The organism is Amycolatopsis bullii (genome assembly GCF_014654205.1).
Taxonomy (GTDB): domain Bacteria; phylum Actinomycetota; class Actinomycetes; order Mycobacteriales; family Pseudonocardiaceae; genus Amycolatopsis; species Amycolatopsis plumensis.
On sequence record NZ_BNAW01000010.1, the window covers coordinates 110,799 to 167,475 of the forward strand.

The window sequence follows — 56,677 nt, forward strand, 5'->3', positions numbered from 1 at the left end:
CGTCCTCGCCGCCTGCAGCGGCCCCACCGCCGACAACTCGAAGAGCAACAGCCCCAGCTCCGCGACCGCCGCGGCCCCGAACGCGGGTGGCCCGCTCAAGGTCGCCGTGGTCACCCACGGCAGCGCCGGCGACGCCTTCTGGAACGTCGTCAAGAACGGCGCCGAGCAGGCGGGCAAGGACCTGAACGTCGGCGTCGACTACTTCTCCGACGGCGACCCGGGCAACCAGGCCCGGCTGATCGACAACGCGGTCGCGCAGAAGGTCGGCGGCCTGGTCGTGTCGATGGCGAACCCCCAGGCCCTGCAGACGTCGATCCAGAACGCGGTGAAGGCCGGCATCCCGGTCATCACCATCAACTCCGGCGAGGACTTCAGCGCCCAGTTCGGCGCGATCGCGCACGTCGGGCAGAGCGAAGGCCTGGCGGGCCAGGGCGCCGGCCAGCGGCTCAAGGCGGCAGGCAAGACCAAGCTGCTGTGCGTCATCCACGAAGCCGGCAACATCGGCCAGAACCAGCGCTGCGACGGCGCGAAGCAGGCCTTCGGCGACGTCACGACGCTGCAGGTCGACATCTCCAACCCGACCGACGCACAAGCGCGGATCCGCGGCGCGCTGCAGTCCGACCCGTCGATCGACGCCGTGCTGGCGCTGAACTCGCAGGTCGCGGCGCGTGCCGTCGCCGCCGCGAAGGAAGCCGGCTCGAAGGCCCAGGTGGCCACGTTCGACCTGAACGCCGACGTCGTCGCGGCCATCAAGGACGGCAGCATCCTCTTCGCCGTCGACCAGCAGCAGTACGAGCAGGGCTACCTGCCGATCGTGTTCCTTAAGCTGTACAAGGAAAACGGCAACACCATCGGCGGCGGCAAGCCCGTCCAGACCGGCCCGGGCTTCGTCGACAAGACCAACATCGACACCATCGCCCCGTACGCGCAGCGCGGCACGCGATGACCGCAGCGATCCAAGCGCAGCCCGACGAGCGCGTCGCCAAGAAAGGGCTGACCGACCGCCTGGTCGTCCGCCCCGAAATCGGCGCGCTCCTCGGTGCCGTGCTCGTCTTCGTCTTCTTCTCGGTCGTCACCGGCCAGTTCCTCAGCCCGCTGGGCGTGGCGACCTGGCTCGACGACTCCTCGACGCTGGGCATCATGGCCGTCGTGGTCGCGCTGCTCATGGTCGGCGGCGAGTTCGACCTCTCGGCGGGCGTGATGACGGCGTCGACGTCGCTGGTCACCGCGATCCTGGCGACGCAGGCGGGCTGGAACGTCTGGCTGGCGCTGCTGGCATCGCTGGCCTTCGCGCTCGGCGTCGGCGCGTTCAACGGCTGGCTGGTGATGAAGACCGGGCTGCCCAGCTTCATCGTCACGCTGGGCTCGTTCCTGGCGTTGCAGGGGCTCAACCTCGGCGTGACGCGGCTGGTCACCAACACCGTCCAGGTTTCGGGCATGCGCTCGACCAGCGGCTACGAGTCGGCCGGCGGGCTGTTCGCCTCGACGTTCGCCATCGGCGGCACGGAGTTCCAGTCCTCGATCGTCTGGTGGATCGTCGTCACCGCGATCGCCGCGTGGCTGCTGGTGCGGACCCGGTTCGGCAACTGGATCTTCGCGGTCGGCGGGTCGCAGGTGTCGGCCCGCTCGGTCGGTGTGCCGGTCGTGCGCACGAAGATCCTGCTGTTCATGGGCACCGCACTCGGCGCGTGGCTGGTCGGCTCGATCAACATCCTGCGCTTCGCCAGCGTCCAGGCCAACCAGGGCATCGGGCTGGAGTTCCAGTACATCATCGCCGCGGTGATCGGCGGCTGCCTGCTCACCGGCGGGTTCGGCTCGGCGGTGGGCGCGGCGATCGGCGCGCTGATCTTCGGCATGGCGCGGCAGGGCATCGTGTTCGCGCAGTGGAACAGCGACTGGTTCATGCTGTTCCTCGGCGTCATGCTGCTGGCCGCGGTCCTGGTCAACAACGCGTTCCGGCGCCGCGCGGAGAGGGTACGCCGATGAGCCTGCTCGAAGTTCGCGACATCGGGAAGACGTACGGCAGCGTGATCGCGCTGCGCGATGTGTCCACAGTGGTCAATGCCGGTGAGGTCACCTGCGTCCTCGGCGACAACGGCGCCGGCAAGTCCACGCTGATCAAGATCCTGGCCGGGGTGCACCAGCACGACCGCGGCGAGTTCCTCGTCGAGGGCGAGCCGGTGCGGTTCTCCTCGCCGCGCGAGGCCCTCGACCGCGGCATCGCGACCGTGTACCAGGACCTCGCCGTGGTGCCGCTGATGAGCGTCTGGCGCAACTTCTTCCTCGGCTCGGAGCCGACGACCGGGTTCGGCCCGTTCCGCATGCTCGACCGGAAGAAGGGCCGCGAGACGACGAAGAAGGCGTTGTCCGACATGGGCATCGACCTGCGGGACGTCGAGCAGCCGGTCGGCACGCTCTCGGGTGGCGAGCGCCAGTGCGTCGCGATCGCGCGGGCGGTGTACTTCGGCGCGAAGGTACTGATCCTCGACGAGCCGACGGCGGCCCTCGGTGTCAAGCAGGCCGGGGTCGTGCTGAAGTACGTCGCCCAGGCGCGGGACCGCGGCCTCGGCGTCGTCCTGATCACGCACAACCCGCACCACGCCTACCCTGTCGCCGACCGGTTCCTGCTGCTCAAGCGGGGTGCCGCGCTCGGGCACTACGAGAAGTCCGAGATCGACATCGGCGAGCTGACCCGGCAGATGGCGGGCGGTGCCGAACTGGAAGCCCTCGAACACGAGCTGCGGCAGGTGGAAAAGGCGTGAGTCTCGAAGCGCTGACGATCGGCCGGGTGGGCGTCGACCTCTACCCCGAGCAGAGCGGCGTCCCGCTGGCCGGGGTCAGCACGTTCGCCAAGTCGCTCGGCGGGACCGCGACCAACGTCGCGGTCGCCGCCGCGCGGCTCGGCCGGCGCACGGCGGTGCTCACCAAGGTTGGCCCGGACGGCTTCGGCGACTACGTCCGGCAGGCCCTCGACGGCTTCGGCGTCTCACCGGAGTTCGTGGGCACCTCGCCGGACCTGCAGACGCCGGTCGTGTTCTGCGAGCTCAACCCGCCCGCCGATCCGCCGCTGCTGTTCTACCGCTCCCCGATCGCCCCCGACCTCACACTGACCGACGAAGACGTGCCCTGGGACGTCGTGGAGTCGGTGCCGCTGCTGTGGGTCACCGGCACCGGCGTCTCCGTGGAACCCGCGCGGGCGACCCAGCGGAAGATCCTCGAGGCCCGCGGCCGGCGGGAGCACACCGTCCTGGACCTGGACTACCGGCCGATGTTCTGGCCGTCGGTCGAGCAGGCGCACGCCGAGATCGGCGGGCTGCTCGACCACGTCACGGTCGCGGTCGGCAACCGCACCGAGGTGGAGGTCGCCGTCGGCACCGCGGACCCGGACGCGGCCGCGGACCGCCTGCTCGAACGCGGTCTCCGGCTCGCGGTGATCAAGAAGGGCGCCGAAGGGGTGCTGGTGGCGACCCCGGAGAGCCGGTCGACCGTGCCGCCGCAGCGCGTCGAGGTCGTCTGCGGGCTCGGCGCGGGCGACGGTTTCGGTGGCGCGCTGATCCACGGCCTGCTGTCGGGCTGGGACCCGGTGCGGATCGCGGAGTACGCGAACGCCGCGGGCGCGCTCGTCGCGTCCCGGCTGGCCTGCGCCGACGCCATGCCGACCGCCGGGGAGATCGAGGAACTGCTGTGATCCTCACGGACGAGCGGTGGCAGGAGCTCCTGCACGTCCGCGCCACGAACCCGGTCCCGACCCGGCAGGCCTGCGCCGACGCGGTCACCGAGCTGGCCGCGTACGGTCTGGTCACCCTGATCGAGCTGCCGGAGGCCCTGGACGCCACGACACTGCCGGTGCTGCTCGGCGGCCTGCCACCGGACTGGACGCTGTCGCACGGGGTCGTCCGCGGCCTGGTCATGAACCCTGCGGGAAATGTCGAAGCCGCCGCGAAAGCTCTGGAGGCCGCGAAGTGAGCAAGCTGCACCGTCCACTCGGGACACTGTCCGACGACGCCGACCCGGTCCGGCTGACCCCGGACACCGCCGGGTGGCGGTACTCCGGGCTGCGGGTGCTCGCCCTGGCCCCCGGCGAGACGCGGATGCTGCACACCGGCGAGTTCGAAGCCTTCGTGCTGCCCCTGGCCGGATCCGCGACCGTCCGGGTCGACGGCCAGGTCTTCGAACTCCGCGGCCGCGACTCGGTCTTCACGCGCGTGACGGACTTCGCGTACGTCCCCCGGGAGGCCGAAGTCGAGTTGTCGACAAAAGAGGGCTTGGAGGTCGCGTTGCCGATGGCGCGCTGCACCCGGCGTCTCGACCCGAAGTACGGCCCCGCCGAAGACGTGCCGGTGGAGGTGCGCGGCGCGGGGCAGGCGACGCGGCAGGTGACCAACTTCGGCGTGCCCGGGGTGTGGGACCACGCCGACAAGCTCAACGCGTGCGAGCTGATCACGCCGGGCGGCAACTGGTCCTCGTACCCGCCGCACAAGCACGACGAAGCGACCGAGTGCGAGGTCGTCAACGAGGAGATCTACTACTTCCGCATCGCCGGCCGCGACGGCGTGACACCGTCCCGAGAAGGCTTCGGCCTGCACCGGACGTACACCGCCGACGGCGAGTTGGACGAGGACGTCGCCGTGCGCGACCACGACGTCTTCCTCATCCCGCGCGGCTACCACGGGCCGTGCGTGGCCGCACCGGGTTACCCGATGTACTACCTGAACGTCCTGGCCGGACCGGCCGACGAGCGGTCCATGGCGTTCTGCGACGACCCCGCGCACGGCTGGGTCCGCGACACGTGGGCAACGCAGGACCTTGACCCGCGATGCCCCGTCACGAGTCACGAAGGACGTGTGCAGTGAAGCTGACGATGGCTCAGGCGCTGGTCGGCTGGATCCTCGCCCAGCGCTCGGAAACCCTCGACGGGCGCGAAGTCCCGCTGTTCCCCGGCGTGTTCGCGATCTTCGGGCACGGCAACGTCCTCGGCCTCGGCACCGCGCTGGAGGAACACCGCGGCGACATCCCGGTCTGGCGCGGGCACACCGAGCAGGGCATGGCGCTGGCCGCGGTCGGGTACGCGAAGGCCACCCACCGGCGGCAGGTCGGCGTCGTGACGTCGTCGATCGGGCCGGGCGCCTTGAACATGGTGACCGCGGCCGGCGTCGCCCACGCGAACCGGCTGCCGGTGCTGCTGCTGCCGGGCGACACGTTCACCAACCGGGCGCCGGACCCGGTGCTGCAGCAGATCGAACCGTTCGGCGATGCGACGGCGACGGTCAACGACGCCTTCCGCGCGGTCTCGCGCTACTTCGACCGGATCACCCGGCCCGAGCAGCTGATTTCGACGTTGCCGCAGGTCGCGCGGGTGCTCACGGACCCGGCCGAGGCCGGGCCGGTGACCCTCGCCCTGCCGCAGGACGTCCAGGCGGAGACGTACGACTTCCCGGACGCGCTGTTCGAACCGGTCACGCACCGCCCGCTGCGCCCCCGCCCGGACCGGCGTTCGGTCACCGAGGCGGCCGGGGTGTTGCGGGCGGCGAAGCGGCCGCTGCTGGTGCTCGGCGGCGGCGTCCGGTACTCCGGCGCCGGGCAGCGCGCGCTCGAGTTCGCCGAGCGGCACGGAATCCCGCTCGTGGAGACCACGGCGGGCCGGACGCTGGTGCCGCACGAGCACCCGCTGCACGCCGGGCCGCTGGGCATCACCGGCTCGACGTCGGCGAACGTCGTCGCGGCGGCCGCGGACGTCGTGTTCGCGGTGGGGACGCGGCTGCAGGACTTCACAACGGCGTCCTGGACCGTCTTCGCCCCCGACGTCCGGCTGGTGTCGCTCAACGCCGCCCGGTTCGACGCGGTGAAGCACGGGGCGCTCTCGGTGGTCGGGGACGCCGACGCGGGTTTGACGGACCTCGCCGCCCAACTGGAGAGCTGGCGGGTGGACCCTTCGTGGACGTCGCGAGCCGCGGCCGAACGCGCTTCCTGGGACGCGCACATCGACTCCCTGCGCTCCCCTTCGGGTGAGCTGCCGTCGTACGCGCAGGTGGTCGGCGTCGTGAACACGCTGTCGGACGAGCACGACTACGTCATGACGGCCTCCGGCGGGCTGCCGGGCGAGCTGATCGGCGGCTGGCGCGGGTCCGGCTCGGTCTCGATGGACGTCGAGTACGGATTCTCCTGCATGGGCTACGAGCTGTCCGGCGCATGGGGCGCGGCGATCGCCCACCCGGGCCTGGTGACGACCCTGCTGGGTGACGGCTCGTACCTGATGCTGAACTCGGAGCTGTTCTCGGCCGCGTTCGCGGGCCATCCGTTCGTCGCGGTGGTGTGTGACAACGACGGGTACGCGGTGATCGCCCGCCTCCAGCAGGGTCAGGGCGGCAAGCCGTTCAACAACTTCTACGCCGACTGCACGACTTCGCACGCTTCGCCGCCGCGAGTCGACTTCGCCCGCCACGCGGAATCCCTGGGCTGCGTGGTGTTCACGGCGTCCACGGTGGACTCGCTGCGGTCGGCCTACGCGTCGGCTCGTGAGGCGGCGGTCGCGGAGCAGCGCCCGGCCGTCGTCGTGGTGAAGACGCAGCCGTCGACCTGGACCGAAGCCGGGGCCTGGTGGGAGGTCGGCGTGCCCGAGCACCTGGCCGGGCGGGACGAGTACGAGCGTGGAAAGGGCGGCCAGGTGCGTTACCTCGGGTCCTGAGTGACGGCCGGCGACGCCGCTCCGGCGTGGAGCTGCCTCGGTGCGCCGGAGCCGTCGGCCGGGGCCGCCCAGACGGCGTTGTCCAGCCCGTAGAGGATCGTGCGATCGTCCTGCCAGAGGGCTTGGTCGTCGACGCTGCGGGTCTCGGCGAGCTCCGTCTCCGTCATGCTCGCGAGGTCCAGGACGGACAGCCGCCAGACGCCGTCGCCGACCTTCTTCTTGAAGGCGATCCGCTTGCCGTCCGGGGACAGCGACGGGCATTCGACGTTCTCGCGGAGGGTTTTGCCCCGGTACCGCCGGTAGTCGGCTTCGACGAGGTACGTCTTGCCCTTGCTGCCGAGGGTGGCGTAGAAGCGGTTGCCGTCGGGGGCGAAGGTGATACCCCAGTAGTTGACGTCGGCCGCGAAGTAGCGGTTGCCGTCCTTGAAGACCGGCAGCTCTTCGATCGTCTTGACCAGGCGCCCGGTCTCGACGTCGTAGAGCCCGGCGCGGGTCGAGAAACCGGTCTGGGCGTAGGAGTCACCCGTGACGAACAGCGTCCAGTAGACGCGTTTGCCGTCCGGCGAAACGCGCGCGCGGCTCGGCGTGCCGGGCAGGGCTTCGGTGTGGCGGACGGCGAGGTGGTCGTCGAGGACGAGGACGTCGGTGATGGCCGGGAGCGTGCCGGGCCGGACGGCCAGGCACACCGCCGTCTGCTTCGCCACCGCGAAGCGATCGCACTTCAGGCCACTGAGCTGCGGTTTCTTATCAGGCAGGCCGAGGGGGACGGCGCCGACGCGGCCGGTCGCCGTGTCGCGGAACAGCAACTGGCCGGGCGCCAGGGTCACCGCGGCGGCGGGTTCGGCCGCCGCGGTGTCCTGCCGCGCGCTGAGTGTGTACGTGACGGCGGCAGCGACGAGAAGGGCCGTGCCGGTGAGGGCGAGGACGAGTTTCTTCACGGGCGCACCGGTTTCGCGAAGGCGGCGGCGAGGGCGACGGCGGCCAGGCAGACCGCGGCGACTCCCACCGCGGGCCGCAGGTCCCACAGCGTCCACGCCAGTCCGAAGAGGACGGAGGAGAGCATCCGGGCCACGGCCTGGCCCGTCTGCACCACGGCCAGCCCGGTGGCGCGCAGGCCGGCCGGGATGAGCGGACCGGCCGCGGCCATGAGGACGCCGTCGGTGGCCGCGTAGAACACACCGTGCAGGCCGAGCGCGACGACGGCGAGCCACAGCCCCGCCCGCGGGCCGCAGAGCAGCACCAGGGCCAGGCACAGGGCCGCGTGCCCGCCGAGGAACACCGGCCAGCGGCCGACGCGGTCGGCGAGCTTGCCGAGCGGCACGGCCAGCAGCAGGTAGACCCCGGCCGTGCCGAGCGGCAGCAGCGGGAAGTACGTCGCCGCGATCTCCCAGCGGCGCTGCAGGATCAGGTAGACGAACGAGTCGCCGACCGTGACCAGGCCCAGCATGGCCGCCCAGAGCGCCACGCGCCGGAAGTCCTGCTGCTTCAGCAGGCCTAACGCGGCTCGGGCGGACACCGCCGCGCGGTCGACGCTGCCGGGCCGGTCGCGGACGAACAGGGCCAGCAGCAGCACGGCGATGGCCGCGATGCAGAAGCTGGTGAAGAACACGCTGGTGTAGCTGCCGAGGCTCAGCGCGAGCACCGCCATCGCCACCAGCGGGCCGAGGAACGCGCCGACGGTGTCCATCGCCCGGTGCACCCCGAACGACCGGCCGAGGGTCGCCGGCTCGCTGGACAGCGAGATGAGCGCGTCACGCGGGCCGGTGCGCAGCCCCTTGCCGGTGCGGTCGGCGGCGAGGACCAGGCCGATGGCCGCGACCGACGAACCGGCCGCGACCAGGCCGAGCTTGCACACCGCGGACAAGCCGTACCCGAACCCGGCGACCGCCTTGAGCCGCCGCCACCGGTCGGCGAGGTGCCCGCCGAGCACCCGCACGACCGCGGTGGCGCCGGCGTAGAGCCCGTCGAGCAGCCCGAACTGCAGCGGGTTCAGGCCCAGGCCGAGCACCAGGTAGAGCGGGAGGACGGCGGTGACCATCTCCGACGAGACGTCGGTGACCAGGCTGACCATCCCGAGCGCCACCACGTTGGCGGACACCCGCTTCAGCGCCGGTTTGCGGTCGGTCCCGGACGCCAGGTCCGAGGTACGGCTTGCCGCGATGTACATGCCCGGGCCTCCTAGTGGCAGGTGTAGGTCGGGCTGTTGTCGAGGACCTTGCCGTCGACGCCGATGAGCTGCGTCTGGAACGTGGTGTCCGTCATCGAGAGCTTCAGGACGCCGAAGGTCTTCAGCAGCTTGGCGGTCGTCGCGTGCGCGGACCTCAGGTTGTAGAGGTTGGCGCCACCGCTGCCACCGACGATCTCGACCGGGCCTCCTGTGTCGGCCTTGCCGTCGGCGTTCTGCGGGACGAACCGCTCGTAGTCGTGGTCGTGGCCGTTGAGGACGAGATCGACCTTGTTGGCCACCAGCAGGTTCCACAGCTCGATGCTGTCGATGTTGTCGCCGTGGTCGCCCGAGCTCCACCGCGGGTGGTGGTAGTACGCCGCGACACAGCCCTTCTTGTTGTTGGCGAGGTCCTGCTTCAGCCAGGTGATCTGGGGCGGCTCGGCGAAGTCGTCGTGGGTGACGAAGTCGTTGGAGTCGAGGGCGATGAAGTGCCAGTTGCCCATTTCCCAGCTGTAGTACCGCTGGCCCTGCGGCTTGGCGATGGCGCCGAAGTACTGGTCGTAGCCGGTGAACCCGGAGTAGGACTCGTGGTTGCCCGGGATCGGGTGGGTGATGCTCTTGAACTTGCCCCACGTCTTGTCGTAGTAGTTCTTGAAGTCCGACAGCGTGGGTTCGTCGTACTGGTTGTCACCCATGGTGATCACGGCCGCGGGGTTCATGTTCTCGACGAGCTTCGCGGTCTTCGGGTGCACGCAGCTGGAGCTGCTCGCCGTGCACTGTTCGGCGATGTCACCGGCCGCGGCGAGGACGAACCCCGCGCTCCCGGCGGCGGTCTTGACGGTGATCGGCGCGCTCGCGGCGGAAACGTTCCCCGCGGCGTCGCGGGCGCGGACCGTGTAGGTGTAACTGGTGTCCGGGGCGAGCCCGGTGTCGGTGTAGGACGTCGTCACGCTGGTGGCGACCGCGGTGCCGTTGCGGAGGACGTCGTACCCGGTGACGCCGACGTTGTCGGTGGCGGCGCCCCAGGTCAGCGGGACGCTCGTGGCGGTCGCCGTGCCCGCGGTGAGGCCGGCCGGGGTGCTCGGGGCCTGGGTGTCGCCGGAGGAGTCCGTGGTGCCGAAGACCTGCATCTCCCAGAAGGAGTACCCGTAGCTCGTGCCGCGGGTGAGGCCGACGAAGCGCACGAAGCGGCCGCGGGCGGTGAGGCCGCCGAGGTCGTCGATCTTGCCGTCGCCGGTGTCGATGGTGGCGGCGGTGGTGAACGTCGTGCCGTCGTCGGAGACCTCGATGCGGTACTTCTTCGCGTACGCGGCCTCCCAGTTGAGGACGACGCGGTGGATGGTCGCCGGCTGGCCGAGGTCGATCCGCAGCCACTGCGGGTCGGAGCCTTCGGCGCTGGCCCAGCGGGTGGTGGTGCTCCCGTCGACGGCCTTGGCGCCGGTGTACGACGAGCTTTCGACCGTCGAAGTGGCGACCGGCTTTCCCTGGGACAGCAGGACATCGGCGGCCTGGGTGGTGGCGGCCGCGGCGATCGCGGAGGGCAGCAGAACCACGGCGGCGATCACCGGGGTGAGTCGGGCTAAAGGACGTAGTCGGGTCGACGGCACGTCGCGCTCCTTACGGGCCTGGCGGTGGCTGGTGGGCTGCGGCGTCGGGGGAAATCAGTTAGGAAAGTTTCCTAACTAAGCGGACTGTAACGAGACCCTGTTCCGGCTGACAAGACTTGTCTTGCCCTTGAATCGGTCAAGAGGGTGAGTTTTTCACGATTCCCGCAGCTCAGCGCCTGTGCCGGTGAGCGGCATACTGCTCCGCGGCGCGGGACCGGAGGCGGTCAGCCGGCCTGCGGCGGCGCCTGGAGGCCCTGGAAGACGGCCGCGATCAGCCGCCGCCCCTGGGCCGCGCCGTCGTCGTTGTTCGCGACCCGCCACAGGAAGCTCATGAGCATGATGATGTCGGCGGGGTCGTGCCCGGGCGCGATGGTGCCCTCGGCCACACAGGCGTCGACGAGCTTCTTGACCGCTGCGGAGGCCGGCCCCCAGGAGGCGTCGATCAGCTCCTGGGCCGCGGCGCTGTGCAGCGCGTCGCCGAGGCCGTGCTTGATGCGGATGTAGGCGGCGAGGGTCTCGAACCACTCGACGAAGGCGGCCTTCGCGGAGGAGTGGCGGGCCAGCACGTCGTCGGCCGTGGCGGTCAGGCGTTCGATGTCGTGCTGGTAGGCGGCGAGGATGAGGTCTTCGCGGGTCGGGAAGTGACGGTAGAGGGTTCCCGCGCCGACCCCGGCGCGCTTGGCGACTTCGCTCAGCGGCACCAGCGGGTTCTGGGCGAACAGCTCGTGGGCGGCTTCGATGATCGCGGTCCGGTTGCGCGCGGCGGCCTTGCGCTGGGTGCCGTACGTCCCGTCGGTCATGCCCCGATCATGCCTCATCGTCGACTTGCGGAGAATCGATGCGGCCCGTTCCGGCACCGATGGGGCTTACGCGGATCTCCTGCACTCAGGCTTTTCATTGTGGCGCAATGGATTCCGATGATCACCCGATTCAGCGATGGCGTTCGCACACATGTTCGGTAGCTTGGGTTTATGGCTCCTTCGACCCACGCCTTCGCTCTTCGGCGAAGACCCTCAGCCCAGCAGTTTCCGGATCTCCGCCACCGCGGCCCGGCCGGCCCGGTTGGCGCCGACCGTGCTCGCCGAGGGCCCGTACCCGACGAGGTGCAGGCGTGGTTCGAGCACCACCCGCGTGCCGTCCATTTTGATACCGCCACCAGGCTCCCGGATGTGCAGCGGCGCGAGGTGATCGAGCGCCGCGCGGAAGCCGGTGGCCCACAGGATCACGTCGGCGTCGAACCGTTCGCCGTCCGCCCAGGCGACGCCTGCGGGCGTGATCCGCTCGAACATCGGCCGCCGGTCGAGGATCCCGGCGGCCCGGGCGGCGCGCACTTCCGGCGTCACAGCCAAATCCGTCACGCTGACCACGCTTTCGGGCGGCAGTCCGGCCCGGACGCGCTCGGCCACCTTGGCGACGGCACTGCGTCCCCAGTTCTCGCTGAAGGGCTCGTCCCGCCACACGGGCGGCCGGCGCGTGACCCAGGCCGTCGCCCGGGCGAGCGGGGCGAACTCCATGAGCAGCTGAACGGCGGAGGCGCCCCCGCCGACCACGACCACTCGTCGATCGCGAAAGTCTTCGGGTCCAGCGTAGTCGGCGGTGTGCAGTTGCCGCCCGGCGAAGGTCTCCTGGCCGGGGTAGCGCGGCCAGAAAGGACGGTCCCAGGTTCCGGTGGCACTGATGACGGCCCGCGCGGCCCACGATTCGGCCGGGCTGGAGACGAGGAGCCGCTCCCCCGGCCGCGTCACGGACTGGACGTCGACCGGCCGGAGCACGGGAAGGTCGTAGACGCTTTCGAAGCGCGCAAAGTACTCGGAGACGACTTCGGAGGCGGGACGCGTCACGTCCGGAGTGCCGAAAGCCATCCCGGGAAGGTCATGGATGCCGTGCACCTTCCCCAGGACCAGCGACGGCCACCGGTACTGCCAGGCACCCCCGGCCCGCTTCCCGTGGTCGAGCACAACGAACCCGCTCCGGTTCCCGAACCCGGCCCGCCGCAGGTGATAGGCGGCGGACAACCCGGCCTGCCCGGCCCCGATGACCACAACATCCGTCTCGTGATCCGCGCCGCTCATGAAGTGTCCAACGACCACCGCGGCGGGGTATTTCGCGCCTTACATCACAGCGGCCGAGTCGCGGTCAGGCCGCGGTCTCCGCTCCGCCCCGGCACCGCAGCTCGAACTACCCCCTCACCAGTCGCGACCAACCTCCTCGCTCTGAGACCCACGCTGAGGTCCGAGCCAGCCCTCACTCGGGCCGTCCATCCCGTGCCTCGCCGGTCGCGGCCCGATCTCCGCCCCGCACACACGCGCCGATCACTCCTCGCCGCCTTCCACACCGGGTGGCGCCAACAACCGCACCAACGCAAGGCCTCCACAGCACACCCGAGCTTTCCCGCACCGGAATCCCAGCTCGGTCGTGACCAGCCTCCGCACCCCGCGCACCCCGACCCGCCACCGCGGGCCACCCGCTCGCGCATCCGGTTGCCCTACACCGCGACCTGGTTCCGCCCGGCCTCCTTGGCCCGGTACAGCGCGGCATCAGCGGTGCGGAGCACATCATCGAGCGTCGGCCCGGCGTCCGGATACCGCGCCACCCCGATCGACACCGAAAGGCCACTCACCCGGACCGTCCCCGTGCCCGTCGAAATCACCACGTTCAGCTCGCCCACCGCCACCCGCACCCGCTCGGCGATCGCCAGCACGTCCGCGCGGCCGATACCCGGCAGCAGGACCACGAACTCCTCACCGCCGAACCGGCCGACCGTGTCGCCCTGGCGCACCGAACCCGAGATCGCCACCGCGACCGCCGCCAGCACGTCGTCGCCGGTCAGGTGGCCGTACGTGTCGTTGATCCGCTTGAAGTGGTCCAAGTCGATCATCAGCACCGCGAAACCCCCGCCGGTGCCGCGGCGCTGGACGCGGGCGTGCTCGCGCGTCGCGGATTCGTGCCAGCCCGCGGTGTTGAGCAGCCCGGTCTTCTCGTCCGTGACGGCCGCGACCTGCAACTGCTGCTTCAACAGCAGGTACCGGTGCAGCAGCAGCAACGGCGCCACCACGAACACGACCAGCACCGGCTGCTCGACCAGCGCGAGCGCGGCGAGCCCACCCAGGCAGAGGGTCGCGAGCTCGAACGCGTTGTCCTCCCACGTGCCGATCAGGTCGGCCGCCGAGCGCTTGCTGGTGTACAGGTAGATGCCGGCCGCCACGAGGCCGACGTTCACCAGCTCGAACACCGCGGCCGCCAGGCAGAGCGCGAACAACCCGCGCGGCGTCTGCAACGGCGTCCCGTGCAACCCCAGCACCGCGAGAACGGAGGAAGCAGCGAAACACGAGAGCATTGCCCAGGCCGTGCTCGCCACGAACCGGTGCGCGGGCCGCGTCCGGACCTGCCGCCACACCCGCACCCACAGGTGCGAGTAGAGCACCACGGCCAGCAGCGCCACCCAGGCCGGCGGGAGCAGGACGACACCGGCGAGGTACCAGACGGACGTGACGTTGATGTGCGTCTGCCCGCTCATCCACCGGCGCAGCCGCTCGATGCGGCGCGACATCTCGGCCTGCGCCACGCCGAGCGCGACCAGCACGGCGAACCAGCCCGGGCGCACCGGGCCACCGAACCCGGTGGCCAGCGCGGCACCGGTCGCGACGACGGCGAGCAGCTCGCAGCCGAGGGCGTAGGCGATCCAGCGGTTTTTCGCCCCGCCCCACATCGCCCATCGCGCAGGCCAGCCCGGCCAGGTGGAAAGCGCATCCCGGCGCACGGCGGCCTGGGCTCTCAAGAGCCGAGGCCACAGACGTGACGAACCGGCATCGTGACGTACCCCTTGCGCGAAGTTCGGCCGACCAGGTAGCCCAGCGTAGCCGTTCCGGCGTGCCGCGTCGCCAGTCCGGGCGAATTGCGGGCATTGCCGCGGCCCGAAGACCCGCGCTAAGTAGATCGGCGCAGGTCAGCGCCGCTCACCATCGGGGCAGGCCGAATCGCGCCTCCGGCCGCGGGCCGCCGGTCACTTGCGCAGCGCGCGGACGACCGCCACCAGCCCGGCCACCGCGGCGACGGCAACCAGCACCGGGACCACCCGCTTGAGCACGGACTGCCCCGCGTAGTCGAGCAGGTCAATCGCTTCGGTTTCGGGCGGCGCCGGCACGCTGTGCAGCGCGGGCCGCTCCGCCGGCTTGGCCTTCGGCTCGGTGTTGATCTCCGCAGTGGTCGGCGCCGGCTTGACCGCGGGCTGCGGCTTGGCCACCGGCTCGGCCGCAGCCGCCGGCATGCCCTGCTCCGCCACCGGCTTCGCGGCCGCCTCAGCCACCGGCACACCCCCGGCGGCAGCCGAGGAGGCTTCCTTCGCCGAGCCACTCTCGGCCGACGCGGCCTCAGCGGGAGCGCCCTTCACCGGCGCACCCTCAGCCGACGCGCCCGGAGCGGAACCGCCCTTCGCCGCGGCACTCCCGGTCGCGGCCTGAGCGGAACCACCCTCCGCCGCCCCACCCCCAGCCGGCGCAGGCCCAACAGAACCGCCCTTCGCCGCCGTCTCGGCCGGTGCCGCCTGGGCGGCCGCCTGTCCCGCCGAAGCCTGCGAGGCCGCCGCTTCCTTCGCCGGGGCGAGCTTGCCCGACAGGCAGCCCGCGAACGTGTCCAGGATCTTGCCGCCCACCTCGCTGATCAACCCGCGGCCGAACTGGGCCGGCTTGCCCGTGATCGCCAGGTCGGTCGCCACCGCTCCGCGGGTTCCGCCGTCCGTCTCCGTCAACGTCAGCGTCACCGTGGCCGCCGCCGTGCCTGCTCCGCGGGAGTCCTTGCCCGAGGCCTTGATCGTCACCTTGTGCGCGGCTTCGTCCTTCTCGAGGAACTCGCCGTTCCCCTTGTACAACAACGAAATCGGCCCCAACTTGACCTTCACCGTTCCGCTGAACTTGTCCCCTTCGACCTTGGTCAGCGTGGCACCCGGCATGCACGGGGCGACGCGCTCGGGGTCGACGACCGCCTGCCAGACCTCGCCGATCGGAGCCGGGACGGTGAATTCGTGGTCGAGCCGCACGGGCCGACCTCCTTCCTGAAAGCGGACGGGTCCGCTGCCCACCCTAGCCGCCGCCGAAGCGGCGGCCAGGGTGAAGCGTCAGGCTCCCGCGGCCGCCGCGATCGCGCGGCCCGTCAGCACTTCCGCGAGGTGACGGCGGTATTCGACGTCGGCATTGCTGTCGACCGGCGGATTCGTGCCCTCCGCCGCGTGCGAAGCCGCCGCCGTGATCGAGTCCGCCGAGGCGCGGACGCCGACCAGTGCCGCCTCGACACCCGAGGCGCGGACCGGTGTCGAACCCATGTTCGTCAGCGCGACCCGGGCCTCCTCGATGACCCCCGCTTCGGTGCGGACGGTGACCGCGACCGCGACCATCGACCACGCCTGGGCGACGCGGTTGAACTTCTCGTAGTGCGCCCGCCACCCCGTGTGCTTGGGGATGCGGACCTCGACCAGCAGCTCGTCCGGCGCCAGGGCGGTGGTGAACAGGTCGCGGAAGAAGTCCGCGGCCGGGACCGTCCGGCGTCCCGACGGCCCGGCCACCACCAGCGAGGCGTCCAGCGCCAGCACCGGCGCCAGCAGGTCGCCGGCCGGGTCGGCGTGGGCGATCGCGCCGCCGAGGGTGCCGCGGTGGCGGATCTGCGGGTCGGCGACCGTGTCCGTCGCCTCCTTGAGCAACGCCGCGTGCGAGGCCACCAGGGCGTCCCGCTGGACGTCGTAGTGCGTCGTCATCGCGCCGATCACCAGGTCGGCGCCGTCCTCGCGGACGCCGCGCAGTTCGGCGACGCGCCCGAGGTCGATCAGCGTGGTCGGCGCCGCGAGCCGCATCCGCAGCACCGGCAGCAGGCTCTGCCCGCCGGCCAGCACCTTGGCGTCCTCGCCCGCCGCCGCCAGTGCCTGCACCGCTTCGTCCACTGTGGACGGGCGGACGTAGTCGAAGGGAGCCGGGATCACTGCGCACCTCCGGTGGCGTCGAGGGAACCGAGTCCGCCGCCCGCTTCGCCGCGGCCGGGGCCACCCGCGTCGGGGGTGCCGTGCTGGATGGCGTGCCACACCCGCATCGGTGTCAACGGCATCTCGATGTCGTTGACGCCGAAGGGCCGCACGGCGTCGATCACCGCGTTGACCACCGCCGGGGTGGACGCGATGGTCCCCGCCTCGCCGACGCCCTTGGCGCCGAGCGGGTTCGTCGTCGACGGCGTCTCCGTGCGGTCGGTGGTGAACGACGGCAGGTCGGCCGCCGACGGCAGCAGGTAGTCGGCGAACGTGCCGGTCGTCAGCGTGCCGCTCTCGTCGTGCTCGGTGCCCTCGAACAGCGCCTGCGCGATGCCCTGCGCGAGCCCGCCGTGCACCTGGCCCTCGACGATCAGCGGGTTCACCGCGACGCCGACGTCGTCGACGCAGACGTACGAACGCAGCTTGATCCGGCCCGTCTCGGTGTCCACCTCGGCGGCGCACAGGTGCGTGCCGTGCGGGAACGAGAAGTTCTCCGGGTCGAACGTCGCGTCCGAGTCGAGCGACGGCTCGACCCCGTCCGGCAGGTTGTGCGCCGCGAACACCGCGAGCGCGACGTCACCGATCGTCGTGGACGTCTCGGTGCCGCGAACGGTGAACTTGCCGTTCGCGAACTCGAGGTCGTCCTCGGCGCATTCGAGCAGGTGCGCCGCGATCGGCTTGGCCTTCGCAACCACCTTCTCCGCGGCCTTGACGACGGCGATCCCGCCGACCACCAGCGACCGCGAACCGTAGGTGTCCAGGCCCTTGTGCGACGACTGCGTGTCGCCGTGCAGGATCTCGACGTCCTCGAACGCGACACCCAGCTGGTCGGCGACGATCTGGCTCCACGCCGTCTCGTGGCCCTGGCCGTGCGCGGACGCGCCGGTGGTGACCTCGACCTTCCCGGTGGGCAGCATCCGGATCGACGCGTACTCCCAGCCGCCGGCGCCGTAGTCCAGCGAGCCGAGCACCCGCGAAGGCGCGAGCCCGCACATCTCGGTGAACGTCGAGATGCCGATGCCGAGCTGGACCTTGTCCTTCGACGCGCGGCGCTTCTCCTGCTCGGCGCGCAGGCCGTCGTAGTCGAAGAGCCGCTTCGCCTTCTCGGTGGCGGCCTCGTAGTTGCCGGAGTCGTAGGTCAGCCCGCACACGGTCGTGAACGGGAACTCCTCGTGCTTGATCCAGTTCTTCTCGCGCAGCTCCAGGGGGTCCATGCCGAGCTCGACGGCGAGCTCGTCCATGATCCGCTCGATCGCGAACGTCGCCTCCGGGCGCCCGGCGCCGCGGTAGGCGTCGGTCAGCGTCGTCGTCGTGTACACGTTGGTGCACGCGAAGTGGTACGCCGGGATCTTGTAGATCGCGTTGAACATGAACGCGCCGAGGATCGGCACGCCCGGCCCGACCAGGCCGTTGTACGCGCCGAGGTTGGCGAGCAGCTCGACCTTGAGGCCGGTGACCTGGCCGTCGCGGGTCGCCGAGATGGTGAGGTCCTGGATCTGGTCGCGGCCGTGGTGCGCGGCGAGCATCGTCTCCGAGCGCGTCTCGTTCCACTTGACCGGCTTGCCGAGCTTCCGCGCGACCAGCAGCGCCATCATCTCTTCCGGCAGGACCCCGATCTTGCCGCCGAAGCCGCCACCGACGTCCGGGGCGATCACGCGCAGCTTGTGCTCGGGGATGCCGAGCGTCAGCGCCGACATCACGCGCAGGATGTGCGGGATCTGCGTGGCCGACCACATGGTGATCTGCGTGCCGGTCGGGTCGACGACGCAGGCGCGCGGCTCCATGAACGCCGGGACGAGCCGCTGCTGGCGGAAGCGGCGCTTGAGCACGACCTCCGACGCGCTGATCGCGTCCTCGACGTTGCCGCCGGTGCCGGCCTCGGCGGAGTCGAACTTCCAGACCGCGCTCGTGTTGGTGCCGAGGTCCTCGTGGACCAGCGGCGCGCCGTCGGCGATGGCGGCTTCCATGTCGAGGATGACCGGCAGCTCGTCGTACTCGACGTCGATCTCCTCGAGCGCGTCGTGCGCTTCGGCGGACGAGCGCGCGACGACGACCGCAACGCCTTCGCCGGCGAAGTTGACCGTGCCGGCAGCGAGCACCGGACGGCGTGGCGCCTTCATGTCCGGCGTGATCGGCCACGCGCACGGCATGCCGACCGCGCCCTCCGGGTCGAGGTCCTGCGCGGTGTAGACGGCGATGACGCCGGGCGCGCTCTTCGCCGCGGCCGTGTCGATCGAGATGATCCTGGCGTGCGCGAACGGGCTGCGCAGAACGGCCAGGTGCAGCATCCCGGGCAGCGCGATGTTGTCGGTCCAGCGGGTGCGGCCGGTGATCAGCCGCTCGTCCTCCTTGCGGCGGCGGGACTTCCCGACCTCCGGTTCGATCGTGGCGGTCATCAGTCACCACCCACGCCGACGTGCTTGTTCTCGGCGATCCGCTCCGCTTCGGGTCCGGCGCCCGGGCTCATGTGCTGGGCGGCGTCGCGGACCGCGCGGACGATGTTCTGGTAGCCGGTGCAGCGGCAGAGGTTGCCTTCGAGGCCCTCGCGGACGGCCTGCTCGTCCGGGTCGGGGTTGTCGGCCAGCAGGTCGATCGACTGCATGATCATCCCCGGCGTGCAGAACCCGCACTGCAGCGCGTGGTTGTCGTGAAAAGCCTGCTGCACCGGGTGCAGCTTGCCGTCGCGGGCGAGGCCTTCGACGGTGGTGACCTCGCAGCCGTCGGCCTGCACGGCCAGCACGGAGCAGGACTTCACGCTGTGCCCGTCGAGGTGGACGGTGCAGGCGCCGCAGTTGCTGGTGTCGCAGCCGACGACGGTGCCGACCTTGCCGAGCCGCTCTCGCAGGTGGTGCACGAGGAGGGTGCGGGGTTCGACTTCGTCGGTGTACTTCGTCCCGTCGACGGTGACGGTGATGCGCATCAGGCCTCCAAGAAAGCGGATGCCCGCCGGGGCGGAGCAGCGGCGAGCCGGTTCGGGAACGGCCAGGCCCGACCGTGATCGGGCTCACAATCCCCGAGCGTGCTACGCGACCTTCGCGCGGACAAGCCCTGATGTCACACGTTCAACTACCTGTTCCGCAGATGCGGGAAAATCCACGCCGGGAAACCGAATCTGCGAGGGTCCGGATGGGTGAACTTTGTGGCCCACCCGGCGGCTCAGCCGTGAATCCTCCCCGAGAGCTCCGCGAGCCGCTTGCCCCCGCCGCCCCACCGCAGCGCGATGATCTCCGCGGCGATCGACACGGCCGTCTCCTCCGGCGTGCGCGCGCCCAGGTCGAGCCCGATCGGCGACGCCAGCCTGTCCAGCTCCGCCTCGGTGATCCCCGCTTCGCGCAGGCGGGCGAACCGGTCGTCGTGGGTCTTGCGGGACCCCATCGCGCCGACGTACCCGACGTCCAGGCGCAGCGCGACTTCCAGCAGCGGCACGTCGAACTTCGGGTCGTGGGTGAGCACCGCGATCGCCGTGCGCTGGTCGATCCGGCCCGCGTCCGCCTCCGCCTGCAGGTAGCGGTGGGGCCAGTCGACGACGACCTCGTGCGCGTCCGGGAACCGGCTGGTGGTGGCGAACACCGGCCGCGCGTCGCACACCGTGACCTGGTAGCCGAGGTAGGCACCCATGCGCGCCATCGCGGCGGCGAAGTCGATCGCCCCGAAGACCAGCAGCCGGGGCGGCGGCTCGAAGGAGTTGACGAACACGGCCATGCCCTCGCCGCGGCGCTGCCCGTCCGGGCCGTAGTGCAGGGTGCCGGTGCGGCCGCTGGCCAGCAGGCCGCGCGCGTCGTCGGCCACGGCGTCGTCCATCCGCGACGACCCCAGCGAGCCCGCGGTGCGGTCCGGCCACACGATCATGTGCTCGCCGACCAGGCCTTCGTGTTCGTGCTCGATGATCGTGACGACCGCGACCGGCTCGCCGCCGCGCACCGACTCGACGACCTCGCCGAGCTCCGGCATCGACTCACGGTCGACCGCTTCGACGTAGATGTCGATGATCCCGCCGCAGGTCAGGCCGACCGCGAAGGCGTCGTCGTCGCTGACGCCGTAGCGTTGCAGCACCGGCTTGCGCTCGGCGACGACCTCCCGCGCGAGCTCGTAGACCGCGCCTTCGACGCAGCCGCCGGACACGCTGCCGGCGACGGTGCCGTCCGGCGCGACGACCATCGCGGCGCCGGGCGCGCGCGGCGCCGACGAGAAGGTGGCGACCACGGTGCCGAGCCCCACGGTTTCGCCCGCGGACCAGCGGCGGAACACGTCGTCCAGTACGTCACGCATCGGAAATCTCCCCGAGCAGTCGTTCCAAGGTGGCCAGGGTGTGCCCGGCCAGGAGCCGGTCGATGTGGGGCAGCGCGGCCACGATGCCCGACTGGACCGGAGCGTACCCCGCACGGCCGGCGTGCGGGTTCACCCAGAACACGGCGTGCGCGAGCCGGCGCAGGTGCGCGAGCTGCTCGCCGAGCAGCCCCGTGTCGCCGCGTTCCCAGCCGTCGGAGAACACCGTGACCACGGCGCGGCGCGCGACCCCACGGCGTCCCCACCGGTCGAGGAACACCTGGAGCGTCTCCCCCAGCCGGGTCCCGCCGGCGAAGTCCGGGACGGCCGAGCCCGCCGCGAGCATCGCGCGTTCCGGGTCGCGCTGCCGCAGCTGGCGCGACACCCGGGTCAGCCGCGTGCCGAGCGTGAACACCTCGACCGACGGCGGCGCGGACCGCGTCAGGACGTGGGCGAACCGCAGCAGCGCGTCGGCGTACGGGCTCATCGAGCCGGAGACGTCGATGAGCAGCACCACCCGCCGCGGCCTCCTGCCGCGCCGGGCGTGCACGAGGTGGAGGGGTTCGCCGCCGCTGGCCAGCATGGCGCGCAGCGTCCGCGACGGGTCGAGGCGGCCGCGCCGCGACGGCGTCCGCCGGGCGGCCGGGCGCTGCGGGAGCGCGGGCTTCAGGGTGGCCAGCAGCTCGCGGAGGTGTTCGCGCTCGGCGGTGGTGAGCTCGGCGAGGTCACGGTGACGCAGGACTTCGTGGGCGCTGGCGGCGACTTTCAGCTGGTCGGCGCCGTCGCCGCCCTCGGCATCCGTGCCTTCGGCGTCGGCGAGCGGGGCGATCCGGGCCTTCTTGGGCGCAGCGGACGTTGCCCGCTTCGGCGTGGTGGTCTCGATGGAAAACCACTGGCTGAAGGCCTCTTCGTAGCACGGGAGGTCGTCCGGGCTGGAGCAGAGGGTCAGCCGCCCGGCCCAGTAGAGCTGGGTGGGTTCGGCGACGTCGATCTCGGCCACCGCGGTGAGGTACGCCTGCACGCGGTGCGCATCGCAGGCGACACCGGCTTCGCGCAGCGCGGCGGCGAACCCGGCGTACCCCGCTACCGGATCGGAGACCGTGGTCATGTCTCCATTGTGCGCTCGATCGGGCATTGTCGGCGTCCCGGCGAGGAGTCGAACCTCGGACCTCGGCGTTCGTAGCGCCGCGCTCTGTCCTGCTGAGCTACCGGGACAAGGGCGGTCTGCGCACGCGCCCCTCCCCGGACGGGCGCGCAGACCGCGCTCTTCGCCGCGGCCGACCCAAGGTAGCGGCGGGTGGGCGCGAAGAGCTCTTCGGAAAGAAAAGGGAAATTCAGCGAACGACGCGGGAGATCGCGCCGCAGGGGTTCCGGTCTTGCCGTCGGGTCACGATCTCCTCCTCTCGGTGGTCTCGGTTCTGCTGGGAAAAGAATGCCTCAGTCCCGTGGGCGGGGCAACGCAATTAAAACGCCCGCCTCGGCGGTACTTTGTGGACCATCGAGGCGGGCGCCGGGTTCTCGGATCAGGCGGCGGCCTTGAAGCCGGGCTGGACGTTCGCGCAGCCGCGCAGGCCGGCTCCCTTGTTCAGCTCCAGCAGCGGCGGCAGCGTCTTCTGCGTGTAGGCCTTGAGTTCCGCGAGCTTCGCGTCGTCGACCAGGTCGCGCCGGACGTGGTAGCTGACCCAGTTGCGGGAATCGACGGTCAGGTTGCCGATCGGCGGGTTGACGAAGATCGTCGCGTATTCGCGCTCGAACCGCGGGTCCTGGTCGAAGCCCAGCGTGGCGATCCACGAGCCGATGAACGTGATCAGCTCGGGCTTGGCCTGGTTGAAGACGAGGTTGCGGACGCCGGTCACGTCGGACTCGTGCAGGTAGTCGGCGACCCGCTTGTCGCCGAGGCCGGCCAGGTCGAGCACCCGGAGGCGACTGCCCAGCGACGTCCCGCCGAGGTCGATCAGGCCGACCTGGGCCGAGTCGGGCAGCTTCAGGATGTCCGCGAGGCCGTTGATGGTCCGGGCGTCGCGCTCGGCCACGATGCAGAACGCGGTCTTGACGTTGGCGCGGTAGGACGTGCCCTGGTCGTAGAGCCCGCTCACCGAGCTGACCAGCGCCACCACGAGCAGGCACGCGAGCACGATCCGGCCGCGCAGCCGGGCCGCGGCCAGCGCCTCGACGACGACGATCGCGCCGCCGAACGCGCCGAGCGTCCACACCGGCGTGGCGAAGCGCAGCTGCCCCATCCAGTCGAACTCGAGGACGATGTAGGCGACCACGGTGAGCCCGAACGGCACCATCAGCGCGATCAGCCCGGTGCGCAGGCGCGACGGCCGGACCATCAGCAGCACCAGGCACGCGACGGCGACCGCGACGATCAGCCAGCCCACGTAGGAGACGATTTCGCCGGGGCGGGCGAGGTCCTCGATCGTCGGCGGCTCCTGCCCCTTCGCGACGGCCGTGTTCGGCACCAGGCGGCCGAACTCGAACCAGCGGAAGATCATGTAAGCGCCGAACGGGACGGCGAAGGCGGCGACCGAGACGACGGCCGCGCGGACGCTGCGGCCGAGCAGGTCCCGCTTGAGGAACAGCAGGAGGACGATCGGGTACGCACCGGCGTAGATGATCCCGTCGGGCCGGGTCAGCGCGGCGAGCACGGCGATCAGCCCGGTGCCGAGGGCGACCTGGGTGTCCAGGAGCCGGCCGCTGTGGGTCGCGCGCACGATCACCACCGCGAGCGCGGCGACCGTGAGGGCGTAGAAGGAGTTCTCCAGCCCGGAGAAGCACCAGATGACGAACGACGGGATCGCGGCGAGCGCGGCCCCGGCGACGAAGGTGATCAGCGCCGGGCGGCGGCTGAGCACCTTCGCCCCGAAGTAGAACAGCACGAGGATGCCCGCGCAGCAGGCGAGCGCGAGCGCCTTCGGGAAGAGGATCTGGTCGGAGACACCGAAGAGCGTGCCGTGGTCGAACAGGCCGACGAGCTTGCCGAGGGCCAGCAGGATCATCCAGGTCGGGTTGGAATATCCCTCGACCGGCGCGGCGCCGGGCTGCAGCACGGGCCCGAAGCCGTCGGCGACGTTGCGCGAGTAGGCGAACGTGATGGCCGCGTCGTCGATCATCCAGTGGCCGTAGAGGGCGGCGTGCACGGCGATCAGCGCGGTGCCGCCGAGCACCGCGGCCACCGCGGCGAGCTTGCCCCGCCACCCCGGCCGGGTGGCCGGCGGCCCGGCCGGCCGCTCCGGCTCCACCTCGGACGGCGGTCTCGTCTCCGTCGTCTCCGCCACGCTCATCGACAGGTTCTCCCCTCGCATCGCCACACCCGGTCCCCCGACCCGGGCGGTCAGGCGAACAAGGCGTCGAGTTTCGCCCGGACCCGGTCGAGGTCTTCGCTGTATTTCAGGACGGCTCCGAGTGTCCGCGCCGCCGTTGCCGCGTCCAGCTCGTCACGCTGAAGGGTCAACAGCGCCCGCGCCCAATCGAGTGATTCCGCCACTCCCGGTGGTTTCAGCAAATCCATTTCACGGAGCCGGTGCACCGCTTCGGCAATTTGCCGAGCCAGAGCCTCACTTACCCGCGGGATCCTACGGCGCAGGATGGCGACCTCCCGCACCAGGTCCGGGTGTTCGAGCCAGTGGTAGAGGCACCGGCGTTTCAGCGCGTCGTGCACCTCGCGGGTCCGGTTGGAGGTGAGGACGACCAGCGGCGGGTGTTCGGCGCGGACTTCGCCGAATTCGGGGATGGTCACGGCGTGCTCGTCGAGCAGTTGCAGCAGAAAGGCTTCGAACTCGTCGTCGGCGCGGTCGATCTCGTCGATCAGCAGGACGCAGGGGGCGGTGATCAGGGCCTGCAGCAGCGGCCGGGCCAGGAGGAACCGCTCGGTGTAGAGCGAGCGTTCCGCGGCCTCGACGTCGAGTTGCCCGCCGCCGGCCGCCTCGAGCGCGCGCAGGTGCAGGAGCTGGCGCGGGAAGTCCCACTCGTAGAGGGCCTGGGCGGCGTCGATGCCTTCGTGGCACTGGAGGCGGACGAGCGGCCGCTCCAGCGCGGTGGCCAGGGCCAGGGCGAGAGACGTCTTGCCGGTGCCGGGCTCGCCCTCGCAGAAGAGCGGGCGGCCCATCCGCAGGGCGAGGAAGCCGGCGGTCGCCAGCCCGTCATCGGCGAGGTAACCGGTCGCGTCGAGCGCGGCGGCGAGGTCTTCGGGCGAGTCCGTCACGCTGTCGATCGTAGGTCTTCACGCGGGGCCCGCCAGATCGCCGGGGCGGTCGACGTCCCGGCCGCTGCCGAGGTCACCGCACTCGATCAAGGTCAGGTCGGCGCGGGTGGCGAGCCAGTCCCGGGCACCGCGATCGCCCTGGGCGCTGTTCGTGACCTCGTCCCACCACCGGCGGCCGAGCAGCACGGGGTGACCGGGAACGCCGTCGTAGGCGGCGCGGGCCACGGTTTCGGAGGTGGCCCGGGCGGCGACGCGGGCGAGGATGTCGGAGCCGACCCACGGCAGATCGACGAGGTGCACGAGCGCGGCGGACCGATCGGTGGCTTCGAGGGCGGCGAGCCCGGCACGGAGCGAGGCGCCCATGCCGGTGGCCCAGTCTTCGGCGGTGACGGCTTGGGCCGGGTCGGGCAGGAGGGCGCGCACTTCGTCGGCGGAGGCCCCGACGACAACCCGGACGGGCTCGCACCCGGCGGAGGTGAGGGTGCGCAGGGCCCGGAGAACGAGGGGCTCCCCATCGACTTGGACGAGGGCTTTCGGGCCACCGAACCGCCGACCGGCACCGGCGGCGAGGAGGAGCCCGGCGACCGGCTGAGGGGTGGTCATGAGGGCCGGGCCTGGTGCAGCTGTGCGGTGTGGCCGGGATGCCGGAGGTGGACGCGAGGTCGGGTGGCCGCGCCCTCGGTGGCGGGTGGGGTGGCCGCGCCCTCGGTGGCGGGCCGGATGGTCGCGCGCTCGGCGGTGGGCCGAGTGGCCGCACGCTCGATGGCGGACCGGATAGTCGCGCGCTCGGCGGTGGGCCGGGTGGCCGCGGGCGCGGCGATGGGTGGCGTGGCCGCGCGCTCGGCGGTGGGCCGGATCGCCCCGCGCTCGGCGGTGGGTGGGGTGCCGGGCTGCGCTTCGGGGGCCGCGGGTGGGTGGTCAGCCACGGGCGCGGTCCGGGGCTCCGACCGCCAAGTCCGCTTCGATCGCCCTGGCCGTCTCCAGGAGCGGGGGGACCAGGTCCTTCCGCACCGACTCGGCCGTCGTGCGGCTGGCGTGGGTCGAGAGGTTGACCGCCGCCACCACCTGGCCCGTGCGGCTGCGGATCGGGGCCGCCACCGAGCGGAGGCCCTCCTCCAGCTCCTGGTCCACCATCGCCCAGCCCTGGGCGGCGACCTTGGCCAGTTCCCGGCGGAGGTGGGCGGGGGCCGTCACCGTGTGGTCCGTCAGGCGGTCCAGGCTCGCCACCTCGAAATACGCCTCCAGGTCCGCCTCGCCGAGTCCCGCGAGCAGGACGTGGCCCATCGACGTCGCGTACGCCGGGAAGCGGGTGCCCACGTTGATGCTCACCGTCATGATCCGGGACACCGCCACCCGCGCCACGTACACGATGTCGGTGCCCTCCAGCACCGAGACCGAGCTCGACTCGTGGACCCGCGCCGACAGCTGCTCCAGGTGGGGCTGGGCGACCTCCGGCAACGTCATGCTCGACAGGTACGCGTAGCCCAGCTCCAGCACGCGGGCCGTCAGCGAGAAGTACTTGCCGTCGGTGCGGACGTAGCCCAGGTCGGCCAAGGTCAGGAGGAACCTCCTGGCCGCCGCGCGGGTGAGGCCCGTCGCGCGGGCCACGTCGCTCAGGGTCAGCTCGGACGCGCCCGCGTGGAACGCCTTGATCACGGCCAGCCCGCGCTCCAGCGACTGCACGTGGTGGGCCCCACGGTGCGCCGGTTCGCTGTCCAGCCGGACGTCGAACGGCGGCCTCGTCACGTCCATGCCCGGCACCCTATCCGGCGTCCTTCGGCACCGCGCTCGGCTCGCCGAGCTCGGCCAGGGTGCGCTGGGCGATGGCGAACGCCGCGTTCGCCGCCGGTGCTCCGGCGTAGACCGCCGTGTGCAGCAGGACCTCGCTGATCTCCGCCGCCGTCAGGCCGTTGCGGACCGCCGCCCGGACGTGCATCGCCAGCTCGTTGTGCGCCTGCAGCGCCGTGAGCGCGGCCAGCGTCACGCAGCTGCGCGTGCGGCGGTCCAGGCCGTCGCGGGCCCACACCGATCCCCACGCGCCCTCGGTGATGTAGTCCTGGAACGGGCGGCTGAAGTCCGTGGTGCCTGCGACCGCGCGGTCGACGTGCTCGTCGCCGAGGACCTCCCGCCGCACCTTCATGCCCTGCTCGTGGCGGTCTGTCACGCTCGCTCCAAGTGGTCCAGGATCAGCCGGGTGAATTCCGCCGGCTGCTCGTAGCTGCCCAGGTGCGCGGCCTCCGCCACGACCTCCAGCCGCGCGCCGGGGATGCCCTCGGCGATCGGCCGGGCGTGCTCGCCGGGCGAGGTGGCCGGGTCGTGCGCGCCCGCGATGACCAGGGTGGGCGCGGTGATCTTCGGCAGCAGGTCGAGCAGGTCCATCCGCTCGATCGCGCCGCAGCAGGCCGCGTAGCCCTCGGCCGGGACCGCCGCGATCATCGCCCGGAGGAACTCGGCCCGGTCCGGGTGCCGCTCGCGGTAGCCCGGGGTCAGCCAGCGTTGCACGCCCGCCTCGGCCACCGCCGCGGTGCCCTCGGCGCGGACCGTGCGGGCCCGGTCCACCCACATCGACGGCGGGCCGAGCTTGGCGGACGTGCAGCACAGCACGAGGCTCGCGATCCGGTCCGGCGCGTGGATGCCGAGCCACATCCCCGTCATGCCGCCGAGCGACAGGCCCACGTGGTGCGCCTGCTCGACGCCGAGTTCGTCGAGCAGCGCCAGGACGTCGGCGCCCAGGTCTTCGAGCTCGTACGGGCCCGGCGGGACCGGCGACCCGCCGTGCCCGCGCGCGTCGTACCGGACCACCCGGAACCCGCGCTCGACCAGCGGCGCCACCTGGGGTTCCCACATCCGCAGATCGCTGCCGAGCGACCCGCCGAACACGACCACCGGCCCGTCTTCCGGGCCTTCCGCGACCCGGTGCAGCTTCACGGCGCTCATACCCGGAAGAAGACGGTTTCGCCGTCTCCCTGCAGCCGCACGTCGAAGCGGTACCCGTCTTCGGTCTTCGCCGCGATCAGGGTGCCCCGCCGCTCCTCCGGGACCGTCGCCAGCACCGGGTCACCGGTGTTGTCCTGGTCCTCGAAGTAGATCCGCGTGACGACCCGGTTGAGCAGGCCGCGCGCGAACACCGAGACGTCGATGTGCCGGGCCTGCGTGGTGCCGCCCTCGCCGGGCACCACGCCCGGGAGCACGGTGAAGATCCCGTAGGTGCCGTCGGTCTCCGTCGGGCAGCGGCCGAAGCCGCGGAACTCGCCGTTCGCCGCGCCACGCGGGTCGTCCGGGTGGCGGAAGCCGCCCTCCGGGTCGGCCTGCCAGGTCTCGATCATGGCGTCCGGCACCGGGTCGCCGTTGCCGTCGCGGACGATCCCGCGGATCCAGAACCCGCCCGGAGTGCCCTCGGGCACGACGTGCGGGCCGTCGGGCCAGGGCAGCCCGATCGAGAGGTACGGGCCGACGGTCTGCGAGGGGGTGGGCAGCAGCTTGGTCATTCGTCCTCGTCTTCCTCGTCTTCGAACACCGACGCGTCGCGCCCGCGCAGCACGATGTCGAACTGGAAGCCCAGTGCCCATTCCGCCTGCGTGATGTCGTGGTCGTAGCGCGAAACCATCCGCTGCCGGGCCTTCTCGTCCGGGATCGAGTTGAAGATCGGGTCCTGCGAGAACAGCGGGTCGTCCGGGAAGTACATCTGGGTGACCAGCCGCTGGGTGAACGCCGAGCCGAACACCGAGAAGTGGATGTGCGCCGGGCGCCAGGCGTTGTCGTGGTTCTTCCACGGGTACGCGCCGGGCTTGATGGTGGTGAAGGTGTAGCGGCCGTCGCTGTCGGTCAGGGTGCGGCCGACGCCGTCGAAGTTCGGGTCGAGCGGGGACGGCCAGCGGTCGCCGGTGTGCCGGTAGCGGCCGCCCGCGTTCGCCTGCCAGATCTCGACGAGGGAGTCGCGCACCGGGCGGCCGTCGCCGTCGAGGAGCCGTCCGGTGACGATGATCCGCTGGCCCTGCGGCTCGCCGGCGTGCTGCCGGGTGAGGTCGTTGTCGTGCTCGCCGAGGCGGCCGGGCCCGAGCAGCGGGCCGGTGACCTCGGTCAGCATCTGCGGGAGCAGGACGAGGTCCTGCTTGGGGTGCCGCAGCGCCGTGGAGCGGTAGCCGCTGGAGTCGAGGGGCGGGTGGGTGCCTTCGGGATCTTCCCCGTAGCGCGGCAGCCTGAATTCGGTCGGAGTGGCCACGTTCTCTTCTCCCTTACCGGCCTTCGAGCACGACGGCCAGCCCTTGGCCGACGCCGATGCAGATGGCGGCGAGTCCCCAGCCCCCGCCGCGGCGGTGCAGGTCGTGCGCCAGGGTGCCGAGGATCCGGCCGCCGGACGCGCCGAGCGGGTGCCCGATGGCGATCGCGCCGCCGTGGGTGTTCACGATCTCCGGGTCGAGGTCCTTCCAGTCGCGCAGGCAGGCCAGCGACTGCGCGGCGAAGGCCTCGTTGAGCTCGACCGCGGCCAGGTCGTCCCAGCCGATCCCGGCGCGCTCGAGGGCGATCTCCGCCGCGCGCACCGGGCCGATGCCGAAGACGTCCGGGTCGACGCCCGCCGCGCCGCGGCCGGCGATCCGGGCGAGCGGGGTCGCGTTGAGCCGGCCCGCGGCGGCTTCGTCGCCGAGCAGGAGGGCCGAGGCGCCGTCGTTCAGCGGGGAGGCGTTGCCCGCGGTGACGGTGCCGTTTTCCTTGCGGAACGCGGGCTTCAGCTTGGCGAGCTTCTCGGGGCTGGAGTCCGCGCGGATGCCTTCGTCGCGGGCCAGTTCGACGCCTTCGACCGGGACGACCAGGTCGTCGTAGAAGCCTTCGTCCCAGGCCTTGGCGGCGTTGACGTGGCTGCGGGCGGCGAAGGCGTCTTGCTCGTCGCGGCCGATGCCGTAGCGCTCGGCGAGCTGCTCGGTGGACTCGCCGAGGGAGATCGTCCACTGCGACGGCATCGCCGGGTTCACCATGCGCCAGCCGAGCGCGGTGTTGTACAGGGTCCGGTTGCCGGTGGGGAACGCCTTGTCCGGCTTCGGCATGACCAGCGGTGAGCGGGTCATGGACTCGACCCCGCCGGCGACGACGAGGGAAGCGTCGCCGGTCTGGATCGCGCGGCTGGCCTGGATGGCCGCGTCGAGGCCGGAGCCGCAGAGGCGGTTGACCGTGCTGCCCGGGACGGTCGTCGGCCAGCCCGCGAGGAGGGCGGCCATGCGGGCGACGTTGCGGTTGTCCTCGCCCGCGCCGTTCGCGTCGCCGAGGGTGACCTCGTCCACTGTGGACGGGTCGAGGTCGTTGCGCTGCTGGAGCGCCTTGAGCACGCCGGCGGCGAGGTCGTCGGGGCGGACACCGGCCAGTGCGCCGCCGTAGCGGCCGAACGGGGTGCGGATCGCGTCGAGGATGTAGACGTCGGTCATGCGCTCGCCTTCTCCAGGTCTCGCAGGAGGGTCAGCTCCTGCTCCGTGGGGGCCGGGGTGGTCTCGAGGTCGTCGGACACCTTCAGTTTCCACCCCGTGGCCGCGACGGCGCTGTCGAGGTCCACGCCGGGGTGGAGCTGCGTCAACGTCAGCTCGGCCGTCTCCGGGTCGGGACGCAGGAGGCCCAGGTCGGTCACCACCAGCGTCGGGCCGCGGCCGGGGAGGCCGAGCTTCTCGCGGTCGCCCTTGCCCGTTCCGTGGCCGAACGACGTTACGAAGTCCACCTTCTCCACGAAGGCCCGGGGGTTCTGGCGCAGCACGATGAACACCTCGCCGCACGAGGCGGCGATCTCCGGGGCGCCGCCCGCGCCCGGCAACCTGACCTTGGGGTCGTGGTAGTCCGAGCCGATCACCGTGGTGTTGATGTTGCCGAACTTGTCCAGCTGGGCCGCGCCGAGGAAGCCCACGTCGATGCGGCCGGGCTGGAGCCAGTAGTTGAACACCTCCGGCACGCTGATCACCGCGTCCGCCGTGTCGGCCAGCTCGCCGTCGCCGATCGACAGCGGCAGGCGGGACGGCTTGGCGCCCAGGCAGCCGGATTCGTAGATCAGCGTCAGGTTCGGCGCGTGCGCGCGGCGGGCCAGGTTGGCCGCCTTGCTCGGCAGGCCGATGCCGACGAAGCAGGACATGCCGTCACCGAGCGCGCGGGCCGCCGCGACGCTCATCATCTCGTCGGAGGTGTACCCCGCGCTCATGCCGTCACCCCGGTCAGCTCGTTCAGCCACTTCGTGAACTCCTCGCGGTCGCGTCCGACCTCGTCCCACGCCTGGTACGCCGAGTTGTCCCGCTCGTAGTACCCCGCCGCGTACGACGGCTTCGCGCCACCGGGCACTTCGGCCACCGCCGTGACGACCCACGCCGGGAGGACCACCGCGCCGGGGCGGGGATCCAGCTCGTCGACGACTTCCTCGACCGTCACGATCGACCGCTTCGCCGCCAGGACCGCTTCCTTCTGGACACCCGTGATGCCCCACAGCTGGACGTTGCCGCCGCGGTCGGCGCGCTGCGCGTGGATGATCGAGACGTCCGGGTTCAGCGCCGGCACCGCCGTCAGCCGCTCGCCGGTGAACGGGCAGGTGATCGGCTTGATCGTGGCCGTCTGCGCCGGCAGGTCGGTGCCGGTGTAGCCGCGCAGCACCGCGAACGGCAGGCCGGACGCGCCGGCCACGTACCGGTTCGCCATGCCCGCGTGGCTGTGTTCCTCGATCTCCAATGGCACCGGCCATTCGTGCTGGACGGCGTCCCGGAACCGGTGCAGGGAGCCGACGCCCGGGTTGCCGCCCCACGAAAAGATCAGCTTGCGCGCGCAGCCGGCGCCGATCAGCTGGTCGTAGACGATGTCCGGGGTCATCCGCACCAGCGTGAGGTCACGCTTGCGCTGCCGGATGATCTCGTGCCCGGCCGCGACCGGGATGAGGTGCGTGAACCCTTCGAGCGCGACGGTGTCGCCGTCGTGCACCAGCCGGGCCACGGCCTCCTCCAGTGACAGCAGCTCCGCCATCCCACGCTCCGAATCCGTTCGCATCACGAACACTCGTTCTGCCACCGAACATAGCACGGTGGCTCGAGCCCCGACCAGACGTCTTCCACCCAATGGATGACGCACGCACGTCGAAGGGGACTTTTCTCGCGGCAACAGCGAGAAAAGTCCCCTTCGGGAAGAACGTCAGCCGATCCGGACCAGCCTCGAGCCGTGGGGCGGCACGGCGGACGCCGTCCACGAACCCCGGAACCGCCCGAGGTCCTTCCGCGCGACGAGGTCACGCACCGGCCGTGCTCCGTGGAAGTCCACCGTGATGTCCGCGGGCGTGGCACCCAGGTTGTAGACGGCCGCGTACGTCCGGCCGTCCGGCGCGCGCTTCGTCCACACCTGGTGGTCGCCGCCGGTCACCCGCGTCGGGTAGGTGCCGGCCTGGTCGACCCGGACGACCTCGGGGTTCGTCAGGATCGACACCGCGGAGGCGTCCAGGAACCAGATGTCTCCCCCGACGTACAGCGGCGACGAAGCCATGGACCAGAACGTCATCACGCTCTGCCGCTCGACGTCGGAGATCCCGTCCTGGATGCCCGCCCCCGTGTTGTTGCTGATCGGCATCGAGTCCAGGTCCGGCCGGTACTGCGGCCCGAACACGCCCAGCCAGTCCGGCAGGTCCGCCCACCGCGCCTTCACCGAGCTGTCCCACGTCGACACCGTCTCGCAGTAGCACTCGATGTCCGTGTCGACGCGCACGCCGTTCGCGTACCGAGCCAGCACCGAACCGATGGACCGCGGCACCGGCCACGCGCTCGCGGTCAGCCACATCGGCCGCCGGGAGTGGTCGATGGCCGACGACCAGGCCCGGATGTCGGCGACGTTGTCCGCGGTGGTGCCGTCGACCTTGACGAAGTCGACACCCCAGGACGCGAACCGCGCCACGATCGAGTCGTAGTACTTCTGCGCGCAGGGGTTCGTGAAGTCGACCTTCCAGTTGCCGCCCCAGCCGTTCGACGGCGTCAGCGGCCGGTACGCGATGTCCTGCGCGTGGCACGACGTCCCGAGGATCGGCGCGTTCTTGTCGTAGACCTCCTTCTCGAGCCCGGTCACGGCATACAGGCCGAGCTTCAGCCCGAGGGAGTGCACGTACGAGGCCAGCGCCGGGATCCCCGAGGGGAACCGCGTCGGATCGGGGTCGGGGATGCCGTTGACGTCGGTGTGGAAGACCCAGGACTGCGAAGCGTTCCAGCCCGAGTCGATGTTGACGTAGGTGTAACCGGCCGATTTGAGCTTCGAAGCCATCGACGAAGCCGCGTCGCGGACGTGTGACTCGTTCAGCCACGAAGTGCCGTAACCCGCGCGGGTCGAGGATTCGAGGCTCCAGCTGCTCCAGCCCATGAACGGCTTGACGAACGGCGTCCGTGCGTCGGCCGGCGAAGCAACCAGGGATAAAAACCCGAGCACAGCGAGGAAAATGGAAAGGAGGCGCTTCACTGAACACTCCTCGATAGGGGGACCTACTCCTTGAGCCCGCTCGCCGCGATTCCGCGGACGATGAACCGCTGGGCGACCAGGAACATCGCGACCAGCGGCGCGATGGTGACCAGAGCACCGGCGAACAGCGCCGGCAGGTTGACCGACTGGGCGGTCAGGAACGTCGAAAGCGCGATCTGCGCGGTCCACGACGACGGGTCCTGCCCGATGACGAGCGGCCACAGGAACGCGTTCCAGCTTTCGATGAACATCAGCGCGCCGAGCGAGGCGATCATGTTCCCGGAGTTCGGCAGCACCAGCCGCCGGTAGACACCCAGGTAACCCAGCCCGTCCAGGCGCCCGGCCTCCTCGATCTCGGCCGGGAACCGCAGGTAGAAGTTGCGGAGCAGGACCACCGTGAACGCGCTGAACAGGTTCGGCGCGATGATGCCCCACTCGGTGTTGACCCCGCCCATCGAGCCGACGACAACGAAGGTCGGCACGAACGTCACCGACTGCGGAATCATCAACGTGACCAGCACATATGTGAACACGGCACGACGACCCGGGACGTCGATCCGGGCCAGCGCGTAGCCCGCCATCGACCCGAAGAGCGTGCCAAGCGGGGCCGTCACCACCGCGACCAGGAACGAGTTCCACAACGAGTGCGCCATGGGCACCGAGGCGTCGGCGAACAGGTCGCCGAAGTTCACCCACGAGAGTGGATCCGGCAGCCACGACCAGTCCGGCGAGCTGACCTGGTGCCGCGTCATCAGCGCGTTGCGCAGCATGATGTAGAACGGCAGCAGGAAGATCACCGAAAGCACGGACGCGAGAACGTACTTCGGCGCTTTCCGGGAAACCGGCAGAACGGCCATCAGTCCTTCTTCCCGAAGCCGACGAACCGGCCCTGCAGCAGCGTGATCACGACGATGATCACCGTCAGCAGGAACGCGCCCGCCGAGCCGACGCCGTAGTTCTGGTCGCCGAGCGCGGAGTCGTACAGGAAGACCAGCGGCGGCTTCACCGGCGCGGTGGCCGTGCCGGAAAGCCCGGTGCCGAACAGGTTGTAGAACTCGTCGAACGCCTGGAACGCGGCGATGAGGATGAGCAGCAGCACCGCCACCGACGTGTTCCGCAGCTGCGGCAGCGTGATGTACCGGAAGGCCTGCCACCTGGTCGTGCCGTCCAGCTCGCCCGCTTCGTACAGCGACGGCGAGATCGCCTGCAGGCCGGCCAGGAACAGGATCATGTACAGCCCGACCTGCAGCCACAGCCGCAGCGTCACGACCGCGACCCAGTACACCGGCGGGCTCGTCGTCGACAGCCACGGCACCGGGTCGGCCCCGAACAGCCCGCCGACGACGTTCGCGACGCCGGACGGCAGCCCGGTGAACAGCGCCATCTTCCACACCAGCGCCGCGACGACGTACGACACCGCGGCCGGGATGAGGAACACCGTCCGGAAGAACGCCTTGCCGCGCTTGATGCTGTTGATGAGCACCGCGAGCCCGAGCGACGCGACGAACGTGATCGGCACGATGAAGACCGTGAAGACCGCGATCGTCGTCAACGATGTCAGGAACGCGTCGTCGCCCAGCAGGAACGCGTAGTTGCCGAAGCCGATCCAGTTCCCCAGCGTGATCGTCCCGCGGGCGTCGTTGAAGCTGAGCAGGAAGCTCCAGCCGATGGCGACGTACTTGAACAGCCCGAGCCCGAGCACGACCGGGCCGGTGAGCACCGCGAACGCGCCGATCGCCCGCCAGTCTCGATGCTTCATGCCAGCTGCTTGTCGACTTCGGCCTGCGCCTTCTTCGCCGCGTCGCCCAGCTCGGCGGCCGGGTCGGCCTGCCCGTTCGCGATCTTCGTGGCGGCCTGCAGGAAGAGCGTCGCCGACGCCTTGTTCCACAGCCCCGAGTACGACTTGCCGAACTGCTGCGAGATCGTCACGGCGTCCTTCGCGGGCCCGCCGGCGAACTCGGTCGTCTGCGCCGCGACCTCCTTGCGGGCCGGGATGTGGAAGCCGTACTTGACGCACCAGTCCTTCTGCAGGCCGGCGTTCTTGATCCACAGCCAGTCGATGTACGTCTTGACGGCGTCCGGGTTCCGGGACTTCGCGTTGGCCAGCTGGTACCAGCCGCCGACGCGCGCGACCGGCTTGCCGGCGTCCCCGAACTTCGGCCACGCGACGACGCCGAAGTCGTCGCCCAGGGCCTTCTTGATGTCCGGCAGCGACCACAGGCCACCCCACTGCATGGCCGTGACGCCGTTGGCGAACGCGCCCGGGTCGGACCAGTCGGTCGGGTAGCCCTGGAGCAGGCCGCCGGTGTCGTGCAGCTGCTTGAGCCCGCCGATCGCGGCGATCGCCTCGGGCGACGCGAAAGCGACCTTCTTGCCGCTGCTGTCGAAGAAGTCGCCGCCGGACGACCAAAGCAGCAGCGTCGCCGCTTCGCCGACGCCGTCGGTGCCGACGTACAGGCCCTTCTGCTTGCCGTTGTCCAGCTTCCGCGTCGCCTCCAGGAGCTCGGCGAACGTCCGCGGCGGCTGGACGCCCACAGCCTGCAGCGCGCTCTTGCGGTAGTACAGCATCAGGACGTCGTCGATCATCTTGACGCCGTAGATCCTGCCGTCGACGGTCACCGTGTCCAGCGCGGCCGGGCTGAAGTCGGCCTTGACCGGGCCGACAACGTCGTCAAGCGGCGCGAGCAGGCCGTTCTTGACGTTCTGGTACCGGAAGTCGCCGAGCTCGAACAGGTCCGGCGCCTGCGCGGTGAGCAGCGCCGAGTTCAGCTTGGTCTCGTAGTCGCCGGCGAGCCAGCTGACGTTGATCGCGATGTCCGGGTTGGCCTTGGTGAACTCCTGGGCGTACCGCTGGACCGCTTGCTGCGTCCCGGCTTCGCCGTACGCGTGGTACCACTGCTGCAGCGTGACCTTCGCCCCCGAAGAGGAGGCGTTCTTGTTCAGCGGGTCCGAAGTGCAGCCCGCGAGGGCCGCTCCCCCGGCGAAGAGGACGGAACCAACCAGGAAGCTTCGGCGATTCAGCCTGGGTGTCACAGGGCTCACTCCTTAGACGCTGTCTGACGCGAAAAGGCTCTGGACGGCGACCGCGGCGGCACCGCGGGCCCACTCCTCGAACGGCAGCGGCCGGATGACCAGGCCGCACCGGGCCGCGCTGCCGAACGCCTGGACCGCGAAGGTCCGGCGGATCTGGTCTTCGAACAGGTCGTAGGTGGCGACGCCCTCACCCGAGACGACCACTCGCTCCGGGCCGAACAGGTTGACCAGCGCGGCCAGCCCCAGGCCGATCGCGTGCCCCGCCCCGGCGAAGACCTCCCGGAGCGGCTCGTCGCCGCCGCGGGCGCGCGTCACGGCGTCGTCCATCGACAGCCCGGGCTCGCCGGTGACCTGCCGGGCGCGCGTCAGGATCGCTTCGGTGGACGCGATCGCCTCGACGCAGCCCTGGCCACCGCAGTGGCACGACGGGCCGCCGTCGGCGACCGGGACGTGCCCGATCTCCCCGGCGACACCGTGGGCGCCGCGGACGAGGCCTCCGTTGACGACCAGCGCGCTGCCGATGCCGGTGCCCACCGTGACCAGCGCGAACGACGACGCCCCGACGCCTTCCCCGAACCACTGCTCGGCGACGGCGAGGGCCTTGACGTCGTTTTCGAGGGTCACGGTCAGCCCGGTGGCTTCCTCGAGGAGTTCGGCCAGCGGCACGTCCCGCCAGCCGAGGAACGGGGAGTACCGGACGACGCCGGACGCCCGGTCGACGTCGCCCGACACCGCGATCCCCAGGCAGTAGGCGCGCTCGCGAAGGGTGCCGGTCAGCAGCTCGCCGACGAGGTCGGCCAGCGCCTGCACGACGTGACCGACGTCGTGGCTCGCCAGCGCGTGGTGGGCGCCGGCCCGGACGTCGGCGCGCAGGTCGGTGACCACGCCGATCAGGTCGTCGCCGGTGATCTTGACGCCGACGAAGTACTCGCGGTCCGGCCGGATGGCCAGGGGGTTCGCCGGACGGCCGGCCCCCGGCGCGGTGCGCCCTTCGGAGGCGAGTTCTTCGAGGTAACCGGCTTCGATGAAGGGCCGGGCGGCCTTGGTGACCGCGGCGGCGGAGAGGCCGGTGCGGCGGGCGACGTCGACGCGGGACACCGGCCCTTCGGTCAGGACCGTGGTGAACACGGTCGCGGCCGCGGGGCTGGTGATCGGCGCCCTTGCCGGTGCACTGCGAGGCATGGCCGGAAGGGTAGCGAGATTTAATTAACTTCGTCAAGAATTTATTTCTGCCCAGGTCGGCTCTACGCTGTCGGGCATGTCGCTCGTCGAACACGACCCCGCGCGCCGGCTCTGGCTGCTGCGCACGCCCGAGAGCTCGTACGCCTTCCGGCTGGACGCCGACGACCGCCCGCGGCACGTCCACTGGGGCCCGCCGCTGACGCTGGACCAGGTCACGCAGGTCGCCGCGCGCCGCAACCCGGCCGACAGCAGCTTCGACGAGCCCGGCGACGAGCGGCAGGAGCTGCCGGCCGAGGGCGGCGCGTTCTTCGGCGTCGCGGCGCTGGCCGTCCGGTACGCCGACGGGACTTCGGCGCTCGAATGGCGTTACGACGGCTTCGCGCTCGAAGACGACGCGCTCGTCGTACGCCTCACCGACCGGCACTATCCGCTCCGACTGTCCCTGCACTACCGCGTCCGCGGCGACGTCGTCGAGCGGTGGACGTCGCTGCGGCACACCGGCTCCGAAGAGCCGATCGCTTTGCTGCGCACGGATTCCGCGTCGTGGACGCTCCCCCGGCGTGACGGCGCGCGGCTGAGCCACACCTCCGGCGCGTGGAACGCCGAGTACCGCGTGCTGCGCGAACCGCTGCCGGTCGGCGAAACCACGCTCACCAGCCGCCGCGGCTCCTCCAGCCACCAGGCCAACCCGTGGGTGATGCTCGACGACGGCGACGCGACGGAGAGCGCCGGCGAGGTGTGGAGCAGCGCACTGGCCTGGAGCGGGAGCTGGCGGATCACCGTCGAGCGCACGCACACCGGCCGCGTCACGTGGACCGGCGGGTTCGGCCACGAACACGTCGCCTGGCGGCTGCACCCGGGCGAGACGTGGGAAACGCCGGTGTTCGCCGGGCTCTACGCGGCCGACGGCTTCGGCGGCACCAGCCGCCGGTGGCACGCGTACGTCCGCGAGTTCGTCCAGCCGCACCCGGAGGAAGTGCGGCCGGTCGTCTACAACTCCTGGGAAGCCACCGGCTGGGACGTCGACGAGCGGACCGAGACCGAGCTCGCCGCGGCGGCCGCGAAGCTCGGCGCGGAACTGTTCGTCATGGACGACGGCTGGTTCGGCGCCCGCACCGGCGACTCCGCCGGGCTCGGCGACTGGATCGCCAACGACCGGCGCTTCCCGCGCGGGCTGCGGCCACTGGTCGACGCCGTGCACGCGCACGGGATGCAGTTCGGGCTGTGGGTCGAGCCGGAGATGGTCAACCCCGACAGCGACCTCTACCGCGCGCACCCGGACTGGGTGCTGCACATGGCCCACCGGTCCCGGACGACCTTGCGCAACCAGCTCGTCCTCAACTTCGCGCGGCCGGACGTCGCGGAGTGGGCCCACCAGTGGCTCGACGGGCTGGTCGGCGCGCACGGCATCGACTACCTCAAGTGGGACATGAACCGCGCGTTCACCGAGGCCGGCTGGCCGGACGCGGGGTCCGACGCTTCTCGCCTGTGGGTCGGTCACGTGCGGGCGGTGTACGCGATCCTGGACCGGCTGCGCGCCGACCACCCGAACCTGCGGATCCAGGGCTGCGCGGGCGGCGGCGGACGCACCGACCTGGGAATCCTCGCGCGCACCGACGAGATCTGGGCGTCGGACAACACCGACGCGGCCGACCGGATCACCATCCAGCACGGCTACGGCCAGATCTACCCGGCGGGCACGATGTCGGCCTGGGTGACCGACAGCCCGAACCCGGCGACCCGGCGGGAGGCGCCGCTGAGCTTCCGGTTCCACGTGGCGATGGCGGGCGTGCTCGGCCTCGGCGGCGATCTGCCGCGCTGGACACCGGACGAACTCGCCGAAGCGGCGTCGCTCGTGGGGCTGTACAAGGAGATCCGGCCGGTCGTGCAGCACGGCACGCTGTACCGGCTGGCGGATCCGGCGGTCTCGGCGCTGACGGCCGTGCAGTACGTCCTGGGCGATGCTGTGGTCGTGTTCTTCTGGCGGCGGCCCACCGAGTTCGCGCGGCCGTTCACGCCGCCACGGCTCGCCGGGTTGGATCCGGCCGGGCTGTACCGCGACCAGGACGGAGTGGTGCACCACGGTGCGGTGTTGCTGAGCCACGGATGGGACCTCGAGTTTCCCGGCAGCGGGTACGCGAGCGCGGTGGTGCGCCTGACGCGCGTGGGCTGAATTGTCGGTGAGGTGATTTAGGCTGTCGTCGTGACCAAGATCGCGGTGACCCGATGGATTCCCGACGACGCGGTGAAGCTCCTCGCCGAAGCAGGCGACGTGGAGGTCTCCCCCGCCGATCGTCCGCTGACCCCTGCGGAACTGCACGAGTTCGTCGGTGGCGCGTCGGCGGTCGTCGGGATGCTGCACGACCGGCTCGACGGCGCGCTGGCCGACGCCGCCGGGCCGCGGTTGAAGGTGGTCGCGAACGTCGCCGTCGGGTACGACAACGTGGATGTCGCCGCGCTGGCGTCGCGCGGGGTCGTCGTCACCAACACACCCGGTGTGCTCACCGACGCCACGGCCGATCTCGCCTTCGGGCTGCTGCTCGCCGTCACGCGGCGGCTCGGCGAGGGCGAACGGCTGCTGCGTTCGCGCACGCCGTGGTCGTTCCACCTCGGCTTCCTGCTCGGCTCCGGGCTGCAAGGCAAGACGCTGGGCATCGTCGGGTTCGGGCAGATCGGGCGGGCGGTGGCGCACCGGGCCGCGGCGTTCGGGATGTCCGTCGTCTACTCCGGACGGTCCAAACAGGACACCGAGGCCGAGTACGTGTCCTTCGAGGAGCTGCTGGCGCGTTCGGACGTCGTCTCGCTGCACTGCCCGCTGACACCCGAGACGCGGCACCTCATCGACGCCGCCGCGTTGCGCGCCATGAAACCGGGGGCGTACCTGGTGAACACCACCCGCGGCCCGGTCGTCGACGAAGCCGCGCTGGCCGACGCGCTGGAAGCCGGGGAGATCGCCGGCGCCGCGCTCGACGTGTTCGAGAAGGAACCCGAGGTCGAACCGCGGCTGCTCGGCCGGGACGACGTCGTGCTCAGCCCGCACCTGGGGTCCGCGACGGTCGAGACCCGCACCGCGATGGCCGTGCTGGCCGCGCGCAACGTCGCGGCGGTGCTCGCCGGGCGTCCCCCGCTGACGGAGGTGAAGCCGTGACCCGGGTCGTCATCGCGCCCGACAAGTTCAAGGGCAGTCTCACCGCGGTCGAGGCCGCGGAGGCGATCGCGCTCGGCGTGCGCGATGCCTTGCCGGACGCGGAAATCGTCACCTGCCCGGTCGCCGATGGCGGCGAAGGCACGCTGGACGTGCTGGAGGCGGCGGGCGCGCGGATCGTGCGGATGACGGTTCGGGGGCCGCTCGAGGAATCGGTGCGGGCGCGGTACGCGGTGCTGGACGGCACCGCGTATGTGGAGTCGGCGCGCGCTTGCGGCATCGAATTCGTCGAACCTTCGCCGTCGACGGCGCTGGCCGCGCACACCTGGGGCGTCGGCGAGCTCCTGGCGGACGCGCTGGTGCACGGCGCGAAGCGGCTCGTGCTCACGGTCGGCGGCACGGCCAGCACCGACGGCGGGGCCGGGATGCTGGGGGCGCTGGGAGCCGGGGTGCTCGACGCGTTCGGTGCGCCGGTCGGCCTGGGCGGCGGGACGCTGACGCGGGTGGCCTCGACGGAGCTGGCGCCGGTGCGGGAGCGACTGGACGGCGTGCGGGTGGCGGTCGCGACCGACGTGACGAATCCGCTGCTGGGCCCGGAAGGCGCGGCGGCGGTGTTCGGGCCGCAGAAGGGAGCCGGGCCCGAAGAGGTGGCCCTGCTCGACGAGGGCCTGGGGCGGTGGGCGCACGCGCTGCGGGTGGGCGGCGCGCCGGACGTCACGCGGGTGCCGGGATCGGGCGCCGGTGGCGGGGTGGCGGCGGCCGCGATCGCCCTCGGCGCGAGTGTCGAGTCCGGGTTCGATCTGATCGCGGGGCTGACCGGAGTCGATCAGGCGCTGGAGGGCGCGGATCTGGTCATCACCGGCGAGGGATCGCTGGACGAGCAGAGCTTGAACGGCAAGGCCCCGGCGGGCATCGCCGACCGGGCGCGGCCGCGCGGGGTGCCGCTGCTGGCGCTGGCCGGGCGGATCCAGCTCGACGCGGCGGGGCTGGCGCGGTTGGGGGTGGTGGGGAGCAGCGCGCTGATCGACCACGCCCCTTCGCTGGATCACGCGCGGAAGCACGCGGCGGAACTGCTGCGAAAACGGGCGGCGGAGCTGGTTCGCGCTTGGCGGGACAAGTAGCGGGCTTCGGGGAACCCAAGGGCTCCGGGCCGAACCCGGCGGCCTGCCCCGGCCGTCCGCCGCGCGAGCGGACGGACCTTCCGCACCCGAGGCACGAAAGGCCCGGCCGCCGCGGTCAGCTCGTGTGCTGGGGCAGCACGGCGAACGCCACGCCGCCCGACTGGTCCTCCTGGACGTCGAGCACTTTGTCGTCCAGCAGCGCGGCCGCCTGGGGCTCGAGGAACACCTTCGGTCCCTCGGCCTCGCCCAGCACGCTGTCGCCCTCGGCCGGCTCGGGGGCCACCGACAGCGCCAGCTGGGCGCTCTCGCCGTCGGCGTTCTGGACGGCCAGGCGCAGCCCGGCCTCGCCGTCCCCCTGGCTGGTCAACGCGGTGATCGCCTCGGCGGCGGCTTCGGTCACGGTCAGCATTTTCGGCCTTCCCTTCGTCGCGGTCCGATAATTTCCCCCACGCTAGGGGCGCCCGAACGGACGTGCAGTCTGAGCGGCTCAGCCCTCGCGTGCCGCGCGAATGGCGTCCGCCACCGATTCGCCGGCGTAGTCCGTCGTCTCGCGCCTGCCCTGGTTCGAATGGCGACGCGGCACGGTGTCCTCCGGCACCACCGGCTCGAAGTCCGGCGGGGCGTCCTCGATCGACTCGTCGAGCTCCGCCGCCGGCGTCGCCGCGAGCGGGCGCTCCGGGACCGGCTCCGGCTCGGCGTCCGGCACCTCTTCGGCCAGGCGCTGGTCCATCGGCTCGCCTTCGCGGATCTCCCGCGGCGTGGTGCCGTACCGGTCGGCGGCACTCCAGTGCTCGGGCGGCTCCATGCCCTCCTCGAGCGAGTCCACGCGCAGCTCGTCCTCGTCCAGGGCCTCGCTGGGGCTCAAGCTCTGCGGTTCGGCCGAGTCACGGTCACTCACTGGCCCTCCTGGCGCGTCGGGAACATCTCACGCCGGTGACCTACCCCGGGCGGCGGGGCGGCGAAACCCCGCGGTGTCGCAGGGATCACACGGTTTAACACATTCACAATTTTGTAAATGCGCGTAGGTTGGGATCATGGCCACCACCAGGTGGGCGCCGGAGCGCCGGCTGCTCGCCACCGACCCGGACCGCCACCACGAACTCGGCACCCACGCGGCGTGGTACGTCGTGGCCGGCGTGGTCACCACCGGCGTCCAGGCCGTCCTGTTCCTCCTGCTGCGCGACGAACTGGGCTCCCAGGTGGCGAACCTGGTCGCGATCGCGCTCACCACGGTCGGGAACACCGAATTCCACCGCCGGGTCACCTTCGCCGGTCGTCCCAGCAACGCCGGAAAGCGGCACCTGCAGGACGTGCTCACCTTCGCCTTCTACGCGCTGTACGGCTCGGCCGTGCTGGCCCTCCTCGACGCCTTCGTCGACCGGCCCACGTCGTGGGAGGAGACCGGCACGCTGCTGCTGGCCAGCCTGGTCGGCGGGTTCGTGCGGTTCGCCGTGCTGCGCTGGTGGGTCTTCGCGCACCGCACCGAACCGGCCGCGGCGGCCCACACCGGCTAGCGTCTGCGGACGTGGCCTGGGACGACAGCAAGCCGGACGACAGCGAGCAGGACGACATCAAGCCGCACTCGGGCGGCAGCGAACCGGACTACCGGTTCACGCTGGCCAACGAACGCACCTTCCTCGCTTGGCTCCGGACCGCCCTCGGCCTGCTCGCCGGCGGCGTGGCCGTGCACCAGCTGGTGCCGTCGCCGGCCGCGGCGAGTGCCGTGCTCGCCGGGTTGTGCGTCGCTTTGGCCGCGATCCTCGCCGCGACCGCGTACCCGCGGTGGCGGCGGGTGCAGATCGCGATGCGGGCCGGCGAACCGCTGCCGCCCAGCCGGATGATCCTGGCGCTGACGGGCGGCCTGCTGGCGCTCATCGTCGCCGCGGCCGTGCTGCTGGTGGTCTCGTGAGTGACACGGAAGGCAGCGGACGGTGACGGCCGGGAAAACCGGTCCGGCCGGGCGGGCTTCCCGGCAAGCCGGGCCGGCGACCCCGGACAAGGAGCCGCACCGGACGCGAATACCGCCGCTTCGCGATTATCGTGACGTCAAAAATGCCGTCACACCCTCCGAGATCCGGCCGTGACCACCCCTCGCGGCGCTCAGGCCGAGCGAACCGGCCTCGCCTGGCGGCGGACAGCACTCTCGTCCGCCGCCTGCACGGTACTGCTCCTGCACTCCGCCGCCCAGCGCCATTGGGGTGGCACGCTGATCCCGGTTTTGCTCGCCGCGGGCACATCAGCCCTGCTAGCCGCCATCGGAAGGCACCGCGAACGGGCCTTGCGCGCCGCCGAACCGGGGCCTCCGAGCCGCCTGCTGCCCGCGATCGCGTCGCTCGCCGTGACCGCGACGGCCGCTTCCGTGGTCATCTTCCACTGACGAGTGAACTCGGCACATCCTGAAACCGATTAATCGCAATGTGCGGGCGAGGGTCGCGGGAACATCACGGTCGATACTGCTAACGGGGTATTGGTCGTTGAAATCTGGACTGACCCGCCTGGAGGTGCTTACGATTACCCTGCGTCGCACGGACCGCAGATCGGCCCCGATCCACCGGAGCATCTGCGATGGATCAGTTACGGAGTGTTGAACCCCCGGCAGCGACGGTCGAGGGTCGGCCGGGGAGACGACCATGACAGCACCGCCGAGGACCACCGAAGAATCCGCTTCCAGCCTTCGCGATTATCGCACCCCCGAGACTCTGCCCCGCCCGGGCGGACGCCTCACCAAGGAGGACCTCGACCCCCTGGTCAAGGACGCGGGCGAGGGCAACCCGGCGGCGATCCACTCGCTGCTGCAGATGATCGAGCCGGTGGTGGTCCGCTACTGCCGCGCGCGCATGGGCGGCCGCGACCTGTCCTACCTGTCGGCCGACGACGTCGCCCAGGAAGTCTGCCTCGCCGTGCTCAAGGCCCTGCCCGACTACCAGGACCGCGGCGGCTCCTTCCTGTACCTGGTCCACGCGATCGCGGCCAACAAGGTCGCCGACGCCTACCGCGCCGTCGCCCGCGACCGCTCCGAGCCCGTCCCCGAGCTCCCGGAGCGCCCGCTGGTCGCCGGCAACGAGCCGGAGTCGCACGCGCTGCACCTCGACCTCGGCGCCCGCCTCGGCCGGCTGCTCGCCTCCTTGCCCCGCGTGCAGCAGGAGATCCTGACCCTGCGCATCGCCGTCGGCTTCTCGGCGACCGAAACCGCCGAAGCGCTCGGGATCTCCCCGGGCAACGTCCGCGTGACGCAGCACCGCGCCCTGACCCGGCTGCGCGGCATGATCCACGACGACGAGTTCTGACAGACCACTTGAGCGAGCGGGCGGGGTGACCTTTTTACCCCCTGGAGGAGGTCGCCCCGCCCGCATCCAGCCGGTAGGCCGTGCGGGCGTTGTGCTCGAAGACGGCCAGGCGCTCGGCGTCCGACAGCGAGCCCGTCAGCGCGATCGCCGCGTCGAGGACCAGCTCGTAGGACGCCGCCAGTTCGCAGACCGGCCAGTCCGAGCCGAACAGCAGCCGGTCCGGGCCGAACACGTCCAGGACGTGGTCGACGTACCGGCGCAGATGAGCGACCTCCCACCCCGTCCAGTCGGCTTCGGTGACCAGCCCGGACAGCTTGCACACGACGTTTTCGCGCGCCGCCAGCGCCGCCACGCCGGACGCCCACGGCTCCCACTCCCCCGCCGCGATCGGGGGCTTCGCCGCGTGGTCGAGGACCAGGCGCAGTTCCGGCAGGCGCAACGCCACCTCGGTCGCGGCCGCCAGCTGCGAGGGGCGGACCAGCAGGTCGAACGCCAGCCCCGCCGCCGCCACCGTGCTCAGCCCGGCCACCACCTCGGGACGCAGCAGCCAGTCGTCGTCCGGCTCGCCCTCCACCTGGTGCCGGAGCCCGACCAGCGGGCCGTCGAGCGCGGCCAGCCGGTCGGCGAGGTCCGGTGCCGTGAGGTCCGCCCAGCCGACCACGCCCGCGATCACCGGCTCCGCCGCCGCGGTCGCGAGGAACTCCGCCGTCTCCTCGTCCGAGGACACCGTCTGGGCCAGGACGGTCGCGTGCACGCCCGCCGCCTTCGTCACCGCGCGCAGGTCCTCGACGGTGTACGGGCGGCGGATCGGGTCCATCGCCTGCCCCGCCATCCACGGGTACTCGCGCAGCGAGGGGTCCCACAGGTGGTGGTGCGCGTCGATCATGAGACTCCTTCGGCGATGACGACGTCGGCGCGCAGCAGTCCCGCGTCGGTCAGTTCGGTCCACAACGCCGGTGGCACGACCGCCCGGGCCCGCCGCGCGTTCACGGTGACCTGGTCCGGATCGTGCGCGCCGACGACCACCGACGCGACCACGGGGTGCGCCATCGGCAGCGCCAGCGCGGCTTCGGGCAGCTCGACGCCGTGGCGCGCGCAGATCTCCGCGATCCGCCCGGCCCGCTCGACCAGCTCCGCCGGCGCTTCGGCGTAGTCGTAGACCCGGCCCGGTTCGGCCGTGGCCAGGATCCCGCCGTTGAACGCGCCCCCGACCACAACCCGGACGTCCCGCTCGGCGCACAGCGGGAACAGCTCGTCCAGCGCGGGCTGGTCGAGCAGCGTGTAGCGGCCGGCCACCAGCAGCACGTCCAGGTCGGTGCGGCGGACGAACTCGGCCAGCATCGGCGCCTGGTTCATCCCGGCGCCGAACCCGCCGATCACGCCCTGCTCCCGCAGCTCGCGCAAGGCGGGGAATGCCCCCGAGAGCGCCTCCTCGAAGTGGTCGTCGGGGTCGTGGACGTAGACGATGTCGACGCGGTCGAGCCCGAGCCGCGTCAAGCTGTCCTCCAGGGACCGCAGGACGCCCTCGCGGCTGAAGTCCCACCGGCGCTTGTAGGCGGCCGGAACGGCGAAGCCCTGGTCGTCCCGGTCGCCGGCGCCACCGGGGTTCGGTTCCAGCACCCGGCCGACCTTCGTCGAAAGCACGTACTCGTCCCGCGGGTACGAGCGCAGGGCCGCGCCCAGCCGCGCCTCCGACAGGCCGAGGCCGTAGTGCGGCGCGGTGTCGAAGTAGCGGACACCCTCGTCCCATGCGCGCCGGACGGTCGCGGCCGCGGTCTCGTCGCTGATCGCGTGGTACAGGTTGCCCAGCTGGGCGCAGCCGAGCCCGAGCGGGGACAGGGAGAGTTCCAACGCCGTCACTCCTTCACCGGCCGTTCGCGGACCGGCCCGACGCCGGTGTCTTCGAGGACGTGGGAGAGGCCGGGACCGTTACGGGGGCCACTCGTTGTGGTGTGCGCTGGTGGGTCATCGCCCTTCCTCCGCCGAGACATGGCACGCTGGGCAGTAACACCGAAACATCCGAGGTCTGTTGCAGGGAGGGCGGACGCGATGCCCGTCACCGATGTCGCGATCGACAAGATCAAGGACATGATCATCTCCGGCGAGCTGGCGCCGGGCGACCGGCTGCCCAAGGAAGCCGAACTGGCCCAGCGGCTCGGGCTTTCGCGCAGCTCCCTGCGCGAGGCCGTCAAGGCGCTGTGCCTGATCAGGGTCCTCGACGTCCGGCAGGGCGACGGCACGTACGTCACCAGCCTCGAGCCCAACCTGCTGCTGGACGCCATGACGTTCGTGGTCGACTTCCACCGCGACGACACCGTGCTCGACTTCCTGGCCGTGCGGCGGATCCTGGAGCCGGCCGCGACCGCGCTGGCCGCGCTGCACATGAGCGACGCGGACATCGCGGAGCTGGGCACGCTGCTCGGCGAGCTGGAGGACTCGCCGACCGTGGAAGCGCTGGTCGCCAACGACCTGCAGTTCCACCGCAAGATCGCTGACGGCTCCGGCAACCCCGTGCTCTGCTCGCTGCTCGACAGCCTCTCCGGGCCGACCGCCCGCGCCCGGATCTGGCGCGGCCTGACCCAGGAAGGCGCGGTCGCGAAGACCCGCGAACAGCACACGGCGATCTACGAGGCCATCGCCGCGCGCGAGCCGGAACTGGCCCGTTCGTGGGCGACCGTGCACGTCGCGGGCGTGGAGCAGTGGCTGCGCAACGCCCTGGGCACCGCGGACGACCCGACCGTGCCCGACTCGGACGCCGAGCCGGCCGCGGAAGCCTCGTAGCACACCTACCTCCGGAACACGTCGGATCTTCACCGGGCGGGCGTCAGGTTTGGGGCTTTCCGCCCGCGTACCGGGCGATGATCAGCGCGACCAGGATGATGGCGCCGTAGATCGCCCCCTGCCACTCCGCCGTGACGTGCGCGTAGTTGAGCAGGCTGGACACCGACGACAGCAGCAGGACGCCGGTCAGCGCACCGACAAGCGTGCCCTTGCCACCGTCGAGGGAGACGCCGCCGATCACCGCCGCCGCGAACACCTGCAGGATCATCCCGGATCCCTGGTTCGCGCCCAAGGCCCCGACGTAACCGGTGTACGCGAGCCCGCCGATCGCGGCGAGGATCCCCGCGACGACGAACACCGCCCACGCGATCCGGTCGACACGCACCCCCGCGGCCCGCGCGGCTTCGCGGTTGCCGCCGATCGCGTACAGCGCGCGGCCGACGCGGTGGTAGCGCAGCACCCAGCCCGCCACGGCGAACAGCAGCGCCGCCAGCCACACCGACATCGGCAGCCCGGCGAACGTCGTCGTCGCCAGGTTGGTGAACGAGTCCGGCAGGTTGAACAGCGTCTTGCCCTTGGTCGAGCCGACCTGCACACCGCGGAGCACGGTGAGCATGGCGAGGGTGACGATGAAGGCGTTCAGCTTGAGCTTCACGATGAGGAAGCCGTTGACGAACCCGACCAGCGCCCCGCACAGCGGGATGATCAGCAGCCCGACCGCGGCGGGCAGCTCCACGCCGAAGCCCGCCGACGCCGCCGGGATCACGACCATCGCGCCCAGCGCGGGCGCCAGGCCCATCGTCGATTCCAGCGACAGGTCGAACTTCCCGGTGATCAGCACCAGCGACTCGCCGAGCACGACCAGCGACAGCGCGGCCGACGCGGTCAGGATGCTGACGATGTTGCTCCAGCCGACGAACGTGTCGTCGACCAGGCCGCCGATGACGAACACGACGACCAGGGCGGGCAGGAGCGCGAGTTCGCGCAGCCAGACGGCTTTCCGGCGCCGCGGTGGCGCGGGCAGCTGCGTCTGCGGGGAGGTCATCACGTCGGTCACGAAAGCTCGACTCCTTCGATGTCGGCCACGAGGTCGCCGTCGGACCACCCGGCCTGGTGTTCGGCGACCACGGCCCCGGCGCGCAGCACCAGGACCCGGTCGCTCAGGCGCAGGTCGTCCAGCTCGTCGCTGACGATCAGCACCGCCTTGCCCTCGGCGCGCACCCGGTCGACGACCGCGAGCAGCGCCTCCTTCGACTTCACGTCCACGCCCGCGGTCGGGTTGATCAGCACGACCACCCGCGGATCGCTCAGCAACGCCCGCGCCAGCACGACCTTCTGCTGGTTGCCGCCGGACAGGTCGGAGACCGGCTGGTCGGCGCCCGCGGCCACGATGTCGTAGTCCTTCAAGGCCTGCGAGGCCTTCGCGTACCGCGTCGACGGGGACGCGATCCCGCCGCGGCCCAGCTTGTCCAAAATGGACATGGTGGCGTTGTCGGCGATCGAGTGCTCCAGGACCAGGCCTTCGTGGTGCCGGTCGCGCGGCACGCAGCCGATGCCCGCCTTCAGCGCGGCCGGGATGTCCCCGGGCCGCAGCGGCGAGCCGTCGACGCGGATCGTGCCCGCCGACGGCGATCGCAGGCCGTAGACGGTCTCGGCGACCTGGTGCTTCCCGCTGGCGTTGCTGCCCGCGAGCCCGACGACCTCGCCGCGGCGGAGCCGGAACGAGACATCTCGGAAGCCGTCGCCGGCGAGCCCGTCGACCGACAGGATCTCCGCCGCGTCCGCTTCGAGCGACTCGCGGGAAGCGGCGTCACGCACCGAGAGGCCGCCCGGTTCGCCGGTCATCGCGTCGACCAGCTGGGCCTTGCCGACCTCGGACACCGGCGCGGTGAGCACGTGCTTCGCGTCGCGCAGCACCGTGACGGCCTGGCAGACCTCGTACACCTCGTGCAGGTGGTGCGAGATGAACAGGAACGTCACCCCGCCGGCCTGCATCTGGCGCATCCGGTCGAAGAGCCGCTCGATGGCCTGGCTGTCCAGCTGCGCGGTCGGTTCGTCGAGGACGATGAACCGGGCGCCGTAGGAGAGCGCACGGGCGATCTCGACGAACTGCCGGTCCTCGACCGACAGCTCCCCCGCCGGCGTGTCGACGTCGACGTGCACGTCCCACGATTCCAGGAGGTCGCGGGCCTTGCGCCGCAACGACTTCCAGCCGATCGAGAACCCGCCGCCCGCCTGCCGGTTGAGGAACAGGTTCTCGGCCACGGTGAGCTGCGGGACGACCATCGCGTGCTGGTACACGCAGGCCACGCGGGCCTTCCAGTCGTCCTGTTTGGACAGCGGCGGGGCCGGCTCGCCGCCGAATTCGACGTGCCCGGTGTCCGTGGCGGACAGGCCGGTGAGGATGGAGACGAGCGTCGACTTGCCGGCCCCGTTGCGCCCGACGAGCGCGTGCGACTCGCCGGGGTGCACGGTGAGGCTGACGTCGTGCAGCGCCACGGTCGGGCCGTAGCGCTTCCCGACACCGTGCGCGCTGACCACCGGGACGGCGGATTCGCCGGCGGGCAGCGCGGTCACAGGTTGTTCCCCCAGAGGGCCTTGTCGTCCACGTTGTCCTTGGTGATGACGGGCGCGGGCAGCTGGTCCTCGAGGATGCCCGGGCTGATCTCCACGATGGTGCTGCCGTGGTCGGTCGGCCCGGCCTTGAACGTCTCGCCGGCCATGGCCTTCTTCAGCCAGTACAGGCCGTACTTCGCGTACGCGTCGGCCGGCTGGGACACGGTGGCGTCCAGCTCACCGGCGCGGATCGCGGCCAGCTCCTGCGGGATGCCGTCGTTGGAGACGAGCACGACGTGCTTCGGGTCCCCGACCGGGAAGAACAGGTTCTTGCGCTTGAGGGCCTGCTCGGTCGGGGCCAGGTAGACGCCACCGGCCTGCATGTAGACGCCTTTGATGTCCGGGTTGGCGGTCAGCATGCTGTCCAGGCCGGAGGACGCCTTGTCGGCCTTCCACTCGGCCGGGATCTCCAGCACCTGGATGCCGGGGTACTTCTGCTTCATGCAGTCGCGGAAGGCCTCCGAGCGGTCGCGGCCGTTGACCGAGGCCAGGTCGCCCATGATCTGCACGACCTTGCCGGACTTGACCTTCTCGCCGATCGCGTCGCAGGCCTTGGTGCCGTACGCCTTGTTGTCGGCCCGCACCACCATGGCGACCTTGCCGCTCTCGGGAGCGACGTCGACCGCGACCACCGGCACGCCCTTGTTCTCGGCCTGCTTGAGCCCGGCGACGATGGCGGCCGAGTCCAGCGGCGTCACGACCAGGCCCTTGACGCCCTGGTTGAGGAAGGTGCCGATGTCGGTGATCAGCTTCGCGGGGTCGCTGTCGGCGTTGACCGTCGGGAGGACGTCGACGCCCTCTTCCTTGGCCATCTTGGGCACGTAGTTGTTGTAGGCCTGCCAGAACGGCGAGGTCAGCAGCGGCAGGGTCGCGCCGACCTTGCCGCCCGCGCCGCCGCCCGCCGCGGGCGCCGGAGCGTTGTCCTTCGTGGACCCGCAGGCGGCCAGCACCAGGCCGCAGACGGCGGCCGTGGCGGCCACCTGGATCACCCTCTTCGGGAATGGCACAGCGCGCACAACATCCTCCTTGATGACGGCGGGAATCAAGTCTCAGTGGGGTTGGACCGGGCCGCGAGGACGCAGGCCGTACATGCCACCGTCGACCGCGAGCGCGGTGCCGGTGGTCGAGGCGGAACGGGGGCTCGCCAGGTAGGCGATCGCGTTCGCGACCTCGTCGGCGGTGACCAGCCGGCCCATCGGCTGGCGGGCCGCGAGGGCCGCGCGTTCGGCCGCCGGGTCTTCGGCGGCGTCGAGCAGCCGGCCCACCCAGGGGGTGTCCGCCGTGCCCGGGCACACGCAGTTGACGCGGATCCCGTCGGGCAGGTGGTCGGTCGCCATGGCCAGGGTCAGCGAGAGCACCGCGCCCTTGCTGGCCGAGTAGAGCGCGCGGTTGGGCAGGCCGGCCCAGGCCGCGATGGAGCAGGTGTTGACGATCGCCGCGGACGGCGAGTTCTTCAGGTGCGGCAGCGCGGCCCGGGCGAGCCGGACCATGCCGACGACGTTGACGTCGAACACGCGGTGCCATTCGTCGTCGTCGTTGCCGGTGACGTCACCCTGGGCGCCGATCCCGGCATTGTTCACGAGGATGTCGAGGCGTCCGAAGCGTGCCACGACGGCGTCGATGGCTTCGCGCACTTCCCGATCGGAGGAGACGTCGCAGCGGAAACCGTCGTCACCGGGGTTCAGGTCCAGGATCGCCACCTGGGCACCGCGCTCGGCCAGCAGGTCCGCGGCCGCCTTGCCGATGCCCGAGGCGCCCCCGGTGACGGCGGCCACCAGGCCCTCGAATTCACTCACTGGCGGTCTCCGTCCACTCGGGACCGTCCGGGAACCGGAACCGGCGCAGCGTGGCGTCGTGCATGCGCGCGGAGAACCCGGGGGCGGTCGGGGCGAGGTAGCGGCCGCGCTCGACGACGGCCGGGTCGGTGAAGTGCTCGTGCAGGTGGTCGACCCACTCGATCGAGCGGTCCGCGTCGGTGCCGGACACGGCCACGAAGTCGAACATCGACAGGTGCCGGACGAGCTCGCAGAGGCCGACGCCGCCGGCGTGCGGGCACACCGGGACGCCGAACTTGGCGGCCAGCAGCAGGATCGCGAGGTTTTCGTTGAAGCCGCCGACGCGGGCGGCGTCGAGCTGGAGCACCGAAATGGCGTCCGCCTGCAGGAGCTGCTTGAAGATCACGCGGTTCTGGACGTGCTCCCCGGTGGCGATCTTGATCGGCGCGAGGGCCTTCGCGATCGCCGCGTGCCCGAGGATGTCGTCCGGGGAGGTGGGTTCCTCGATCCAGTACGGGTCGTACGGGGCCAGCGCGGTCATCCAGGTGACCGCGGCGGAGACGTCCCAGCGCTGGTTGGCGTCGACGGCGATCCGGACGTCCTGGCCGACGGTCTCCCGCGCCAGTTTCATCCGGCGGACGTCGTCCTCCAGGTTGCCGCCGACCTTGAGCTTGATCATCTCGAAGCCGTCGGCGACGGCCTGCTCGGCGAGCCGCACGAGCTTGGCGTCCGCGTACCCGAGCCAGCCGGGAGACGTGCTGTAGGCGCGGTAGCCGCTGGTCTCCAGCTGCTTCGCGCGTTCGGCGCGGCCGGGTTCCGCGCGGCGGAGGATGTCGAGGGCCTCGGCTTCGGTGAGCGCGTCGGTCAGGTACCGGAAGTCGACCAGGGACACGAGTTCTTCGGGCGTCATCCGCGCGGCGAACCGCCAGACCGGCAGGCCGGCGCGGCGGGCGGCGAGGTCCCAGGCGGCGTTGACGATCGCGCCGACGGCCATGTGCGCGACGCCCTTTTCCGGGCCCAGCCAGCGGAACTGCGAGTCGCCGACGAGCGTGCGGGACAGGTCGCCGAGCGCGGCCGCGTCCTCCGGGACGTCCCGGCCGACGACGTGCGGAGCGAGCGCGCGGATCGCGGCGGCCTGGACGTCGTTGCCGCGGCCGATGGTGAACGCGAGGCCGTAGCCGTCCGGGCCGCCGTCGGCGTGCAGCACGACGTACGCGGCGGAGTAGTCCGGGTCGGGGTTCATCGCGTCCGAGCCGTCGAGCTCCTTCGACGTCGGGAACCGGACGTCGAGGACCTCCATGCCGATGATCTTCGCCATGGTCAGGCCTGCCTCGCGGTCTGGCGCTGCCGCCCGAGGCCGTCGATCTCGAGCTCGATGACGTCGCCGTCGCGCAGGTACGGTTTCGGGTCGGGCTGCCCGAGCGCGACGCCCTCCGGGGTGCCGGTGTTGATCAGGTCGCCCGGCCGCAGCACCATCACCTGGCTGAGGTGGTGCACGATCTCGGCGACGCCGAAGATCATGTCCTTCGTGGACGAGTCCTGCTTCTTCTCGCCGTTGATCCACAGCCGCAGGCCGAGGTCCTGGGGGTCGGGCACCTCGCTCGCGGGGACCAGCGCCGGGCCGAGCGGGTTGAAGTTCTCGCAGGACTTGCCCTTGTCCCACTGGGCGGTGCGGAACTGGAGTTCGCGCTCGGAGACGTCGTTCGAGACGACGTAGCCGGCGACGTACTCCAGGGCTTCTTCGACGCTCTCGAGGTAGCGGGCGGTCCTGCCGATCACGACGCCGAGCTCGACCTCCCAGTCGGTGCTGACCGAGCCGCGCGGGATGAGGACGTAGTCGGCCGGGCCGACCACGACGTCCGGCGCCTTCATGAAGACGACGGGCTCGGTGGGCGGGGTCGCGCCGGTCTCCTCGGCGTGGCGGCGGTAGTTCATGCCGATGCAGACGACCTTGCCCGGCTGGGCGATCGGGGCACCGACGCGCACGCCTTGGACATCGGCTCTCGGCAGCTCCCCGGCGACGAGGGCGGCGGCGGTCCGCGCGATCCCGTCCGCGGCGAGGAAGCCGCCGTCGATGTCGGCGGTGAGGCCGCCCAGTTCGTAGGTCGTGCCGTCACCGGCGCGCACGAACGGACGCTCACTTCCCGGCTCTCCGAGGCGCACAAGCTGCACGGATGTTTCCCTTCACCCACACCGACCAGACATCCGATGTATAGCGCACGAGTGACCACCAATCCAGAGCCATCGCTGAATCGGTGGCAAAATTGGTCGGATCAGTGTCGGTTCCGGCTCGGCTGACCACGGGGTGTCACCGATCACAGCCGGAATAGCACCGCCGCTCGGCCCGCTGGTCCCCGGTGACGAAACGAAAGGACGCGCATGACCTCCACGGCGGAACGTACCGCGCCGAGCCGGCGCGCGCAGCTGAAGTTCGTCCTGGTCCTCGGCGGCCTCACGGCGTTCGGCCCGCTGTCGATCGACATGTACCTGCCCGCGCTGCCCCGGATGGCGACCGACCTGCACGCCGCGGACAGCACGATCCAGCTGACGCTCAGCGCGTTCATCGCCGGGCTGGCCCTGGGCCAGCTGGTGATCGGCCCGCTTTCGGACGCGCTGGGCCGCCGCCGCCCGCTGCTCGTGGGGCTCGCGCTGTACGTCGTGGGCTCGGTGCTGTGCGCGGTGAGCCCGGACGCGTGGCTGCTGGTCGCGGCGCGGCTCGTGCAGTCCCTGGGCGCGGCGGCGGGCATCGTGATCGCGCGCGCCACCGTGCGGGACCTGTTCGAAGGCACCGCGATGACGAAGTTCTTCTCGACGTTGATGCTGGTCAGCGGGCTGGCGCCGATCCTGGCGCCGCTGCTCGGCGGGCAGCTGCTGAACTGGACGTCGTGGCGCGGGGTGTTCGTCGTGCTGACGGCGTTCGGCGCGCTGCTGCTGGCCGTGGTGGTGTTCTTCCTGCCGGAGCCGTCGGCGGCGCGGTCTCCGCTGCGGCTCGGCCGGGTGATGCGCACCTACGGGCGCTTGGTGCTCGACCGTTCCTTCGCGGGGTACGCGCTGGCGTCGGGCCTGCTGTTCGCGGCGATGTTCGCCTACATCTCGGCGTCGTCGTTCGCGCTGCAGGGCGTGTACGGGCTCAGCCCGCAGGCGTACAGCGTGGTGTTCGGGGTGAACGGCGTCGGGATCGTGCTGGCGGGGCAGCTCAACGGCCGTCTCGTCGGGCGCGTCCGGGAGCGGGCGTTGCTGTTGTCCGGGCTGCTGCTCGGGGTGACGGGCGGGGCGCTGGTCCTGCTGTCCGCGTGGGCACGGTGGCCGCTCGCGCTGCTGCTGGTGCCGCTGTTCCTGCTGGTGTCGAGCATCGGCCTGGTGATGCCGAACGCGAGTTCGCTGGCGCTGGCCGCACACGCGCGTTCGGCCGGGGCGGCGTCGGCGCTGCTGGGTGTGCTGCAGTTCGTGGTGGGCGCGGTGGCGACACCGCTGGTCGGCCTGGGCGGCTCGGGGACGGCGGTGCCGATGGCCGCGACCATGGCCGGGTTCGCCGTCCTGGCCCTGGTCGCCTACCTCACCCTCGCCCGTCCCGTCGTGAGTGGGAAACAGGGTTAGAACACTGTTTCCCACTCACGACAGGAGGCGCTCCAGCTCGGCGGCGGCCGGTTCGTGGCCCGCGTCGGCGATGCGCTGCAGCTCGAGGAGGTCCTTCGCGGCGACCGCGCGGCGGGTGAGCAGCTCCCCGGCCCGGTCGGAGCCTTCGTCCAGCAGCTCGCTCAGCTCCTCGACGTCGCCGCGCGTGTCGGCGAGGTCGGCGAGCCGGTCCAGTGCGGTCTCGTTGCCTTCGTCGGCCAGCGCGCGCAGGGTCTCGTGATCGGTCATGCGGCGAGCATGCAACCTTGCCCCTGGGGCAAGGTCAAGTGCGAGGATGGCCGGGTGCTCACCATCGGACAGCTCGCCGGGTACGTCGGGGTGACGGCCAAGACGATCCGCGTCTACCACGCGAAGGGCCTGCTTCCCGAGCCGGAGCGCGACAGGTCCGGCTATCGCCGGTATCGCGCTTCCGACGCGGTCGAGCTGATCAAGATCCGTACGCTCGCCGAGGCCGGCGTCCCCTTGGCCCGCATCCGCGAACTCCGCGCCGGCGACGGGTTCGCCGCGGCGCTCCGGCAGATCGACGACGACCTCGCCGCCCGGATCGCCGGATTGCAGGCCACCCGCTCCCGGCTGCGGCGGCTGGCTTCTGGCCGGTTGTCGCCCCTGCCGGATGAAGTGGTGGCCTACCTCGAACGGCTGCCGGGCCTCGGGTTCAGCGAACGGTGGGTGACGCTGCAGAACGATCTGTGGACGCTCGTGTTCGCCACCCAT

The 56,677-nt window shown here is 71.4% G+C and carries 56 protein-coding genes, 1 tRNA gene and 1 pseudogene (2 of these 58 only partly in view); 17 read left to right on the top strand and 41 right to left on the bottom strand.

Annotated elements, in window-relative coordinates; translation table 11 throughout:
• The 7 genes in view from IE317_RS15075 to iolD are tightly spaced (each overlapping or abutting the next) and all read left to right on the top strand, a layout consistent with a single transcriptional unit that may run on beyond the window.
• Positions 1-946: the 3' portion of a sugar ABC transporter substrate-binding protein gene (locus tag IE317_RS15075; protein WP_191310394.1), read on the top strand. It extends 53 nt beyond the left edge of the window; the window shows 946 of its 999 coding nt (coding positions 54-999); its start codon lies beyond the left edge, outside the window; its stop codon occupies positions 944-946.
• Entirely contained in the window at positions 943-1,986 is a 1,044-nt protein-coding gene (locus IE317_RS15080; protein WP_191310396.1) for an ABC transporter permease, read from the top strand. The genes IE317_RS15075 and IE317_RS15080 overlap by 4 nt, the downstream gene beginning before the upstream one ends.
• Positions 1,983-2,762 carry an ATP-binding cassette domain-containing protein gene (locus tag IE317_RS15085; protein ID WP_191310397.1) on the top strand — a complete coding sequence of 260 codons (780 nt, stop codon included), beginning with the start codon at positions 1,983-1,985 and terminating at the stop codon, positions 2,760-2,762. The genes IE317_RS15080 and IE317_RS15085 overlap by 4 nt, the downstream gene beginning before the upstream one ends.
• Positions 2,759-3,688: a 5-dehydro-2-deoxygluconokinase gene (iolC, locus tag IE317_RS15090; RefSeq protein ID WP_191310401.1), complete on the top strand. Its 930-nt coding sequence runs from the start codon at positions 2,759-2,761 to the stop codon at positions 3,686-3,688. Before IE317_RS15085 ends, iolC begins: the two co-directional genes overlap by 4 nt.
• On the top strand, positions 3,685-3,966 hold the full coding sequence (locus IE317_RS15095) for a hypothetical protein (RefSeq protein ID WP_191310403.1): 282 nt from the start codon (positions 3,685-3,687) through the stop codon (positions 3,964-3,966). The genes iolC and IE317_RS15095 overlap by 4 nt, the downstream gene beginning before the upstream one ends.
• The gene (iolB, locus tag IE317_RS15100) at positions 3,963-4,853 is read left to right on the top strand and encodes a 5-deoxy-glucuronate isomerase (RefSeq protein WP_191310405.1); all 891 of its coding nucleotides are present in this window, start codon (positions 3,963-3,965) and stop codon (positions 4,851-4,853) included. The genes IE317_RS15095 and iolB overlap by 4 nt, the downstream gene beginning before the upstream one ends.
• Complete coding sequence (gene iolD, locus IE317_RS15105; protein ID WP_191310407.1) at positions 4,850-6,685, top strand: 3D-(3,5/4)-trihydroxycyclohexane-1,2-dione acylhydrolase (decyclizing); 1,836 nt, start codon at positions 4,850-4,852, stop codon at positions 6,683-6,685. The genes iolB and iolD overlap by 4 nt, the downstream gene beginning before the upstream one ends.
• On the opposite strand, the gene IE317_RS15110 is transcribed toward iolD, so the two are convergent.
• The 30 genes and pseudogenes from IE317_RS15110 to IE317_RS15255 all read right to left on the bottom strand — a co-directional run bounded on the left by IE317_RS15110 (position 6,670) and on the right by IE317_RS15255 (position 37,602).
• Positions 6,670-7,623: a PD40 domain-containing protein gene (locus tag IE317_RS15110; RefSeq protein WP_191310409.1), complete on the bottom strand. Its 954-nt coding sequence runs from the start codon at positions 7,621-7,623 to the stop codon at positions 6,670-6,672. The genes iolD and IE317_RS15110 overlap by 16 nt on opposite strands.
• Positions 7,620-8,852, bottom strand: coding sequence for an MFS transporter (locus IE317_RS15115; RefSeq protein WP_191310411.1), 1,233 nt, complete (start codon positions 8,850-8,852; stop codon positions 7,620-7,622). Before IE317_RS15115 ends, IE317_RS15110 begins: the two co-directional genes overlap by 4 nt.
• Before the next feature lie 11 nt (positions 8,853-8,863).
• Complete coding sequence (locus IE317_RS15120; RefSeq protein ID WP_191310413.1) at positions 8,864-10,417, bottom strand: discoidin domain-containing protein; 1,554 nt, start codon at positions 10,415-10,417, stop codon at positions 8,864-8,866.
• A 266-nt stretch (positions 10,418-10,683) separates the two neighbouring features.
• Positions 10,684-11,259, bottom strand: coding sequence for a TetR/AcrR family transcriptional regulator (locus tag IE317_RS15125; protein ID WP_191310414.1), 576 nt, complete (start codon positions 11,257-11,259; stop codon positions 10,684-10,686).
• Positions 11,260-11,472: 213 nt separating this feature from the next.
• Positions 11,473-12,531, bottom strand: coding sequence for an NAD(P)-binding domain-containing protein (locus tag IE317_RS15130; protein ID WP_191310416.1), 1,059 nt, complete (start codon positions 12,529-12,531; stop codon positions 11,473-11,475).
• 413 nt (positions 12,532-12,944) lie between these two features.
• Positions 12,945-14,168 carry a GGDEF domain-containing protein gene (locus tag IE317_RS15135; protein ID WP_191310527.1) on the bottom strand — a complete coding sequence of 408 codons (1,224 nt, stop codon included), beginning with the start codon at positions 14,166-14,168 and terminating at the stop codon, positions 12,945-12,947.
• Positions 14,169-15,067: 899 nt separating this feature from the next.
• Positions 15,068-15,494, bottom strand: a pseudogene (locus tag IE317_RS45590) (SRPBCC family protein); the annotation flags it as partial.
• Between the two features lie 78 nt (positions 15,495-15,572).
• Positions 15,573-16,427, bottom strand: coding sequence for an FAD binding domain-containing protein (locus tag IE317_RS15145; protein ID WP_191310420.1), 855 nt, complete (start codon positions 16,425-16,427; stop codon positions 15,573-15,575).
• Positions 16,424-18,865: a xanthine dehydrogenase family protein molybdopterin-binding subunit gene (locus IE317_RS15150; RefSeq protein WP_191310422.1), complete on the bottom strand. Its 2,442-nt coding sequence runs from the start codon at positions 18,863-18,865 to the stop codon at positions 16,424-16,426. The genes IE317_RS15145 and IE317_RS15150 overlap by 4 nt, the downstream gene beginning before the upstream one ends.
• A complete protein-coding gene (locus IE317_RS15155) occupies positions 18,865-19,389 on the bottom strand; it encodes a (2Fe-2S)-binding protein (protein WP_191310424.1) in 525 nt (174 codons plus the stop codon). Before IE317_RS15155 ends, IE317_RS15150 begins: the two co-directional genes overlap by 1 nt.
• A gap of 236 nt (positions 19,390-19,625) precedes the next feature.
• The gene (locus tag IE317_RS15160; RefSeq protein WP_191310426.1) at positions 19,626-20,738 is read right to left on the bottom strand and encodes an XdhC family protein; all 1,113 of its coding nucleotides are present in this window, start codon (positions 20,736-20,738) and stop codon (positions 19,626-19,628) included.
• Positions 20,731-21,843, bottom strand: coding sequence for a vWA domain-containing protein (locus IE317_RS15165; protein ID WP_191310428.1), 1,113 nt, complete (start codon positions 21,841-21,843; stop codon positions 20,731-20,733). Before IE317_RS15165 ends, IE317_RS15160 begins: the two co-directional genes overlap by 8 nt.
• A 33-nt stretch (positions 21,844-21,876) precedes the next feature.
• Positions 21,877-21,950 (bottom strand) — tRNA-Arg (locus IE317_RS15170).
• A gap of 308 nt (positions 21,951-22,258) precedes the next feature.
• Positions 22,259-24,022: a hypothetical protein gene (locus tag IE317_RS15175; RefSeq protein ID WP_191310529.1), complete on the bottom strand. Its 1,764-nt coding sequence runs from the start codon at positions 24,020-24,022 to the stop codon at positions 22,259-22,261.
• Between the two features lie 50 nt (positions 24,023-24,072).
• Positions 24,073-24,942 carry an AAA family ATPase gene (locus IE317_RS15180; RefSeq protein WP_191310430.1) on the bottom strand — a complete coding sequence of 290 codons (870 nt, stop codon included), beginning with the start codon at positions 24,940-24,942 and terminating at the stop codon, positions 24,073-24,075.
• Positions 24,943-24,960: 18 nt separating this feature from the next.
• Complete coding sequence (locus tag IE317_RS15185) at positions 24,961-25,545, bottom strand: nucleotidyltransferase family protein (protein WP_191310432.1); 585 nt, start codon at positions 25,543-25,545, stop codon at positions 24,961-24,963.
• Complete coding sequence (locus IE317_RS45125) at positions 25,542-25,868, bottom strand: hypothetical protein (protein WP_191310434.1); 327 nt, start codon at positions 25,866-25,868, stop codon at positions 25,542-25,544. Before IE317_RS45125 ends, IE317_RS15185 begins: the two co-directional genes overlap by 4 nt.
• Complete coding sequence (locus IE317_RS15195; RefSeq protein ID WP_191310436.1) at positions 25,861-26,694, bottom strand: IclR family transcriptional regulator domain-containing protein; 834 nt, start codon at positions 26,692-26,694, stop codon at positions 25,861-25,863. Before IE317_RS15195 ends, IE317_RS45125 begins: the two co-directional genes overlap by 8 nt.
• Before the next feature lie 10 nt (positions 26,695-26,704).
• Positions 26,705-27,106, bottom strand: a complete 402-nt coding sequence (gene pcaC, locus IE317_RS15200; RefSeq protein WP_191310438.1) for a 4-carboxymuconolactone decarboxylase — start codon at positions 27,104-27,106, stop codon at positions 26,705-26,707.
• The gene (pcaD, locus tag IE317_RS15205) at positions 27,103-27,879 is read right to left on the bottom strand and encodes a 3-oxoadipate enol-lactonase (RefSeq protein WP_191310440.1); all 777 of its coding nucleotides are present in this window, start codon (positions 27,877-27,879) and stop codon (positions 27,103-27,105) included. The genes pcaC and pcaD overlap by 4 nt, the downstream gene beginning before the upstream one ends.
• Positions 27,876-28,430, bottom strand: coding sequence for a protocatechuate 3,4-dioxygenase subunit alpha (gene pcaG / locus IE317_RS15210; protein ID WP_191310442.1), 555 nt, complete (start codon positions 28,428-28,430; stop codon positions 27,876-27,878). Before pcaG ends, pcaD begins: the two co-directional genes overlap by 4 nt.
• Positions 28,427-29,164 (bottom strand): protocatechuate 3,4-dioxygenase subunit beta, encoded by a 738-nt coding sequence (gene pcaH, locus IE317_RS15215; RefSeq protein ID WP_191310444.1) that lies wholly within the window; start codon positions 29,162-29,164, stop codon positions 28,427-28,429. The genes pcaG and pcaH overlap by 4 nt, the downstream gene beginning before the upstream one ends.
• Positions 29,165-29,177: 13 nt before the next feature.
• Complete coding sequence (locus IE317_RS15220; RefSeq protein ID WP_191310446.1) at positions 29,178-30,359, bottom strand: thiolase family protein; 1,182 nt, start codon at positions 30,357-30,359, stop codon at positions 29,178-29,180.
• Complete coding sequence (locus tag IE317_RS15225) at positions 30,356-31,114, bottom strand: CoA-transferase subunit beta (RefSeq protein WP_191310531.1); 759 nt, start codon at positions 31,112-31,114, stop codon at positions 30,356-30,358. Before IE317_RS15225 ends, IE317_RS15220 begins: the two co-directional genes overlap by 4 nt.
• The gene (locus tag IE317_RS15230) at positions 31,111-31,920 is read right to left on the bottom strand and encodes a CoA transferase subunit A (RefSeq protein WP_191310448.1); all 810 of its coding nucleotides are present in this window, start codon (positions 31,918-31,920) and stop codon (positions 31,111-31,113) included. Before IE317_RS15230 ends, IE317_RS15225 begins: the two co-directional genes overlap by 4 nt.
• A gap of 165 nt (positions 31,921-32,085) precedes the next feature.
• Positions 32,086-33,387 carry a glycoside hydrolase family 27 protein gene (locus IE317_RS15235; protein WP_229902715.1) on the bottom strand — a complete coding sequence of 434 codons (1,302 nt, stop codon included), beginning with the start codon at positions 33,385-33,387 and terminating at the stop codon, positions 32,086-32,088.
• Between the two features lie 23 nt (positions 33,388-33,410).
• Positions 33,411-34,244, bottom strand: coding sequence for a carbohydrate ABC transporter permease (locus IE317_RS15240; protein ID WP_191310450.1), 834 nt, complete (start codon positions 34,242-34,244; stop codon positions 33,411-33,413).
• Positions 34,244-35,146: a carbohydrate ABC transporter permease gene (locus tag IE317_RS15245; RefSeq protein WP_191310452.1), complete on the bottom strand. Its 903-nt coding sequence runs from the start codon at positions 35,144-35,146 to the stop codon at positions 34,244-34,246. Before IE317_RS15245 ends, IE317_RS15240 begins: the two co-directional genes overlap by 1 nt.
• Entirely contained in the window at positions 35,143-36,420 is a 1,278-nt protein-coding gene (locus IE317_RS15250; RefSeq protein ID WP_229902716.1) for an ABC transporter substrate-binding protein, read from the bottom strand. Before IE317_RS15250 ends, IE317_RS15245 begins: the two co-directional genes overlap by 4 nt.
• Positions 36,421-36,432: 12 nt before the next feature.
• Positions 36,433-37,602: an ROK family transcriptional regulator gene (locus tag IE317_RS15255; RefSeq protein WP_229902717.1), complete on the bottom strand. Its 1,170-nt coding sequence runs from the start codon at positions 37,600-37,602 to the stop codon at positions 36,433-36,435.
• Positions 37,603-37,678: 76 nt separating this feature from the next.
• Between IE317_RS15255 and IE317_RS15260 the strand changes: the two genes are divergently transcribed.
• Genes IE317_RS15260 through IE317_RS15270 form a run of 3 tightly spaced genes read left to right on the top strand, consistent with a single transcriptional unit; the run spans position 37,679 to position 41,868 of the window.
• A complete protein-coding gene (locus IE317_RS15260; protein WP_191310454.1) occupies positions 37,679-39,775 on the top strand; it encodes an alpha-galactosidase in 2,097 nt (698 codons plus the stop codon).
• Positions 39,776-39,805: 30 nt separating this feature from the next.
• On the top strand, positions 39,806-40,750 hold the full coding sequence (locus IE317_RS15265; protein WP_191310457.1) for a 2-hydroxyacid dehydrogenase: 945 nt from the start codon (positions 39,806-39,808) through the stop codon (positions 40,748-40,750).
• On the top strand, positions 40,747-41,868 hold the full coding sequence (locus tag IE317_RS15270; protein WP_191310459.1) for a glycerate kinase: 1,122 nt from the start codon (positions 40,747-40,749) through the stop codon (positions 41,866-41,868). Before IE317_RS15265 ends, IE317_RS15270 begins: the two co-directional genes overlap by 4 nt.
• A gap of 115 nt (positions 41,869-41,983) precedes the next feature.
• Here the strand turns inward: IE317_RS15270 and IE317_RS15275 are convergent, their stop codons facing one another.
• Entirely contained in the window at positions 41,984-42,277 is a 294-nt protein-coding gene (locus tag IE317_RS15275) for an iron-sulfur cluster biosynthesis family protein (RefSeq protein WP_191310461.1), read from the bottom strand.
• 78 nt (positions 42,278-42,355) lie between these two features.
• A complete protein-coding gene (locus IE317_RS15280; protein WP_191310463.1) occupies positions 42,356-42,766 on the bottom strand; it encodes a hypothetical protein in 411 nt (136 codons plus the stop codon).
• A gap of 136 nt (positions 42,767-42,902) precedes the next feature.
• Here IE317_RS15280 and IE317_RS15285 point away from each other — a divergent pair, with 136 nt between their 5' ends.
• The 4 genes from IE317_RS15285 to shbA all read left to right on the top strand — a co-directional run bounded on the left by IE317_RS15285 (position 42,903) and on the right by shbA (position 45,155).
• Positions 42,903-43,382 (top strand): GtrA family protein, encoded by a 480-nt coding sequence (locus tag IE317_RS15285; protein ID WP_191310465.1) that lies wholly within the window; start codon positions 42,903-42,905, stop codon positions 43,380-43,382.
• Positions 43,383-43,393: 11 nt separating this feature from the next.
• A complete protein-coding gene (locus tag IE317_RS15290; protein ID WP_229902718.1) occupies positions 43,394-43,777 on the top strand; it encodes a YidH family protein in 384 nt (127 codons plus the stop codon).
• 171 nt (positions 43,778-43,948) lie between these two features.
• Positions 43,949-44,245, top strand: a complete 297-nt coding sequence (locus tag IE317_RS15295) for a DUF202 domain-containing protein (protein ID WP_191310467.1) — start codon at positions 43,949-43,951, stop codon at positions 44,243-44,245.
• Between the two features lie 253 nt (positions 44,246-44,498).
• Positions 44,499-45,155 (top strand): RNA polymerase sigma factor ShbA, encoded by a 657-nt coding sequence (gene shbA / locus IE317_RS15300; protein WP_191310469.1) that lies wholly within the window; start codon positions 44,499-44,501, stop codon positions 45,153-45,155.
• Between the two features lie 34 nt (positions 45,156-45,189).
• Here the strand turns inward: shbA and IE317_RS15305 are convergent, their stop codons facing one another.
• Together IE317_RS15305 and IE317_RS15310 are read right to left on the bottom strand one after the other, a co-directional pair.
• Positions 45,190-46,041, bottom strand: a complete 852-nt coding sequence (locus tag IE317_RS15305; protein WP_191310471.1) for an amidohydrolase family protein — start codon at positions 46,039-46,041, stop codon at positions 45,190-45,192.
• Positions 46,038-47,006 (bottom strand): aldo/keto reductase, encoded by a 969-nt coding sequence (locus IE317_RS15310; RefSeq protein WP_191310473.1) that lies wholly within the window; start codon positions 47,004-47,006, stop codon positions 46,038-46,040. The genes IE317_RS15305 and IE317_RS15310 overlap by 4 nt, the downstream gene beginning before the upstream one ends.
• 198 nt (positions 47,007-47,204) lie before the next feature.
• Here IE317_RS15310 and IE317_RS15315 point away from each other — a divergent pair, with 198 nt between their 5' ends.
• Positions 47,205-47,936, top strand: coding sequence for a FadR/GntR family transcriptional regulator (locus IE317_RS15315; RefSeq protein ID WP_191310475.1), 732 nt, complete (start codon positions 47,205-47,207; stop codon positions 47,934-47,936).
• Between the two features lie 43 nt (positions 47,937-47,979).
• Here IE317_RS15315 and IE317_RS15320 read toward each other — a convergent pair whose 3' ends face one another.
• Genes IE317_RS15320 through IE317_RS15345 form a run of 6 tightly spaced genes read right to left on the bottom strand, consistent with a single transcriptional unit; the run spans position 47,980 to position 54,499 of the window.
• Positions 47,980-48,993 carry an ABC transporter permease gene (locus tag IE317_RS15320; protein ID WP_191310477.1) on the bottom strand — a complete coding sequence of 338 codons (1,014 nt, stop codon included), beginning with the start codon at positions 48,991-48,993 and terminating at the stop codon, positions 47,980-47,982.
• Entirely contained in the window at positions 48,990-50,513 is a 1,524-nt protein-coding gene (locus IE317_RS15325) for a sugar ABC transporter ATP-binding protein (protein WP_191310479.1), read from the bottom strand. The genes IE317_RS15320 and IE317_RS15325 overlap by 4 nt, the downstream gene beginning before the upstream one ends.
• Positions 50,510-51,541 carry a sugar ABC transporter substrate-binding protein gene (locus tag IE317_RS15330; protein WP_191310541.1) on the bottom strand — a complete coding sequence of 344 codons (1,032 nt, stop codon included), beginning with the start codon at positions 51,539-51,541 and terminating at the stop codon, positions 50,510-50,512. The genes IE317_RS15325 and IE317_RS15330 overlap by 4 nt, the downstream gene beginning before the upstream one ends.
• Before the next feature lie 60 nt (positions 51,542-51,601).
• Positions 51,602-52,348 (bottom strand): SDR family NAD(P)-dependent oxidoreductase, encoded by a 747-nt coding sequence (locus tag IE317_RS15335; protein WP_191310482.1) that lies wholly within the window; start codon positions 52,346-52,348, stop codon positions 51,602-51,604.
• Positions 52,341-53,645 carry an enolase C-terminal domain-like protein gene (locus IE317_RS15340; RefSeq protein ID WP_191310484.1) on the bottom strand — a complete coding sequence of 435 codons (1,305 nt, stop codon included), beginning with the start codon at positions 53,643-53,645 and terminating at the stop codon, positions 52,341-52,343. Before IE317_RS15340 ends, IE317_RS15335 begins: the two co-directional genes overlap by 8 nt.
• Before the next feature lie 2 nt (positions 53,646-53,647).
• Entirely contained in the window at positions 53,648-54,499 is an 852-nt protein-coding gene (locus IE317_RS15345; protein WP_191310487.1) for a fumarylacetoacetate hydrolase family protein, read from the bottom strand.
• 207 nt (positions 54,500-54,706) lie between these two features.
• On the opposite strand from IE317_RS15345, the gene IE317_RS15350 reads away from it, so the two are divergent.
• The gene (locus IE317_RS15350; protein ID WP_191310489.1) at positions 54,707-55,924 is read left to right on the top strand and encodes a multidrug effflux MFS transporter; all 1,218 of its coding nucleotides are present in this window, start codon (positions 54,707-54,709) and stop codon (positions 55,922-55,924) included.
• A gap of 15 nt (positions 55,925-55,939) precedes the next feature.
• On the opposite strand, the gene IE317_RS15355 is transcribed toward IE317_RS15350, so the two are convergent.
• Positions 55,940-56,191, bottom strand: a complete 252-nt coding sequence (locus IE317_RS15355; RefSeq protein WP_191310491.1) for a hypothetical protein — start codon at positions 56,189-56,191, stop codon at positions 55,940-55,942.
• 54 nt (positions 56,192-56,245) lie between these two features.
• Between IE317_RS15355 and IE317_RS15360 the strand changes: the two genes are divergently transcribed.
• On the top strand, positions 56,246-56,677 hold the 5' portion of the coding sequence (locus IE317_RS15360) for a MerR family transcriptional regulator (RefSeq protein WP_191310493.1). Its footprint extends 312 nt past the window's final position; 432 of the gene's 744 nt are visible here — the first part of the coding sequence; its start codon is at positions 56,246-56,248; its stop codon lies off the right edge, out of view.

Bases quoted from the DNA above. Each gene is read 5' to 3' on its own strand.
- IE317_RS15080 (WP_191310396.1), top strand. From the start codon at position 943: ATGACCGCAGCGATCCAAGCGCAGCCCGACGAGCGCGTCGCCAAGAAA.
- IE317_RS15085 (WP_191310397.1), top strand. From the start codon at position 1,983: ATGAGCCTGCTCGAAGTTCGCGACATCGGGAAGACGTACGGCAGCGTG.
- IE317_RS15115 (WP_191310411.1), bottom strand. From the start codon at position 8,852: ATGTACATCGCGGCAAGCCGTACCTCGGACCTGGCGTCCGGGACCGAC.
- IE317_RS15125 (WP_191310414.1), bottom strand. From the start codon at position 11,259: ATGACCGACGGGACGTACGGCACCCAGCGCAAGGCCGCCGCGCGCAAC.
- IE317_RS15130 (WP_191310416.1), bottom strand. From the start codon at position 12,531: ATGAGCGGCGCGGATCACGAGACGGATGTTGTGGTCATCGGGGCCGGG.
- IE317_RS15135 (WP_191310527.1), bottom strand. From the start codon at position 14,168: ATGTGGGGCGGGGCGAAAAACCGCTGGATCGCCTACGCCCTCGGCTGC.
- IE317_RS15150 (WP_191310422.1), bottom strand. From the start codon at position 18,865: ATGACCGCCACGATCGAACCGGAGGTCGGGAAGTCCCGCCGCCGCAAG.
- IE317_RS15155 (WP_191310424.1), bottom strand. From the start codon at position 19,389: ATGCGCATCACCGTCACCGTCGACGGGACGAAGTACACCGACGAAGTC.
- IE317_RS15160 (WP_191310426.1), bottom strand. From the start codon at position 20,738: ATGCGTGACGTACTGGACGACGTGTTCCGCCGCTGGTCCGCGGGCGAA.
- IE317_RS15165 (WP_191310428.1), bottom strand. From the start codon at position 21,843: ATGACCACGGTCTCCGATCCGGTAGCGGGGTACGCCGGGTTCGCCGCC.
- IE317_RS15175 (WP_191310529.1), bottom strand. From the start codon at position 24,022: ATGAGCGTGGCGGAGACGACGGAGACGAGACCGCCGTCCGAGGTGGAG.
- IE317_RS15185 (WP_191310432.1), bottom strand. From the start codon at position 25,545: ATGACCACCCCTCAGCCGGTCGCCGGGCTCCTCCTCGCCGCCGGTGCC.
- IE317_RS15195 (WP_191310436.1), bottom strand. From the start codon at position 26,694: ATGGACGTGACGAGGCCGCCGTTCGACGTCCGGCTGGACAGCGAACCG.
- pcaD (WP_191310440.1), bottom strand. From the start codon at position 27,879: ATGAGCGCCGTGAAGCTGCACCGGGTCGCGGAAGGCCCGGAAGACGGG.
- pcaG (WP_191310442.1), bottom strand. From the start codon at position 28,430: ATGACCAAGCTGCTGCCCACCCCCTCGCAGACCGTCGGCCCGTACCTC.
- IE317_RS15220 (WP_191310446.1), bottom strand. From the start codon at position 30,359: ATGACCGACGTCTACATCCTCGACGCGATCCGCACCCCGTTCGGCCGC.
- IE317_RS15225 (WP_191310531.1), bottom strand. From the start codon at position 31,114: ATGAGCGCGGGGTACACCTCCGACGAGATGATGAGCGTCGCGGCGGCC.
- IE317_RS15230 (WP_191310448.1), bottom strand. From the start codon at position 31,920: ATGGCGGAGCTGCTGTCACTGGAGGAGGCCGTGGCCCGGCTGGTGCAC.
- IE317_RS15240 (WP_191310450.1), bottom strand. From the start codon at position 34,244: ATGGCCGTTCTGCCGGTTTCCCGGAAAGCGCCGAAGTACGTTCTCGCG.
- IE317_RS15245 (WP_191310452.1), bottom strand. From the start codon at position 35,146: ATGAAGCATCGAGACTGGCGGGCGATCGGCGCGTTCGCGGTGCTCACC.
- IE317_RS15255 (WP_229902717.1), bottom strand. From the start codon at position 37,602: ATGCCTCGCAGTGCACCGGCAAGGGCGCCGATCACCAGCCCCGCGGCC.
- IE317_RS15260 (WP_191310454.1), top strand. From the start codon at position 37,679: ATGTCGCTCGTCGAACACGACCCCGCGCGCCGGCTCTGGCTGCTGCGC.
- IE317_RS15275 (WP_191310461.1), bottom strand. From the start codon at position 42,277: ATGCTGACCGTGACCGAAGCCGCCGCCGAGGCGATCACCGCGTTGACC.
- IE317_RS15285 (WP_191310465.1), top strand. From the start codon at position 42,903: ATGGCCACCACCAGGTGGGCGCCGGAGCGCCGGCTGCTCGCCACCGAC.
- shbA (WP_191310469.1), top strand. From the start codon at position 44,499: ATGACAGCACCGCCGAGGACCACCGAAGAATCCGCTTCCAGCCTTCGC.
- IE317_RS15305 (WP_191310471.1), bottom strand. From the start codon at position 46,041: ATGATCGACGCGCACCACCACCTGTGGGACCCCTCGCTGCGCGAGTAC.
- IE317_RS15315 (WP_191310475.1), top strand. From the start codon at position 47,205: ATGCCCGTCACCGATGTCGCGATCGACAAGATCAAGGACATGATCATC.
- IE317_RS15340 (WP_191310484.1), bottom strand. From the start codon at position 53,645: ATGGCGAAGATCATCGGCATGGAGGTCCTCGACGTCCGGTTCCCGACG.
- IE317_RS15350 (WP_191310489.1), top strand. From the start codon at position 54,707: ATGACCTCCACGGCGGAACGTACCGCGCCGAGCCGGCGCGCGCAGCTG.
- IE317_RS15355 (WP_191310491.1), bottom strand. From the start codon at position 56,191: ATGACCGATCACGAGACCCTGCGCGCGCTGGCCGACGAAGGCAACGAG.